General features: G+C 67.5%; 57 protein-coding genes (2 of these 57 cut by a window edge). 33 read left to right on the top strand and 24 right to left on the bottom strand.

Features of this window, described 5'->3' with window-relative positions:
* The 4 genes in view from topA to proC are tightly spaced (at most 32 nt apart) and all read left to right on the top strand, a layout consistent with a single transcriptional unit that may run on beyond the window.
* Positions 1–1,898: the 3' portion of a type I DNA topoisomerase gene (gene topA / locus ABD088_RS04140; protein WP_343900262.1), read on the top strand. 844 nt of this gene lie to the left of the window's left edge; only the last 1,898 of its 2,742 coding nucleotides appear in the window; its start codon lies off the left edge, out of view; the stop codon is at positions 1,896–1,898.
* Positions 1,899–1,914: 16 nt separating this feature from the next.
* Complete coding sequence (locus ABD088_RS04135) at positions 1,915–2,931, top strand: Ppx/GppA family phosphatase (RefSeq protein ID WP_343900261.1); 1,017 nt, start codon at positions 1,915–1,917, stop codon at positions 2,929–2,931.
* Between the two features lie 17 nt (positions 2,932–2,948).
* Positions 2,949–3,776 (top strand): sugar phosphate isomerase/epimerase family protein, encoded by an 828-nt coding sequence (locus ABD088_RS04130; protein ID WP_343900260.1) that lies wholly within the window; start codon positions 2,949–2,951, stop codon positions 3,774–3,776.
* Between the two features lie 32 nt (positions 3,777–3,808).
* A complete protein-coding gene (gene proC / locus ABD088_RS04125) occupies positions 3,809–4,678 on the top strand; it encodes a pyrroline-5-carboxylate reductase (protein WP_343900259.1) in 870 nt (289 codons plus the stop codon).
* A gap of 39 nt (positions 4,679–4,717) precedes the next feature.
* On the opposite strand, the gene ABD088_RS04120 is transcribed toward proC, so the two are convergent.
* Together ABD088_RS04120 and ABD088_RS04115 are read right to left on the bottom strand one after the other, a co-directional pair.
* Positions 4,718–5,389: a potassium channel family protein gene (locus ABD088_RS04120; RefSeq protein WP_343900257.1), complete on the bottom strand. Its 672-nt coding sequence runs from the start codon at positions 5,387–5,389 to the stop codon at positions 4,718–4,720.
* On the bottom strand, positions 5,382–6,776 hold the full coding sequence (locus ABD088_RS04115; RefSeq protein ID WP_343900387.1) for a TrkH family potassium uptake protein: 1,395 nt from the start codon (positions 6,774–6,776) through the stop codon (positions 5,382–5,384). The genes ABD088_RS04120 and ABD088_RS04115 overlap by 8 nt, the downstream gene beginning before the upstream one ends.
* Positions 6,777–6,951: 175 nt before the next feature.
* Here ABD088_RS04115 and ABD088_RS04110 point away from each other — a divergent pair, with 175 nt between their 5' ends.
* The 7 genes from ABD088_RS04110 to ABD088_RS04080 all read left to right on the top strand — a co-directional run bounded on the left by ABD088_RS04110 (position 6,952) and on the right by ABD088_RS04080 (position 12,905).
* On the top strand, positions 6,952–8,148 hold the full coding sequence (locus tag ABD088_RS04110; RefSeq protein WP_343900386.1) for an acetoin utilization protein AcuC: 1,197 nt from the start codon (positions 6,952–6,954) through the stop codon (positions 8,146–8,148).
* Positions 8,149–8,203: 55 nt separating this feature from the next.
* On the top strand, positions 8,204–8,815 hold the full coding sequence (locus ABD088_RS04105) for an ArsR/SmtB family transcription factor (protein ID WP_343900255.1): 612 nt from the start codon (positions 8,204–8,206) through the stop codon (positions 8,813–8,815).
* A 155-nt stretch (positions 8,816–8,970) separates the two neighbouring features.
* A complete protein-coding gene (gene gdhA / locus ABD088_RS04100; RefSeq protein ID WP_343900253.1) occupies positions 8,971–10,311 on the top strand; it encodes an NADP-specific glutamate dehydrogenase in 1,341 nt (446 codons plus the stop codon).
* Between the two features lie 85 nt (positions 10,312–10,396).
* Positions 10,397–10,945, top strand: coding sequence for a flavin reductase family protein (locus ABD088_RS04095; RefSeq protein WP_343900252.1), 549 nt, complete (start codon positions 10,397–10,399; stop codon positions 10,943–10,945).
* A 300-nt stretch (positions 10,946–11,245) separates the two neighbouring features.
* A complete protein-coding gene (locus tag ABD088_RS04090) occupies positions 11,246–12,331 on the top strand; it encodes a 3-deoxy-7-phosphoheptulonate synthase (protein ID WP_343900250.1) in 1,086 nt (361 codons plus the stop codon).
* Between the two features lie 135 nt (positions 12,332–12,466).
* Positions 12,467–12,679 (top strand): helix-turn-helix domain-containing protein, encoded by a 213-nt coding sequence (locus ABD088_RS04085; protein ID WP_343900248.1) that lies wholly within the window; start codon positions 12,467–12,469, stop codon positions 12,677–12,679.
* 127 nt (positions 12,680–12,806) lie between these two features.
* Positions 12,807–12,905 (top strand): 30S ribosomal protein bS22, encoded by a 99-nt coding sequence (locus ABD088_RS04080; RefSeq protein ID WP_003792170.1) that lies wholly within the window; start codon positions 12,807–12,809, stop codon positions 12,903–12,905.
* A gap of 112 nt (positions 12,906–13,017) precedes the next feature.
* Here the strand turns inward: ABD088_RS04080 and ABD088_RS04075 are convergent, their stop codons facing one another.
* Positions 13,018–13,836, bottom strand: coding sequence for an HAD family hydrolase (locus tag ABD088_RS04075; RefSeq protein ID WP_343900247.1), 819 nt, complete (start codon positions 13,834–13,836; stop codon positions 13,018–13,020).
* Between the two features lie 172 nt (positions 13,837–14,008).
* On the opposite strand from ABD088_RS04075, the gene ABD088_RS04070 reads away from it, so the two are divergent.
* Entirely contained in the window at positions 14,009–14,263 is a 255-nt protein-coding gene (locus ABD088_RS04070) for a glutaredoxin family protein (protein ID WP_343900245.1), read from the top strand.
* Positions 14,260–14,910: a redox-sensing transcriptional repressor Rex gene (locus ABD088_RS04065; protein WP_343900244.1), complete on the top strand. Its 651-nt coding sequence runs from the start codon at positions 14,260–14,262 to the stop codon at positions 14,908–14,910. The genes ABD088_RS04070 and ABD088_RS04065 overlap by 4 nt, the downstream gene beginning before the upstream one ends.
* 24 nt (positions 14,911–14,934) lie before the next feature.
* On the opposite strand, the gene ABD088_RS04060 is transcribed toward ABD088_RS04065, so the two are convergent.
* Positions 14,935–15,729, bottom strand: a complete 795-nt coding sequence (locus ABD088_RS04060; protein ID WP_343900243.1) for a hypothetical protein — start codon at positions 15,727–15,729, stop codon at positions 14,935–14,937.
* 172 nt (positions 15,730–15,901) lie between these two features.
* On the opposite strand from ABD088_RS04060, the gene ABD088_RS04055 reads away from it, so the two are divergent.
* The 5 genes from ABD088_RS04055 to ccsB are packed head-to-tail and all read left to right on the top strand — an operon-like array spanning position 15,902 to position 20,714.
* Positions 15,902–16,564: a histidine phosphatase family protein gene (locus tag ABD088_RS04055; protein ID WP_343900241.1), complete on the top strand. Its 663-nt coding sequence runs from the start codon at positions 15,902–15,904 to the stop codon at positions 16,562–16,564.
* 4 nt (positions 16,565–16,568) lie between these two features.
* Positions 16,569–17,192, top strand: a complete 624-nt coding sequence (locus tag ABD088_RS04050) for a TlpA family protein disulfide reductase (RefSeq protein ID WP_343900240.1) — start codon at positions 16,569–16,571, stop codon at positions 17,190–17,192.
* Positions 17,189–17,983 (top strand): cytochrome c biogenesis CcdA family protein, encoded by a 795-nt coding sequence (locus ABD088_RS04045; protein ID WP_343900238.1) that lies wholly within the window; start codon positions 17,189–17,191, stop codon positions 17,981–17,983. Before ABD088_RS04050 ends, ABD088_RS04045 begins: the two co-directional genes overlap by 4 nt.
* Positions 17,983–19,656 (top strand): cytochrome c biogenesis protein ResB, encoded by a 1,674-nt coding sequence (gene resB / locus ABD088_RS04040; protein WP_343900236.1) that lies wholly within the window; start codon positions 17,983–17,985, stop codon positions 19,654–19,656. Before ABD088_RS04045 ends, resB begins: the two co-directional genes overlap by 1 nt.
* Positions 19,657–19,673: 17 nt before the next feature.
* Positions 19,674–20,714, top strand: coding sequence for a c-type cytochrome biogenesis protein CcsB (ccsB, locus tag ABD088_RS04035; protein ID WP_343900235.1), 1,041 nt, complete (start codon positions 19,674–19,676; stop codon positions 20,712–20,714).
* A gap of 97 nt (positions 20,715–20,811) precedes the next feature.
* Here ccsB and ABD088_RS04030 read toward each other — a convergent pair whose 3' ends face one another.
* The gene (locus ABD088_RS04030) at positions 20,812–21,645 is read right to left on the bottom strand and encodes a hypothetical protein (RefSeq protein WP_343900234.1); all 834 of its coding nucleotides are present in this window, start codon (positions 21,643–21,645) and stop codon (positions 20,812–20,814) included.
* Between the two features lie 49 nt (positions 21,646–21,694).
* Between ABD088_RS04030 and ABD088_RS04025 the strand changes: the two genes are divergently transcribed.
* Genes ABD088_RS04025 through ABD088_RS04015 form a run of 3 tightly spaced genes read left to right on the top strand, consistent with a single transcriptional unit; the run spans position 21,695 to position 23,127 of the window.
* Positions 21,695–22,381 (top strand): VC0807 family protein, encoded by a 687-nt coding sequence (locus tag ABD088_RS04025; RefSeq protein WP_343900232.1) that lies wholly within the window; start codon positions 21,695–21,697, stop codon positions 22,379–22,381.
* Complete coding sequence (locus ABD088_RS04020) at positions 22,378–22,860, top strand: hypothetical protein (protein ID WP_343900231.1); 483 nt, start codon at positions 22,378–22,380, stop codon at positions 22,858–22,860. The genes ABD088_RS04025 and ABD088_RS04020 overlap by 4 nt, the downstream gene beginning before the upstream one ends.
* Before the next feature lie 33 nt (positions 22,861–22,893).
* Entirely contained in the window at positions 22,894–23,127 is a 234-nt protein-coding gene (locus ABD088_RS04015) for a hypothetical protein (protein WP_343900229.1), read from the top strand.
* Positions 23,128–23,141: 14 nt separating this feature from the next.
* Here ABD088_RS04015 and ABD088_RS04010 read toward each other — a convergent pair whose 3' ends face one another.
* Positions 23,142–23,567: a PLD nuclease N-terminal domain-containing protein gene (locus ABD088_RS04010; RefSeq protein ID WP_343900228.1), complete on the bottom strand. Its 426-nt coding sequence runs from the start codon at positions 23,565–23,567 to the stop codon at positions 23,142–23,144.
* Between the two features lie 54 nt (positions 23,568–23,621).
* Here ABD088_RS04010 and ABD088_RS04005 point away from each other — a divergent pair, with 54 nt between their 5' ends.
* Complete coding sequence (locus ABD088_RS04005; protein ID WP_343900227.1) at positions 23,622–23,891, top strand: DUF4229 domain-containing protein; 270 nt, start codon at positions 23,622–23,624, stop codon at positions 23,889–23,891.
* Positions 23,892–23,903: 12 nt separating this feature from the next.
* Here the strand turns inward: ABD088_RS04005 and ABD088_RS04000 are convergent, their stop codons facing one another.
* Genes ABD088_RS04000 through ABD088_RS03990 form a run of 3 tightly spaced genes read right to left on the bottom strand, consistent with a single transcriptional unit; the run spans position 23,904 to position 26,924 of the window.
* Entirely contained in the window at positions 23,904–24,800 is an 897-nt protein-coding gene (locus ABD088_RS04000) for a 1,4-dihydroxy-2-naphthoate polyprenyltransferase (RefSeq protein ID WP_343900226.1), read from the bottom strand.
* A 43-nt stretch (positions 24,801–24,843) separates the two neighbouring features.
* Positions 24,844–25,962: an AMP-binding protein gene (locus ABD088_RS03995; RefSeq protein ID WP_343900225.1), complete on the bottom strand. Its 1,119-nt coding sequence runs from the start codon at positions 25,960–25,962 to the stop codon at positions 24,844–24,846.
* 8 nt (positions 25,963–25,970) lie between these two features.
* Positions 25,971–26,924, bottom strand: coding sequence for a 1,4-dihydroxy-2-naphthoyl-CoA synthase (locus ABD088_RS03990; protein ID WP_372710296.1), 954 nt, complete (start codon positions 26,922–26,924; stop codon positions 25,971–25,973).
* Between the two features lie 170 nt (positions 26,925–27,094).
* Between ABD088_RS03990 and ABD088_RS03985 the strand changes: the two genes are divergently transcribed.
* On the top strand, positions 27,095–28,531 hold the full coding sequence (locus ABD088_RS03985) for an amino acid permease (RefSeq protein WP_343900223.1): 1,437 nt from the start codon (positions 27,095–27,097) through the stop codon (positions 28,529–28,531).
* On the opposite strand, the gene ABD088_RS03980 is transcribed toward ABD088_RS03985, so the two are convergent.
* Positions 28,522–29,031 carry a PaaI family thioesterase gene (locus tag ABD088_RS03980; protein WP_343900222.1) on the bottom strand — a complete coding sequence of 170 codons (510 nt, stop codon included), beginning with the start codon at positions 29,029–29,031 and terminating at the stop codon, positions 28,522–28,524. The two genes, ABD088_RS03985 and ABD088_RS03980, sit on opposite strands and share 10 nt — an antisense overlap.
* Before the next feature lie 31 nt (positions 29,032–29,062).
* Between ABD088_RS03980 and ABD088_RS03975 the strand changes: the two genes are divergently transcribed.
* Complete coding sequence (locus ABD088_RS03975; RefSeq protein ID WP_343900221.1) at positions 29,063–29,596, top strand: SRPBCC family protein; 534 nt, start codon at positions 29,063–29,065, stop codon at positions 29,594–29,596.
* 92 nt (positions 29,597–29,688) lie between these two features.
* On the opposite strand, the gene ABD088_RS03970 is transcribed toward ABD088_RS03975, so the two are convergent.
* Entirely contained in the window at positions 29,689–31,116 is a 1,428-nt protein-coding gene (locus ABD088_RS03970) for an MFS transporter (protein WP_372710298.1), read from the bottom strand.
* 299 nt (positions 31,117–31,415) lie between these two features.
* On the opposite strand from ABD088_RS03970, the gene ABD088_RS03965 reads away from it, so the two are divergent.
* The 6 genes from ABD088_RS03965 to ABD088_RS03940 all read left to right on the top strand — a co-directional run bounded on the left by ABD088_RS03965 (position 31,416) and on the right by ABD088_RS03940 (position 36,776).
* The gene (locus ABD088_RS03965; RefSeq protein WP_343900220.1) at positions 31,416–32,639 is read left to right on the top strand and encodes an acetyl-CoA C-acyltransferase; all 1,224 of its coding nucleotides are present in this window, start codon (positions 31,416–31,418) and stop codon (positions 32,637–32,639) included.
* Between the two features lie 2 nt (positions 32,640–32,641).
* Positions 32,642–33,469 (top strand): enoyl-CoA hydratase/isomerase family protein, encoded by an 828-nt coding sequence (locus ABD088_RS03960; protein ID WP_343900219.1) that lies wholly within the window; start codon positions 32,642–32,644, stop codon positions 33,467–33,469.
* Between the two features lie 5 nt (positions 33,470–33,474).
* Complete coding sequence (locus ABD088_RS03955) at positions 33,475–34,341, top strand: 3-hydroxyacyl-CoA dehydrogenase family protein (RefSeq protein WP_343900218.1); 867 nt, start codon at positions 33,475–33,477, stop codon at positions 34,339–34,341.
* A 34-nt stretch (positions 34,342–34,375) separates the two neighbouring features.
* A complete protein-coding gene (locus ABD088_RS03950) occupies positions 34,376–35,077 on the top strand; it encodes a tyrosine-protein phosphatase (protein ID WP_343900217.1) in 702 nt (233 codons plus the stop codon).
* Between the two features lie 10 nt (positions 35,078–35,087).
* Positions 35,088–35,693, top strand: coding sequence for a GNAT family N-acetyltransferase (locus ABD088_RS03945; protein ID WP_343900216.1), 606 nt, complete (start codon positions 35,088–35,090; stop codon positions 35,691–35,693).
* An 81-nt stretch (positions 35,694–35,774) separates the two neighbouring features.
* The gene (locus ABD088_RS03940) at positions 35,775–36,776 is read left to right on the top strand and encodes an NAD-dependent epimerase/dehydratase family protein (protein WP_343900214.1); all 1,002 of its coding nucleotides are present in this window, start codon (positions 35,775–35,777) and stop codon (positions 36,774–36,776) included.
* 7 nt (positions 36,777–36,783) lie between these two features.
* Here ABD088_RS03940 and ABD088_RS03935 read toward each other — a convergent pair whose 3' ends face one another.
* The 3 genes from ABD088_RS03935 to ABD088_RS03925 are packed head-to-tail and all read right to left on the bottom strand — an operon-like array spanning position 36,784 to position 42,118.
* Positions 36,784–39,192, bottom strand: a complete 2,409-nt coding sequence (locus ABD088_RS03935; RefSeq protein ID WP_343900213.1) for a GNAT family N-acetyltransferase — start codon at positions 39,190–39,192, stop codon at positions 36,784–36,786.
* Positions 39,189–40,559 (bottom strand): lysine N(6)-hydroxylase/L-ornithine N(5)-oxygenase family protein, encoded by a 1,371-nt coding sequence (locus tag ABD088_RS03930; RefSeq protein ID WP_343900211.1) that lies wholly within the window; start codon positions 40,557–40,559, stop codon positions 39,189–39,191. Before ABD088_RS03930 ends, ABD088_RS03935 begins: the two co-directional genes overlap by 4 nt.
* The gene (locus tag ABD088_RS03925; RefSeq protein ID WP_343900210.1) at positions 40,559–42,118 is read right to left on the bottom strand and encodes a pyridoxal phosphate-dependent decarboxylase family protein; all 1,560 of its coding nucleotides are present in this window, start codon (positions 42,116–42,118) and stop codon (positions 40,559–40,561) included. The genes ABD088_RS03930 and ABD088_RS03925 overlap by 1 nt, the downstream gene beginning before the upstream one ends.
* Before the next feature lie 312 nt (positions 42,119–42,430).
* Between ABD088_RS03925 and ABD088_RS03920 the strand changes: the two genes are divergently transcribed.
* The gene (locus ABD088_RS03920; protein ID WP_343900209.1) at positions 42,431–44,122 is read left to right on the top strand and encodes an ATP-binding cassette domain-containing protein; all 1,692 of its coding nucleotides are present in this window, start codon (positions 42,431–42,433) and stop codon (positions 44,120–44,122) included.
* 151 nt (positions 44,123–44,273) lie between these two features.
* Here the strand turns inward: ABD088_RS03920 and ABD088_RS03915 are convergent, their stop codons facing one another.
* Positions 44,274–45,167, bottom strand: coding sequence for a serine protein kinase RIO (locus tag ABD088_RS03915; protein ID WP_343900207.1), 894 nt, complete (start codon positions 45,165–45,167; stop codon positions 44,274–44,276).
* Positions 45,168–45,386: 219 nt separating this feature from the next.
* Between ABD088_RS03915 and paaZ the strand changes: the two genes are divergently transcribed.
* Positions 45,387–47,513, top strand: coding sequence for a phenylacetic acid degradation bifunctional protein PaaZ (gene paaZ, locus ABD088_RS03910; protein ID WP_343900206.1), 2,127 nt, complete (start codon positions 45,387–45,389; stop codon positions 47,511–47,513).
* A 93-nt stretch (positions 47,514–47,606) separates the two neighbouring features.
* On the opposite strand, the gene ABD088_RS03905 is transcribed toward paaZ, so the two are convergent.
* Complete coding sequence (locus ABD088_RS03905) at positions 47,607–49,304, bottom strand: thiamine pyrophosphate-dependent enzyme (RefSeq protein WP_343900205.1); 1,698 nt, start codon at positions 49,302–49,304, stop codon at positions 47,607–47,609.
* A gap of 209 nt (positions 49,305–49,513) precedes the next feature.
* On the opposite strand from ABD088_RS03905, the gene ABD088_RS03900 reads away from it, so the two are divergent.
* Positions 49,514–50,152 carry a GNAT family N-acetyltransferase gene (locus ABD088_RS03900; RefSeq protein WP_343900204.1) on the top strand — a complete coding sequence of 213 codons (639 nt, stop codon included), beginning with the start codon at positions 49,514–49,516 and terminating at the stop codon, positions 50,150–50,152.
* Here ABD088_RS03900 and ABD088_RS03895 read toward each other — a convergent pair.
* The 8 genes from ABD088_RS03895 to ABD088_RS03860 all read right to left on the bottom strand — a co-directional run.
* Complete coding sequence (locus tag ABD088_RS03895; protein WP_343900203.1) at positions 50,107–50,715, bottom strand: GrpB family protein; 609 nt, start codon at positions 50,713–50,715, stop codon at positions 50,107–50,109. The two genes, ABD088_RS03900 and ABD088_RS03895, sit on opposite strands and share 46 nt — an antisense overlap.
* Positions 50,716–50,764: 49 nt before the next feature.
* Positions 50,765–51,457: a nicotinamide mononucleotide transporter gene (locus tag ABD088_RS03890; RefSeq protein WP_343900201.1), complete on the bottom strand. Its 693-nt coding sequence runs from the start codon at positions 51,455–51,457 to the stop codon at positions 50,765–50,767.
* A 117-nt stretch (positions 51,458–51,574) separates the two neighbouring features.
* The gene (locus tag ABD088_RS03885) at positions 51,575–52,183 is read right to left on the bottom strand and encodes a TetR/AcrR family transcriptional regulator (protein WP_343900200.1); all 609 of its coding nucleotides are present in this window, start codon (positions 52,181–52,183) and stop codon (positions 51,575–51,577) included.
* 9 nt (positions 52,184–52,192) lie between these two features.
* Positions 52,193–53,512, bottom strand: coding sequence for an AMP-binding protein (locus ABD088_RS03880; RefSeq protein WP_343900198.1), 1,320 nt, complete (start codon positions 53,510–53,512; stop codon positions 52,193–52,195).
* A gap of 74 nt (positions 53,513–53,586) precedes the next feature.
* Positions 53,587–54,039 carry a hydroxyphenylacetyl-CoA thioesterase PaaI gene (paaI, locus tag ABD088_RS03875; protein ID WP_343900197.1) on the bottom strand — a complete coding sequence of 151 codons (453 nt, stop codon included), beginning with the start codon at positions 54,037–54,039 and terminating at the stop codon, positions 53,587–53,589.
* A gap of 131 nt (positions 54,040–54,170) precedes the next feature.
* Positions 54,171–54,551: a hypothetical protein gene (locus ABD088_RS03870; protein ID WP_343900195.1), complete on the bottom strand. Its 381-nt coding sequence runs from the start codon at positions 54,549–54,551 to the stop codon at positions 54,171–54,173.
* Entirely contained in the window at positions 54,548–55,168 is a 621-nt protein-coding gene (locus tag ABD088_RS03865; RefSeq protein ID WP_343900194.1) for a nucleotidyltransferase domain-containing protein, read from the bottom strand. Before ABD088_RS03865 ends, ABD088_RS03870 begins: the two co-directional genes overlap by 4 nt.
* Positions 55,169–55,268: 100 nt before the next feature.
* Positions 55,269–55,272: the end of an adenosine deaminase gene (locus ABD088_RS03860; protein WP_343900193.1), read on the bottom strand. 1,037 nt of this gene lie beyond the right edge of the window; 4 of the gene's 1,041 nt are visible here — the last part of the coding sequence; its start codon lies off the right edge, out of view; it ends in the stop codon at positions 55,269–55,271.

Raw genomic sequence — 55,272 nt, 5'->3', positions numbered from 1 at the left:
GCGTCGACACCAAGCCCTACACCCGCCGTCCGGCCGCGCCGTTCACGACCTCGACGCTGCAGCAGGAGGCCTCCCGCAAGCTGCGCTGGTCTTCGAAATCGACCATGCAGGTGGCGCAGCGGCTGTATGAAAACGGCTATATCACCTATATGCGTACCGACTCGGTCTTCCTCTCCAACGAGGCGGTGAACGCTGCCCGCAAGCAGGCGGCGGAGCTGTACGGCCAGGATTCGGTTCCCGCGAAGCCGCGCGTCTACAAGTCGAAGTCGGACAGCGCGCAGGAGGCCCACGAGGCCATCCGCCCCGCGGGCGATGCCTTCCGGCGCCCCCGCGACGTGAAGTCCCAGCTCGGCGGCGACGAGTTCCGCCTCTACGAGCTGATCTGGAAGCGCACCGTCGCCTCGCAGATGGCCGATGCCAAGGGCTCGACCGCCTCCGTCCGGCTGGCCGGCGAGGCCACCGACGGACGGCGCGCCGAATTCTCGGCCTCCGGCACCGTCATCACCTTCCGGGGATTCCTGGCCGCCTACGAGGAAGGCAAGGACATTTCCGCGCAGGAGGAAGCGGAGAACGACGCCGAACGCCGGCTCCCGCAGCTGGCCTCCGGTGATGCGCTGAACGGCACCGAGATCACCGCCAGCGGCCACGAGACCTCCCCGCCGCCGCGCTACACGGAAGCCTCGATCGTCGCCGAGCTGGAGGAACGCGAAATCGGGCGTCCCTCGACCTTCGCTCCGACGATCTCCACCATCATGGACCGCGGTTATGTCACCAAGCGGGGCGGGGCCCTGGTCCCGAGCTGGATCGCCTTCTCGGTGATCCGCCTGCTCGAGGAGCACTTCGCGAAGTACGTGGACTACGGGTTCACCGCACGGCTGGAAGACGATCTGGACGAGATCGCCAAGGGCCACAAGGGTCGCTCCGCCTGGCTGAAGGACTTCTACTTCGGTGCCACCGAGGGAACCGGCCTGCAGGGCATCGTGGAGAACCTGGGCGACATCGACGCCCGGGCCATCAACTCGATCGACATCGCCCCCGGGATCGTGCTGCGCGTGGGCAAGTTCGGCCCCTACCTGGAGCGGCCGCTGCCGGCCGATGCCCCCGAGGGCACCGAACCCGAGCGTGCCAACGTCCCCGAGGACCTGGCCCCCGACGAGCTCACCGTGGAAAAGGCCATCGAGCTGATGGAGAACTCCGGTCCCTCCGAGAAGGCCCTGGGGACCGACCCGGAAACCGGGCGGGAAATCGTCGCCAAGGACGGCCGCTACGGACCGTACGTGACCGAGGTCATCGTCGAGCCCACCGAAGAGGAGCTCGCCGCCCAGCCGGTCGAGTACTACAAGAACGGCAAGCCCAAGCCGCCGAAGAAGCCCGCCAAGGTCAAGCCGCGGACCGGTTCGCTGTTCAAGTCGATGTCCCTGGAAACCGTCACCCTCGAGGACGCGCTGAAGCTCATCTCGCTGCCGCGGGTCCTCGGTGCCGATGCCGAGGGCGTGGAGATCACCGTGCAGAACGGCCGCTTCGGACCGTATCTGAAGAAGGGCACCGACTCGCGCTCGATCGGCAGCGAGGAGGAGATCTTCACCATCACGCTGGAGCAGGCACTGGAGATCTACTCGCAGCCCAAGCAGCGCGGTGGGCGTGCCGCGACGCCTCCGCTGGCGGAATTCGGTCCGGACCCGGTCTCCGAGAAGCCGATCGTGGTCAAGGAGGGGCGCTTCGGTGAATACATCACCGACGGCATCACCAACATCACGGTCCCCCGGGGCACCAGCATCGAGGACCTGACGCGTGAGTACGCCGTTGAACTGCTCGCCGAGAAGCGCGCCAAGGGACCGGTGAAACGCGGCGCCGGCAAGGCCCCGGCCAAGCGGCCCGCCGCCAAGAAGAAGAAGTAGCGCGGACGGGGCCACGATGCGACTGGGCGTCCTCGATATCGGTTCGAACACGGTGCATCTGCTGCTCATCGATGCCTACCCGGGGGCCCGGCCCACGGCCTTCGCCTCGCATAAGCGCCCGCTCTCCCTCGTCGCGTTCCTGGACGAGGAAGGGGCGATCACCGAGCAGGGGCAGCGCGAGTTGCTGGACTTCGTCCACGAGGCCTCGCAGTTCGCGACCCGGCACCGGGCCGAGGACCTGCTGGCCTTCTGCACGTCGGCGATCCGCAACGCCAGCAACGGCCCCGAGGTCATCGAGCGGGTGGTGCAGGAAACCGGGATCCGGCTGACCGAGCTTTCGGGTGAGCAGGAAGCGGGGATGACGTACTACGCGGTCCGCCGCTGGTTCGGCTGGAGTTCGGAGCGCATCCTGGATCTGGACATCGGTGGCGGTTCCTTCGAGATGGCCTACGGCACCGATGAATTCCCGGAGCTGGCGCTCTCCGTGCCGTTGGGGGCCGGCCGGTTGACCCGGGACTGGCTGCCCGGGGACCCGCCCCGCACCGCGGATGTGAAGGCGCTCAAGGCCTACGTCAAGGAGACCCTGGCCGAGCCGGCGGCGTTGCTCGCCGAACGGCCGCGTCCCACCCTGGTCACCGCCACCTCCAAGACCTTCAGGTCGCTGGCCCGGATCACGGGATCGGCCCCCAGTGCCGACGGGATCCACGTCAAGCGCGTGCTGCGGCTGGAGGACCTGAAACTCTGGGGCCGCCGGCTGGAGGCCATGACCGCCCAGGAACGCAGCGAACTGCCGGGGGTCTCGGAGATCCGTGCCCCGCAGATGCTGGCCGGTGCCATCGTTGCCGCGGCGGCGATGAACGTGCTGGGCATCAAATCCGTGCGCATTTGCCCGTGGGCCCTGCGTGAGGGGCTGATCCTGCGCCGGTTTGATCACCTGATCTTTGACGGCCCGTTACCTCTGGGGAGTAGCGTGGGAGTGGGCCAGGTCGAACTGGGACAGCTGCCGGGTTTGCCCGCCGGTGCCGCCGAATGAGAAGAGGGAGCCAGGTCATGTCGAAGGATTCGGTCCAGGTCGGATTGTCCAGTGCATCGGTGTTCCCCCTGAACGTCCACGATGCCTTTGCCGTCTCGCGGGACCTCGGGTACGACGGCGTCGAGGTCCTGGTGACCGGAAACCACCTCTCGCAAGACCCCCGCAAGCTCAATGAACTCAGTTCCCGCTACGACCAGCCGATCCTGGCGATCCATGCCCCGACCCTGTTGCTGACCCAGCAGGTGTGGGGAGGAGCCTGGTCGAAGATCGAAAAGTCCGCGGCCATGGCCCGGCAAGTGGGGTGCGACGTCGTCGTGGTCCACCCGCCGTTCCGGTGGCAGGGAAGCTACGCCACCGGCTTTGCCGACGGCGTCAAGCGCATCATGGACGAACACGGTGTGCGCATCGCCGTCGAGAACATGTACCCCTGGAGGGCCCGCGGCCGGGAGACGAAGATGTACCTGCCGCACTGGAACCCCGTACCCCAGCCCTACGACTTCGTGACCTGGGACTTCTCCCACGCGGCCATCGCCAACGTGGACTCGTTCCAGGCCATGCGGGAACTCGGCGACCGGCTCAGCCACGTGCACCTCTGCGACGGCCTGGACAACGGCAAGGACGAGCACCTGGTCCCCGGCCGTGGCACCCAGCCGGTCATCGCCGCCATGCAGCACCTGCGCGACAGCGGGTGGGATGGCCATGTCGTCGTCGAGGTCTCCACGCGGAAGGCCAAGGGCGCCGGGGAGCGCGAGGAGTGGCTGGCCGAAACGCTGCGTTTCGCCCGCGAGCACCTGGCCCCCGCGTCGGCCAACGCCCCGGCTGACTCGAGCACGCACGCCTCCTGAAGTCGGGTCGCCCGGCATGCAAAAATAGGGCCATGTCTACTTCGAACACGTCCGCGAACAGCACCCGCACCGTCCAGCGCTTGGCCTTCATCGGCACCGGCAACATGAACGGGGCGATCCTGCGGGGCATCCTGGCCAGCGGGTTCGACGCCTCCAACATCACCGCCACCGTCCGCGGGACCGACAAGGCCGCCCGGCTGGCCGACGACACCGGCGTGCTGGCACTGGCCACCCACGACAACGCCGACGCGAACCGCAGGGCCGTCACGGACGCCGACGTCGTCTTCCTGGGCGTCAAGCCGGTCGGCATCCAGGATGCCTGCCGGGACATCGCCGGCTCCCTCGCCCCCGACACCGTCGTCGTCAGCGTGGCAGCCGCCGTGACCACCGCCATGATCGAGGCGGCGCTTCCCGCCGGGCAGCCGGTGGTGCGGTCGATGCCCAATACCCCCCTGACGGTCGGCCAGGGGGTGGTCGCCCTCGCCGGCGGAACCTCGGCCTCCGAGGCAGACGTCGCCGCAGTGGTCACGCTCTTTTCCGGGGCGGGTCTGGTGCGGGTTGTGGCCGAGGACCAGCTGGATGCCGTCTCGGCCGTCAGCGGTTCGGGGCCGGCCTACGTGTTCTACCTGGCCGAGGCGATGGCCCAGGCGGGGGAGCGGCTCGGGCTCGATGCCGGGCTCTCCCGCGACCTGGCGCGGGCCACGGTCGCCGGTGCCGGTGCCATGCTCGATGATCCGCACGCCGACCCCTCGGCCCTGCGCACGGCTGTCACCAGCCCGAACGGGACCACCCAGGCGGCGCTCGAGGGCTTCGACGCGGCCGGCATCCCGGAGGGCATTGCCTCCGGGGCCCGGGCGGCGGCCGACCGGGCGGCACAGATCACGCAGGAACTGGGCGGCTGAGCCGGGGCTGCACCCCGCACCCAGGCGCCGCCGGTCCGGTCAGGGGCGGGCGGCGAACCGTTCGAGCAGGTCCACGTGCCCGGAAACGATCAGCACGTCGCGCCGGGTGACCTTGGTGTCGGGCTGTGCGTAGGTGAAGTCCTCGCCGGGTGATTTCACGCCCACGATCGTCACGCCGTACTTGGACCTGACCTGCGATTCGCCCAGGGTGAACCCCTGGGTCTCCTTCGGCGGGTACATCTTCACGATGGCGAACCCGTCGTCGAATTCGATGAAGTCCAGCATGCGGCCACCGACCAGGTGGGCGGCGCGGACGCCGGCGTCCGCCTCGGGGTAGACCACGTGGTTGGCGCCAATCCGGGAAAGGATCTTGCCGTGCGAGGGGGTGATCGCCTTGACCCAGAGGTGCTCCACCCCGAGGTCGACCAGGTTGACGGTGATCAGCACGGAGGACTCGATCGAGGTGCCCACGCCGACGACCGCCGAGGTGAAGTCCTGCGCGCCGAGCTGGCGCAGCGCATCGACGTTGGTGGCATCGGCCTCCACCACATGGGTCAGCGTCCCCGCCCATTTCTGCACGAGCTCCTGGTTGCGTTCGATCGCCAGGACCTCGCGGCCCTGGCGGACCAGCTGCTCTGCCACGGCGGCGCCGAAACGTCCGAGCCCGATGACCAGGACGGGGGCGTTGTGGTCAGATTTGTTGTCAGCCAATGATCGGCCTCTCTTCGGGGTAGTGGTAGAGCTGGTTGCGCTGGCGCAGGCTCAACGCCGTCGCCAGTGTAATCGTGCCCACGCGGCCGGCGAACATGAGCGCGGAGAGCACGTACTTGCCCTCCGGGGGAAGTTCGGCGGCCAGGCCGGTGCTCAGGCCTACGGTGGCGAAGGCCGAGATCGAATCGAAGAGCACGCGGTCCAGCGGCTGGCCGCTGATGCCCAACAGCATGCCGGTGGCGACGCTGACCAGGGTGGCACCGAGGACGACGACGGAGATCGCCACCCGCATGGTGCTCTCCGGGATGCGCCGGCCGAAGGCACGGATGTCCGAATCGCCGCGGGCCTCGGCGACGATCGCCAGGAACATCACGGCAATCGTGGTGACCTTGATGCCACCGGCGGTCGAGGCCGAACCGCCACCGGCGAACATGAGCGCATCGGTCAGCAGCATGGTCGACGGCTCGAGCTGGTTCTGGTCGACGAGGTTGAACCCCGTCGAACGCGTCATCACCGAGGCGAAGAACGAGTGGATGAGCTTGTCCCACAGGCCCATGCCTCCGATGGTCTCGCGGTTGTTCCACTCCATGGCCCCCCAACCGACGGTGCCCAGGAAGAGCAGGATGCCGGAGACGACGATGGTCAGCTTCGTGTGCAGGTTCCATTTGCGGTAGCTGCCCCGGTAGACGATGAGCACCATCAGGACCGGGAAGCCCAGGGAGCCGATGATGGCGCCGATCATCAACGGGATCAGCACCCACAGGTCGGTCTCGTAGGGGACCAGTCCGTCGGAATGTGGGGTGAAACCGGCGCTGTTGAAGGCCGATACGGCGTAGAAGATGCCGTGCCAGATGGCCCGGCCGAGGGGTTCGCCCAGGACGATGAATCGGGGGGCCAGCGCCAGGGCCAGCAGGGCCTCGATCGTCACCGAGGTGGTGATGACGATGCGCAGCAGCGTGCCGACTTCGCCGAGTCGCCCCACATTCTGGATGTTCATCGCCTCCTGGGCGCGGAGCTTACCGCGCACACCCAACCGCTTGCTGACGGCCAGGGAGAGCACGGAGGCCAGCGTCAGGATGCCCAAACCGCCCATGAAGATGCCCAGGATGATGATGACCTGGCCAAAGAGCGACCAGTGCGTCGCCGTGGAAACCACGGTCAGGCCCGTGACGCAGACGGCCGATGTGGCGGTGAACAAGGCGTCGTGCAAGGGGGTGAATTCACCGCTGGAGGAAGCTGCCGGCAGCGACAGGATCGTCGTGAACAGGGCAATGACCAGCGCGAAGACGACGATGGCCAAACGCGCCGGTGAGGTCGCGGCGAGGGCATCCACGAAGTCGCGGGACCCCTGGAGGAACCGCGGCACGGCGTTCGCCCACGTCAGCATCGTGGGTTGCGGTGGGGACGACATGGTCTGCGGCGGCTCCGGGAACTGTGGATTCCGGGCGTTTCCCGGCACTGTCCACAGTAAAGCACCCGACGTCGTCTGGGCCGTGGGCAAACGCCGAAGCGACGCCGATCACAGCTCCGGCGGCCGGATCGCGTAGCCTGAGCCGGTGAGCATGAGTACACCGCCGTCACCACCCACCGAGGTCCTCTGGAGCGAGGACCTGATGTCGTACCGCTTTAGCGACAGCCACCCGATGCACCCCTCGCGTCTGGACCTGACCATGCGGATGATCGAGGGGCTGGGGATCCTCGAACGCCGGAACATCTCACTGCTCCCGCCCCGGGTCGCCACCGACGACGAATTGGCCGCCGTCCACGACCGGGACTACATTGCGGCAGTGCGCCACGCGGGTGAGCACCCGGGCGAGGTCAATGAGCAGCGGGGCCTGGGAACGGAAGACGATCCGGCGTTTGCCGACATCCACATCGCCAGCGCCCGGCTGGCCGGGGGATCGATCCAGGGGGCCGAATCGATCCTGGCCGAACGCTCACTGCACGTGGTCAACTTCGCCGGAGGCATGCACCATGCTGCCCGGGGCAGGGCCAGCGGATTCTGCATCTACAACGACGCGGCCCTGGCGATCCAGCGGTTGCTCGATGGTGGCACCCAGCGGGTGGTCTACATCGACGTGGACGCCCACCATGGCGACGGCACCCAGTCGATCTTCTGGGACGATCCGCGGGTGCTGACCATCTCCCTGCACGAATCCGGCATGTCGTTGTTCCCGGGAACCGGTTTCGCCAACGAGGCCGGGGGCCCCGAGGCCCTGGGCGGCGCGGTCAATGTCGCCTTGCCCGCGGGAACCGGTGATGCCGGTTGGCTGCGGGCCTTCCATGCCGTCGTCCCCCAACTGGTGGCGGCATTTGGCCCCGAGGTCATCGTCAGCCAACACGGTTGCGACGGGCATCGCGGCGATGACCTGAGCAACCTGCGACTGAGCGTCGACGGGCAACGCCAAAACGCCCTGGACATCTCCGACCTGGCCCAGAAGCATTGCCAGGGCCGCTGGATAGCCACCGGCGGTGGCGGGTACAACCTCATCGACGTGGTCCCGCGCGCCTGGAGCCACCTCGTGGCCATCGCCGGCGGGCAGCCGGTCCCGTTGCGCACCGAAGTCCCCACCCCCTGGCTGGAATATGTGCTGGAACGCTACGGGGCGCAGGGGCCACGGCTGATGAACGACGGCGTGGATCTGTGGTGGCGCTCGTGGGAAGTCGGATATGACCCCGCCGACGCCGTGGACCGCACGATCATGGCCACCCGCAAGGAGATCTTCCCGTTCTACGGGCTGGACCCCTGGTTCGACTGAGCAGGTCACCGCGTGGGGCGATGCCCCGGACGATATATGCAGATAGGGTGATGAAATGACTTCCGACGATGTCTTTTCCGTCCTGGCAGATCCCACCCGGCGCCGCATCCTCGACGCGCTGCGGGAGGGCGAGAACTCGGTGGGCGACCTGGTCCAGGCCCTCGAGGTATCCCAGCCGACCGTCTCCAAGCACCTGAAGGTCCTGCGCGAGGCAGGCGTCTTGCGGATGCGGGCCGATGGGCAACGGAGGATCTACGCCGTGGAGCCCGGGGCCCTGCACCCCGCGGCGACCTGGCTCTCGGGATTCCCCCGGCATGACGCCCAGGACCACACCCCGACGGAGTCCGGCCGCGCAGGGTACAAGACGGCACCGCCGATCGGCAACACCCTGGTTCCGGCCGCGTCTGCCCCGGAGACCTCGGCGGACGCGACGGCACGTGCCTTGGAGGCAGCGGCGTCGTACCGCGCAGCCCAGCAGGCGCAACAGGAGCCGGCGGCCACCGTCAGAGCCGGGGCGGATGGCCGGGAATCGCCCGGGATTCCGGGGGCCGGGAACGCCCCGCAGCAGCTCGGCCGGACGGTCGGGCGCACCGTGGAACAGGTGACCGGACGCGCGCAGGACCTGCTGGAAAGGCTCCAGAAGCCCAAGTTCGGGCGCCGCCGCTAGGGCTGCGGGTGACCGGGGCCACGTTACGGACGGCCCCGGGGATCTTTACGACCGGTTGGGTCCAGCGGGCGGCGGCGTGCAATCGTACTTACCGGAGCGCCGACGCTCACCCGATGGGTGCCGTCGCGCCCACCTCAAGTTCAAAGGAGTACCGCTTGGATCAGCATCTGCTCGATATCCGCGAGGACGTTTTCCACCGCAACCAGGGGGAATCCGAATTCCACCAGGCCGTGACCGAGGTCTTCGAGAGCCTCGACGTCGTCATTGGCAAGCACCCCGAATACGCCGACGCGGCCATCCTGCAGCGCATGTGCGAACCGGAACGCCAGATCATCTTCCGTGTCCCGTGGGTCGATGACGCCGGCAAGACCCAGATCAACCGCGGTTTCCGCGTGGAGTTCAACTCCGCGCTCGGCCCGTACAAGGGCGGGCTGCGTTTCCACCCGTCGGTGTACCTGGGCATCGTGAAGTTCCTGGGCTTCGAACAGGTCTTCAAGAACGCGTTGACCGGCATGCCGATCGGCGGCGGCAAGGGCGGGTCCGACTTCGATCCGCGCGGCAAGTCCGACGCCGAGGTCATGCGCTTCTGCCAGTCGTTCATGACCGAGCTGTACCGCCACATCGGCGAATACACCGACGTTCCGGCCGGTGACATCGGCGTCGGCGGCCGCGAGATCGGCTACCTCTTTGGCCAGTACAAGCGCATCACCAACCGCTACGAATCCGGTGTGCTGACCGGCAAGGGCATGGGCTGGGGCGGATCGCTGCTGCGCCCGGAGGCCACCGGCTATGGCGCGGTGCTCTTCGCCCAGGAAATGCTCAAGACCCGGGGGGCCAGCTTCGACGGCCAGCGGGTGGTCGTCTCCGGTTCGGGCAACGTGGCCATCAACGCGATCGCCAAGGCCCAGACGCTCGGCGCGAAGGTCGTTGCGGCGTCGGACTCCGGCGGATACATCGTCGACGAGGCGGGGATCGACGTGGACCTGCTGCGCGAGATCAAGGAGGTCGAACGAGGCCGCATCAGCGACTACGTCGACCGCCGCGGCAGCAAGGTCGACTATGTCGAGTCCGGCAGCGTCTGGGACGTCGACGCCACCGTCGCCCTGCCCAGCGCCACGCAGAACGAGCTCGACGCCAAAGCCGCCAAGCGGTTGGTGGAGTACGGCATCGTGGCCGTCGCCGAAGGCGCGAACATGCCGTGCACCGCCGATGCCAGCCAGATCTTCCAGGACGCCGGCGTGCTGTTCGGCCCGGGCAAGGCAGCCAACGCCGGCGGCGTGGCCACCTCCGCCCTGGAGATGCAGCAGAACGCCAGCCGCGACTCGTGGAGCTTCGGACACACCGAACGCCGCCTCGAGGAGATCATGGTCGGCATCCACACCACCTGTGCGACCACCGCCGACGCCTACGGCAAGCCCGGAAACTACGTGGCCGGCGCCAACATCGCCGCGTTCACCAAGGTCGCCGACGCGATGCTCGCCCTGGGCGTCATCTAGGCATCACCGCCACAGACGGCACCACGATCGAGGGCCACTCCGCCGACGCTGCGGGGTGGCCCTCGATGTCTGCCAGAGTAGGGACATGGAGAATCCAGAACCACTATCGGGCCACCGGATCGATCCCGCAGCGGTGGACCAGGACGACATCGACGCCTACCGCACGCTGGCCGGGGACATCGCCTCGGGCACCGCAGTGGTCGCCACCCGCCATCACGGCCGGGACATCGCGGCGACGGTGACCGGATTCCTCGACGTCTCCTACGACCCGCCGACCATGCTCGTGAGCCTGTATGCCGACGGGCGCATCGCCGAGGCGGTCGAGGCAGCCGGCACCTGGACCCTGTCGCTGCTCTCCGGAGAACACGAGGGCACGGCCAACTGGCTCGCCAGCCCCGGGAACCCCGTCTACGGGCTGCTCCAGCAGATTCCGTTCAGCCGATCCCCGGCCTCCGGCGCTGCCGTCATCGACGGGGCCATCGCCTGGTTCGACCTGGGGACGACGGCGGTGCACCGGGTGGCTACGCATCTGGTCGTGGCCGGCGAGGTCCTGGCGATGGGCAGCGGTGACGACGCCCGGGCCGCCAATGACCCCCTGGTGCACTTCTCCCGGGAATACCGCCACCTGCGGTAGCCGCAGACTGCCCCGCCGCCGTCGTGCCGCGTCATATTCGCCACCGGGCGTGCGGCCGCGTCCGGGGCAGCGTTAGGGTGGGGGCATGACAACCCGTTGGTATGCGTATTTTGTGTCGGCTCTGGAGGAGCCTGCGACACGCTGATTGCGCATACCCACCTCCAGAGTCGACAGGGCCGGAACTCCAGTTCCCGGCCCTTTGCCATTGAAACGGCGGCCCTGGACGGTGTGGTCACACCCCGGTAGACCACTCGGGGCCGCAGTGGAAGGGCACGACGCCACCACCGAAAGGCCCCCCAGATGACCACCACCGGCCACGAAACCTCCATCGCCCCGAACACCGACGAACGCATTGTCGGGTACTCGCCGCTGCCCACGCCCGCCGAGCTGGGCGCCGACCTTCCCGCGGGCCCGCAGGCCCAATACACCGTGGCCCGGGCGCGGGAGGAAATCCGCGCCGTCCTGGACGGGCTGGATGAACGCCTGCTGGTCATCGTCGGCCCCTGTTCCATCCACGATCCGGTGACCGGATTGGAATACGCCCGCTCCCTGGCGCGCGTCGCCGCCCGCCATCGCGGCGAGCTGCTGGTGGTGATGCGCACCTACTTCGAGAAGCCGCGGACCACGCTGGGCTGGAAGGGCCTGGTCAACGACCCGGGCCTGGACGGCAGCCACGACATGGACACCGGCCTGCGCACCGCCCGTCGCTTCCTGCTCGACGTCACCGCCCTGGGATTGCCCACGGCCACCGAATTCCTCGAACCGGTCACCCCGCAGTACCTGGGCGACCTGGTGTCCTGGGGAGCCATCGGCGCCCGGACCGCCGAAAGCCAGATCCACCGCCAGTTGGTCTCGGGGTTGTCGATGCCCGTCGGGTTCAAGAACGGGACCGATGGTGGCCTGCAGGTTGCCCTCGACGCCTGCGCCGCGGCGGCCTCCGGGCAGGCGTTCCTGGGCATGGATCCCGAAGGGCGGGCCAGCATGGTGCGGACCGACGGCAATCCGGACGTGCACCTGGTGCTGCGGGGCGGGGCCACCGGGCCGAACTACTCCGACGCGGATATCGCCGCTTCCGCCGATGCTGCAGCTGCTTCCGGCGTGAACCCGCACCTCGTCGTGGACGCGAGCCATGCCAATTCCGGCAAGTCGCACGAGCGCCAGGCAGTGGTCCTCGACGAGCTGGCCGCCAGCATTGCCGCGGGGCAGGACCGGCTGGTCGGGGTCATGGCCGAGAGCTTCCTGGTACCCGGCGCCCAGAAGATCGTGCCGGGGGCCGCGCTGGTGCCCGGGCAGTCGGTGACCGACGCGTGCATGGGGTGGGAAGCAACGGAGACGGCACTGGACCACCTGGCCGAAGCGGTCCGGACCCGCATGGAGTCACGATGACGGGTGATTGACGGCAAGAGTTTCACAATCGTCCCACCAGCCACTAGGGTGGGTGCTAGACGGTATTGCGCGCGATTCGATCCGCGTGGTACCTCGCTGGGGTATTCCTTTCAGCCAGTTCAGGAGAAATTGTCGATGGCCGACGCTAAGAACTTTTCGAACTCGCGCTTCATGACGGTGGCCGAGGTCGCCGATATGATGCGTGTCTCGAAAATGACCGTGTACCGTTTGGTGCACGCCGGCGATCTTCCGGCAGTGCGTTTCGGCCGCTCCTACCGGGTGCCGGAAACGGCAGTCGAGGACTACCTGAAAACCGCCCGCGTGGACGGGGCATCGGAGACCGCGTGAGAACGTGGTCTGCGCCGGCCCCTCGGGCAAGGTAACCTGTTAAGGAACATTTAACGTCCGCGATGGTTGCTGCCTGCTCCCCGCGTGGCCGTCAGCAGTAATCAATCACCAGTCTGTGAGGAACCAAATGGGCTCAGTTATCAAGAAGCGCCGCAAGCGGATGGCCAAGAAGAAGCACCGCAAACTGCTTCGCAAGACGCGTCACCAGCGTCGTAACAAGAAGTAGCCACGCTGCGGGACAAGCTCCCGCGTGATGGCGAACAACGGCGGGATCACCTTCGGGTGGTCCCGCCGTCGTCATGCCCGGATGGGGAGTGGCCGCGATGGGGCGGGAGGCTTCAGCCGTGGAAGCGCCGTTTCATCATTTTCAGGCCCCGCCACAGCCCGTACACCGCACCCGAGTAGGTGGCCGTCCGCAGCCCGATGGTCGCGGCCCGGCGTCCGCGCCGGAAATCGTAGACCGGCCAATGGTGGTCCAACGCATGGCGGCGCAGCTTGGCGTCCGGATTGATCGCCACGGGATGCCCGACGGCCGTCAACAAGGGGACGTCGTTGTAGGAATCGCTATAGGCCCAGCTGGCGGACAGGTCCAGACCCTCCCGCAGGGCCAGGTCCCTCACCGCAGCTGCCTTGGCCGGACCATGCAGGATCTCGCCCACGAGGCGGCCGGTGTAGACGCCTTCCTGCTGGTCAACGACCGTCCCCAGCGCCCCCGTCAGGCCGAGTTTTGCGGCAATCACGTCGGCGACCTCCAAGGGGGTCGCGGTGACCAGCCAGACGGGTCGGCCGGCATCAAGATGTGCCTGGGCCAGGGCCCGCGTCCCGGGCCAAATGCGACTGGCGATGAACTCGTCATAGATCTCATCGCCCAATGCCGACATGTCATCGACGAGGATGCCCGCGGCCAGCGCCAATGCCTGGTCCCTGACGCGGTGGACCGAAGCGAGGTTTTCCCCGCGCCACAGGAAGCTGGCCTGCTGGGCGCCGATCCACAGCGCATGGCGCATGCTGAAGGCGCCCCGGCTATACATCTTGCGGGCGACGGCAAACAGGCTGGCGCCACGCATCATCGTGTTGTCCACGTCGAAGAATGCCCCGGCCTGGCCCGTCGGACGCTGCGTGTCCAGCGTGACGGTTGCTCGCGGCTGCTCTGGCATCCGTCCAGTCTATCCATAAGCAGTGAGGCCACCGGGGAGATGGTGCACCCGACCGTTCCGGGGCCAGCAGGGCTTCGGGCCGCTGGCTGGAGACGCTCGCGCCGGGAAGGGCCAACGGCCCACAGGGGGTCATGAACGGGGAGGAACCCTGGCCGGGCGGTAGGTTTGATGCATGGAATCCTCGGAACGTGAACCACGGGTGCGGCTGTTGACCAAGTCCGGCTGCCACCTCTGTGCCGCGGCCCGCGAAACCGTCGAATCCGTCACCCGGAAGCATGGGGTGGAGTGGGACGAGGTCCTCATCGACCAGGACCCGGAACTCCTCCGGCAATTCGGCGAGGAGGTCCCCGTGCTCCTGGTTGATGGACTGCAACGGGACTTCTGGGTTATCGATCCGCTGCGGCTCGAGAAACTGATCGGCGCATGAAACCTGAAGGGAAGCTGCTCCCCGAAGCGACGCTGGGCCGCATGACGCTGTACCTCCGCGCGCTGGAAGCCCTGCGCGCAGCGGGACGGGCGACGGTCTCCTCGGAGGTCCTGTCCTCGGCAGCTGGCGTCAACCCTGCGATCCTGCGCAAGGATTTGTCGCTGTTGGGCACGTTCGGCACCCGCGGGGTGGGCTATCGGGTGGACGTGCTCGCCGGGCGCATCTCCACGACGCTGGGCCTCGAGCGGGAGTGGCGCGTGGCCATCCTCGGCGCCGGCAACCTGGGGCGCGCCCTGGCCGGGTACTCCGGTTTCCAGGACGGGGGTTTCAGCGTGGGGGCCATATTCGACGTTGCGGATGCGGCAGTCGGACGACGGCTCGGGGGGCTCACGGTCCGCCACGTGGATGAACTTGCCGACGCCGTCGGTGGGCTGGGGATCAACATGGCAGTCCTCGCCGTCCCGGGGCCCGCAGCCCAGGAACTCTGCACCCGAGTGGTTTCCGCCGGGATCACGAACATCCTCAGTTTCGCCCCGGTGGTATTGCAGGTTCCCGACGGTGTCCGCGTTCGGAAGGTCGACATGGCCCGTGAACTGCAGATCCTTGCCTACCATGCAGCCTTCGGCGCCGACCGGGACGACGACTGAGACGACCCGGCCGGACGCCCCGTGCTACTGGCGGAAACCGCCATGCTTGTGCAGGGCCACCGCACCGATGTACTCCGACGACGGCCGAAGCCAAGCGCAGACGATACCGGCAATCCCCAGCGCGATGGCAAGGAAGGCCAACAGGTCGAACTGGGACAGGAGCCCCGCGAGGGAGATGACCGCCAGGATCGTCCCGGTAATGCGTGCCCCGTTGCTGCCCTTGCGGATGAAGGTGGCGATCAAGGCGTAGATGCCGGCGCCGATCAGCATGATGAACAGGACAGCGATCTTCATCGGGCCGATGATCGAGGCCATATCGAGCCCGGCGTCCTTGAGATCCTGGTTCATGGAGGGATCCTGGGTGGCCATGGCCTGGTTGACGGCATCCATGATGACGGCGTCCGGCACGAAGACCAGGATCAGACCTTGGACGAGCGTCATGAACCCGGCTGCCATGATCAGCCAGAACGCAGCATTGATCTGCGCGGGCCGCGCAGGTTTTCCGCCGGGGGCGCTGCCGTAGCCTGGCTGTCCGCCAGCAGCCTGTTGGGGGTAGCCGTAGTGCTGCTGGTTCGGGTAGGACTGCCCCAGTGGGGGAAGGTTTGCCTGACCCGGCTGTCCATACCCCGGAGCGTTCCCCTGGTTCGGCTGGCCATACTGGCCGTATGCGGGTTGCCCGGGGGAGCCCTGGCCGGAAGCTGCCGCGTCGTCAGGGGGGATCCGCTGGCCGAACTTCGGAGGTTCCGGTACTGCCGGGGTTCCCTCGCCCGGTTGCTGACCGGGGTCGTGGGCGGGGTCCCGCGGATTGGTGTTGTTCATGATCTGTCCTCCGATGGTCTGACGGCTGTTCTGCTTGCCTCCCACAGTAATGCGCCACCCCCGGGCCGGCGCATCATCAAGAAGGCTGAATTCGCGTCGTCCGTGCGGCGCCGGTGAGCGGTATCACCGACGGGTTTTAGGCGTGGAAGCAAAGGTTTGAGAGACTGGATGCATGCCTGTTGCCACCGTCCACCTACTCCGCCATGGAGAGGTCTACAACCCGGACCGGGTGCTCTATGGCAGACTTCCAGGATTCCATTTATCGGAACTGGGTCATGCCATGGCCGATCGTGCCGCCGGGTACTTCGCCGACCAGCGCAAAGCCGGTGCCAAGATCGTCCATCTGGCGGCGTCGCCGCTGGTCCGTGCCCAGGAAACCGCCCGTCCAACCTCCGAGGCCCTGGGCCTGGAGATCGGGACCGATGATCGGATCATGGAGGCAGAAAACCACTTCGAGGGGCTATCCGGCGTCAAGGGCCATCTGGCCCAGCCGCGCCATTGGCCATACCTCATCAATCCAATGCGTCCGTCCTGGGGGGAGCCCTACCAGGCCCAGGTCGAGCGCATGATGGCCGCGGTGAAGGATCACCGCGACCGGGCCGTTGCACTCGGCGGCCCCGGAGCCCAAGCCGTGCTGGTGAGTCACCAGTTGCCCATTTGGGTCACGCGCCTGGCCGCCGAAAACAAGCACCTATGGCATGATCCCCGACGGCGGCAATGCACGCTTGCGTCGATCACCAGCCTGGATTTTGAGGGGGAGCGGCTCGTCGCCGTTCGTTACACCGAACCCTGCGCTGACCTTTTGGCCAACGCGGCAAACATCCCCGGAGCCTAGCAACATGCCGTCCCACCCCGTTTCACCCCTGCCCGAACGCCGTCAGGTGTTGCGTGCTGCCGCCCTGTTCGCCGCGGTCATCCCGTTGGCGGCGTGCTCGAAAGCCGACGACCCGTTGGCAGAGCAGGCCAGGGCAGGTAATGGAAAGAACTACATTGCCGGCGACGGATCGGTCCAGGAATATGCTGCCGATTCCCGCGGCAAATCCCTCGAGCTGAGCGGCACCACCTACGAGGGCAAGCAAATCGGCAGCGGGCAGCTCCAGGGCCAGGTGACCGTGTTGAACTTCTGGTACGCCGCGTGCGCCCCCTGCCGTCTGGAAGCCCCGCATCTGGCGAAGCTGAGCAAGGGCTTCGCCAAGAAGGGCGTGCAGTTCTACGGGGTGAACGTGCGCGACGGGAAGGCGACCGCCACGGCGTTCGAGCGCACCTTCAAGATCCCCTACCCCTCGATGCCGGACGCCGATGGTTCCATCCTGCTCTCCATGACGGAGTACGTGCCACCGCAGGCGGTGCCGACCACCCTGGTGTTGGACCGGCAGGGCCGGGTTGCGGCCCGACTTCTCGGCGAGGCCGATGAATCAACGTTGAAGGCCTTGATTTCCGACCTGGTCGCAGAGCCAGCATGATCGCCGGGCTTGCCGCTGGCTTGCCGGCCCTGAGCGCCCAGGTCAATCCGTTCGCCGAAGCCGTCCAGGACGGGTCGCTGCTGCTGTCGATTCCGGTGGCCGTCCTCGCCGGCCTGGTTTCCTTCCTGTCGCCCTGCGTGCTGCCCCTGGTTCCGGGATTCCTCGGGTATGTGACGGGCCTGACCGGTGCTGACCTGGCCGAGCAGAAGCGCGGACGCATGGTCGCCGGCATCGGGCTCTTTGTCCTGGGGTTCAGTGTGGTCTTCATGCTGGTGGGCGTCGTCTTCACCAAGATCTCGGTCTGGCTGATCCACGGGGGCGATTGGGTCACCCAGGCGCTGGGCCTGGTGGTCATCGTCATGGGCATCGTGTTCATGGGTGGCTTCTCGTGGTTCCAACGCGACCGCAAGATCCACAGCCGCCCACCGGCCGGGTTGTGGGGGGCTCCGGTGCTGGGCATGACCTTCGGACTGGGGTGGGCGCCCTGCATCGGGCCGACCCTCTCCGCCGTCCTGGCCATGAGCACCGGCCCCGAGGCCAACGTCACCCGCGGCGCGCTCCTGACCTTCGCCTACTGCCTGGGCTTGGGCGTTCCCTTCCTGCTCATCGCCTTGGGCTTCCGCCGTGCAGCCGGCGCGTTGGCCTTCTTCAAGCGCCACCAGCGCGCAGTCATGCGGGCCGGTGGCCTGCTGCTCATCATCCTGGGTGTCCTGATGGCCACCGGGCTGTGGGGCGACTGGGTGCTCCAATTGCAATCGTGGTTCAAAAACGACGTAAGGATGCCGATCTGATGGCATTGACCAGGAATACCGATCACCCCCCCCACCCCGAAAAGGGCAAGGGCAAGAAGCCCCGGAACGGTGATGTCGCGGTCCCGGCGCTCGGCCCGTGGGGCATGATCCGGTGGGCATGGACCCAACTGACCAGCATGCGCACGGCATTGTTCCTGCTCCTGCTGTTGGCCGTGGCAACGGTGCCGGGATCGCTCTTCCCGCAGCGGCCGGTGAATCCCACCGAAGTCACCGCCTACATCGACAACAAACCCGTGCTGGGGCACTGGCTGGACACCTTCCAGTTGTTCGACGTCTTCTCGTCGGTGTGGTTCTCGGCCATCTACCTGCTGCTGTTCATCTCGCTGATCGGTTGCGTTTTTCCGCGGGCCAAAAAGCACTACCAGGCCATGCGGACCGCACCGCCGCGTACACCGGCCCGGCTCTCACGCCTGCCGGAGAACGGGACGCTGGAAGTTTCCGGGCTTGCCGCGGATCTTCCCGACAGCCAGATCCTGGCGCGCTCGGCGGCCCTGCTGAAGAAGCGTGGTTACCGCGTCGAACAGCGACCCGACGGCCAGGTCCCTTCAGTCGGCGCCGAACGCGGCTACATCCGCGAGGTCGGCAACCTGATCTTCCATTTCTCCCTCATCGGAGTGCTGGCCGCGGTCGCCATCGGCGGGGTCTTCGGATACACCGGCCAGCGCATCGTGGTGGAGGGGGAGTCCTTCGTCAACACGCTGGTGTCCTACGACTCCTTCAACCCCGGGACCGGGTTCAAGGAAGGGTCGCTCAGTCCGTTCTCGGTGAAGCTCGACGACTTCAACGTGACCTATGACCGTGAGTCCACGACGCATTACGGCCAGCCCATCGACTTCCATGCCAAGGTGACGACTTCCGAACCCGGTAGCGATCCCCAACAGCAGGACCTGCGGGTCAACCACCCACTGCGCATTGGCGGCACTGCCGTCTACCTGGTCGGCAACGGCTATGCCCCCGAGATCACCGTCCGGGACGGAAAGGGCAACGTGTCCTACTCCGGACCGGTGGTCGCCGTCCCGCAAGACGACGTCTTCACCTCCCTGCTGGTGCTCAAGGTGCCCGATGCCCGACCGGACCAGCTCGGATTCGTCGGCCTCTTCCTGCCCACCGCCGGCGTCAACTCGTCCGGCGTCGGCATTTCCCTGGACCCCAGCCCGGTGTTGCCGCAGCTGCAGCTGAACTCCTATTACGGAGACCTCGGCCTCGACGCGGGGGACCCGCAGAACGTGTTCGTGCTGGACACCGACAAGCTCACCGAGCTCAACAGCCGCAATCTCGACGCGGGCGGGCTGGTGGTCAACGCCGGCCAGACCGTGAAACTGCCCCAGGACAAGGGCTCCATCACCTTCGATGGCATCAAGCGCTATGCTGCCCTGGACATCCACCACGACCCGGGCAAGCTGCCCGTGGCGATCTTCGCGGCCTTGGCCCTGATGGGCTTGGCAGTCTCCCTGTTCACGCCCCGCCGTCGTGCGTGGATCAAGGTCCACCCGGCAGGGGAGGGGCCCCGCGAGGGGGATGACCATGGCGGGCGTATCATCGAATACGGGGTGCTGGCCCGTGGGGAGGATCCCCGGGTGCGGCAGGAAGCCCGGGAGCTTCGCACACTTCTTGAGCGCGAATTCACCGGCGTCCGCCGGACCGAAGTTTAGGAGAAAAAGGAACACGCATGCCAACCATCAATGAACAGCTCGGCGCATACAGCGACCTTTTCATGCTGCTGGCGGCCATGGCCTACGCCATCGCCTTCATCTCCTTTGCCTGGGATCTGGCCAAGTCCAACCAGACCATCCGGGAGCTCGAGTCGGGCCTGCTGGCCGAGGAAGCCAAGCAGCTGGCCACCGTGGGCGCCGCGACCGCAACGGTCCACCAGGACCGGGGCCCGCACGCCCCGGCAGCCGATGACGGGCTGCTCGTCAACGAATCGATGAACTACGTCCGCCAGGCGGGCAAGCGCACCGCGGCCCGGGTGGGTGTTTCGGTGGCGTGGATCGCCGCGGCCATCCACGTGTCCGCCGTGGTCTCGCGGGCCATCGCCGCCGGCCGTGTCCCCTGGGGCAACATGTACGAGTTCCTGACCACCGGTGCCATGGTGGTCGCACTGGTCTTCCTCGTGGTGCTGCTCAAGAAGGACCTGCGGTTCATGGGGACCTTCGTCATCGGGTTGGTCACGCTCATGCTGTGCGCCGCGACCATGGGCTTCCCCACGCCCGTGGCGCACCTGGTTCCCGCACTGCAGAGCCCGTGGCTGATCATCCACGTGTCCATCGCCGTGTTGGCTTCCTCGCTGTTCACGATCACCTTTGCGCTCAGCGTCCTGCAGCTCTTCCAGGCCGACCGGCAGGCCAAGCTTGCCGCCGGCAAGCCCGACAAGCTGGCGTTCCTGCGCATGGTCCCCAGCGCTGCTGCGCTGGAGAACTTCGCCTACCGGATCAACGCCGTCGCCTTCGTGATGTGGACCTTCACGCTCATGGCCGGCGCCGTGTGGGCCGAAGCCGCCTGGGGCCGCTACTGGGGCTGGGACACCAAGGAGGTCTGGACCTTCGTCATCTGGGTGGTCTTCGCCGGTTACCTCCACGCCCGCGCAACGCGTGGCTGGACGGGGACCCGTTCGGCGTGGCTGAGCATCATCGGCTACCTGTGCATCGTCTTCAACTTCACCGTGGTGAACCTGTACTTCAACGGCCTGCACTCGTACGCGGGCGTCTAGCAGGCAGGAGCGGCCTCGGGCCCGGTACGGAGCGTCAACGCCCCGTGCCGGGCCCGAGCTGTCTCCGGGGCACCCGCGGTTCCCCTCCCGGCGCGGCCTACCGCTCGCGCCGGTGCACCAGCCAGGCGTGGGGGCTGCGCAGCAAGAGTGTTTCGACGTGGGCTGTGACGGCGTCGTTCCACGCGGTCATCATGCGGCGGAGGGCCTGATCGAGCTCCCCGGCTGGCCAGTCGGCTGGCAGGAGCTCGGGAGGCAGCCCGGGATCGGTCAGCCGCAGGCCGATGGAGTGCAGGTAGTTGTCGTGGAAGGACCTGAAGGCGATTGCCGGTTCTGCCGGGATCCGGCCCGGGCGCGCCCAGGCGCTGACCCTGTGTGCCGCAGCGCGCAGGGACTCCACGCGCTGGGGGAGGTCCCAGGCCAGTGCCGCCACCTCGCGGGAGGTCGCCGCGTCGAACTCCAGGGTCCCGCGCACCAACAACCCGCGCGTGTGCACGCCCTCCAGGCCCTCGTCCACCCGGGCAGGGTCGGTGGAGATCAGCACGCCGGGCCTGATGGTCCCCAGCCCCAGGTTTTGCGCGAGGTAGCGTAAGTGGTCCTTCACCGGGCGTTCCGATTCCGGGATGTCGAAGACCACTGTGTGGAAGCGCCCGTCCCAGTTACCCGGCTGCGGGCCGTGGTCGACCCCGTTGAACCCGGTCAGCATGGCCCCGGAAAGCCGGTAGGCGGCCACGCGGCCGTGGCGCTGGGCCTCGAGCGAGCCGGCCGCGCGGAGGCGGGCCAGCAAGGCGCGGGCCGAGGGGAGGCTGTGGCCGGCGTCGGTGAGCAGCTCGACCAGGATCGGTCCGGGAATGGTCTCGGCATCCAGGGTCCCGAAGATGAACGGCACGCTGGATGCCAGGTTGAACCCCCGGGGTCCATGCAAGGCGCTCATCAGCTAATTTTCCTTCCCGAAACGGGATCGATTATGTCACACTTGGGCCATGGCGACCACGGAGACCAGCCCAGCAGCACGGCACATGAATGGCAAGGCGATGCTTGGCAGCTTCGCCATGACTGCGGTCTTCGACGTCGGCGTGACCATCGTGGTGTACCAGTGGGCCAAGAGTGCCGGACTGAGCACGCAGTGGGCGTACGTCCTCTCAGGTGTGGGACCGCTGCTCATGATGGGCATCACCTGGGTGCGGGCCCGCCGGCTGAGCGGTGCATCCCTGATCATCCTGGTGTGGGTCTTGCTTTCCGCCGCGGCCGCCTTCATCGGGGGCGGGGATGAGCGGCTCCTCCTGGTCAAGGATTCGGCCATCACCGGCGGATTTGGTCTGGCCTGCCTGGTGTCGCTGCTCCTGCCCAAGCCCATGATGTTCTTTTTCGGGGCCAAATTCGCCACCGACGGAACCCGGGCCGGACTCGACTACTGGTACGGGCTGTGGCAGTACCCGCAGTTCAGGGCCACCCAGTACCGGATCAACAACGTCTGGGGAGTGGCGTTCATCCTCGAGGCCGTGGTGCGCATCGTCCTGGCCTACACCATCGACTTCGACACGGCCTTCACCGTTGCCAGCATCATGCCCTTCGTGGTCCTCGCCGGCCTGATCACCTACACGATCACGCTCGGGAAGAAGGCCCAACGGGCCGGGGACGCCCGCCGGGCGGCACTCGAGCAAGCATGAGGGACGGTGACCCGGGGCTCCAGGAACAGATCGAGGCAATGGCCGCGCTGAAACCGCTGGTGGGAACATGGCGGGGGAGCGGGTGGACGATGACCGCCCGCGGCCGCACCGAGTTCGACCAGCTCGAACGCGTCGAACTGCGTCTGGATGGGGAACTGTTGACCGTGGAGGGCCGGGGGACGGCTCCCGGGGACGTCGCGGATGTCAGGTTCAGGGCCTTCGCCGTGGCCAGCTACGACGTGGCGCTCGGCGGCTACCGTTGGCGCAGCACCTCGGGTGGAAACACCCTTGAGGTCGGGCTCGACGTCACGGGGCCCGGTTGCTACAGCTGGGGATTCGAGGTGGCGGCAGCTGTGCGCATGCGCTTTGACATCCGCATCGTCGGTGCCACGTGGCAGGAGGACGGATACCTCTCAACGGACGACGGCGGGAGCTGGGTGCCGTCGATGTCGATGGAGTTGGCCCGCAGGCCCGAATGAGCTGCGGCAGGCGCCGTGGCCTACGCTGGATCCATGACTTCCACGCCAGGATCCGACCGGCCGCTTCCGTATCGGCGCACCGCAGTGCTGCCGCTGACGTTGGCCGGCCTGGCCATCGTCGCAGCGCTGATCTCGACCTTCCTGGCGGCGATCGTGGCGAAACTGGTGCTGTTGGGCCTGGCTCTGGTCCTGCTCTTGGCCTGCGGCGTCAGCCTGGGTGTGCTCGTCTACCGCATCCGGAAAACGACGTCGACGCCCCCGCGCTGACGCGGCGGCGCGAACTAGGCAGTGGGGGGATTGGTATCCCGGTCCGAAGGAAGCCCATCACTGTCATTGGGCGGTTGCTGGTCCTTCTGGGCCTTCGCTTCCCTGGCTTTCAGCTCGGCTTCGCGACGGCGCAACTCTTCGTCCTTGGCGCGCTGCCGGCGTTGCGTCTCGAGGCTGCGCAGGAATTCGGGGTTGTCATCGGGGGCCGAGGGGCCGCGGGTCGGGGCCTGACGGGTGGTGGGGCCGGGGATCGCATCGTTGGGCCGGCCCAACCAGAACCACAGGCACGCGCCGACGAGCGGCAGCAGGATGATGGCTAGAATCCAGCCCGGCTTGGGAATGCTCCGGACCCGGTGCGCCGGTGTCTGCACACATTGGATCAACGCGTAGATGGTGACGGCGAGGGCCACCAAAGCGCCGAGCATCAAATTCCTGACCATGCTTCCAGTGTAGTGAAGATTCCAGCTCCCCGGTGCAGCCGGTAGAATCGAAGTGTGCAGGTTCTCAAGTACACCATTATCCGGTTGGTCCTCTTCTTCGCCGTCTTCGCGGGGTTGTATTGGGGCCTGCGTTTTTCGTTGTGGCTGGCGGCGCTCGTCGCCGCCATTGTGGCGTTCTGCGTCGCCTACTTGTTCCTGGACCGGATGCGGTCCGCCAGTGTCCAGCAGGTCCAGTCCAAGGTGGCGGACCTGCGCAACCACCCCGGATCCCACAAGGGTGCGCTCGAGCGCGAGGACGAGGAAGCCGAAGACCGCTTCCAGTAGCCGGTCCCCGGATCAGCCCTGGTGGCGGAGCACCACGGTGATGACCATGCCGAGGGCAAACAGGATGCTGTAGCCCAGGTTGATGAACCCCGTGTGTTTGAGCACCGGGATCAGGGCCTTGCGGTCACGGCTCCTGAGCATGACCCAGGCGGGCATCAGGCACATCGGCGCCACCAGCACCACGAGCATCAGCCACGGGAACTCCTGCACCAGCAGCAAGGGCAGCAGGATCGGCAGGGCCAGCATCAGGACATACGCCACGCGCGCCCAGTCATCACCGAGGCGCACGGCGAGGGTCCGTTTGCCCACCTCGCGGTCCGTGGGGATGTCACGGACGTTGTTGGCCATCAGCAGCGCAGTGGCAATCAACCCCGTCGCGCAAGCGCCGACCCAGGCCGTGGCAGGAAGCTGCAGGACCTGTGTGAAGGTGGTCCCCAGCGTCGCCACCAGGCCGAAGAAGAGGAAGACGAAGATGTCCCCCAGCCCCTGGTAGCCATAGGGACGTTCACCGCCGGTGTATCCCCAGGCAGCGAAGATCGCGGCGACGCCAACCAGCAGCAGCGGCCACGCCTGGGAGAGCAGCACCAGGACCAGGCCCGCCACCGCGGCGGCGCCAAAGCAGGCGAAGGCGGCGGCCTTGACCTGGCCGGGCTTCGCGGCCCCCGAGCCCGTCAAACGCAACGGTCCGACCCGGACGTCATCGGTCCCGCGGATGCCATCGGAATAGTCGTTGGCGTAGTTCACGCCCACCTGCAACAGCAGCGAGACCAACGCCGCCAGAACGGCACGGAACCACCAGACGTTCCCGTCCACCCCATAAGCGGCAGCCGTGCCGATGATGACGGGGGCGACAGCCATCGGGAGGGTGCGCAGCCGGGCGCCTTCGATCCATTGGGCGGTCGTGGCCACGGTGGGGTCCTCTCGGTCGGATGCTGTCGGTTTCGCCAGCGTCCTATTCTCTCTCCGCGTTCCCCAACAGGGAAATTGCCCGTTGACGGTCGGGTTTGCCGCCCGGCAGGGTCGGCAGTTCGGAGACCATCAGCAGCCGGTGGGGCACCGCTGCCCGGCCCAGCTCCGAACGCACGGCGTCACGGAGGGAATCCGGGGTGGCTTGCCCGGTGACGAGCGCGCCGACGGATGCCCCCCATTCGGGGTCGGGGACCCCCACGACCAGCGCCGAACGCACCCCCGGCACCGCCTCGAGGGCGGTCGCGACGGCGCCCGCGGAGACCTTGACGCCGCCGGTGTTGATGACATCGTCGATACGTCCCTCGACCCGCAGCGTCCCGTCCCGGTAGGAGCCCAGGTCATCGGTGGTGAACCACCGGGTTCCGTCGGAGTCCAGCGTGAAGTGGGCATCGGTGAGTTCCGGATTCCCCAGGTAGCCTCCGGCGACGACATCGCCGCCCAGCCGGATCCTGCCGCCGGTGCTGGAGATCTGCACCCCGGGGAGGGGCTCGCCGTCGTACACGCAGCCGCCGCAGGTTTCGCTCATCCCGTAGGTGCGGATGACCCGCAGCCCGTGGCTGCGTGCCGCGGCGCGCAACGGTTCGGAGGTGGAGCCGCCACCGAGCAGGATGGCGTTGAACCGGCGCAAGGCGGCGACGGTCTCCGGTTCCGGGTCATCAAGTAGGCGGGCCAGCTGCGTGGGCACCAGCGAGGTGATCCGCACGCGATCGGTCAGCTCGGCTGCAGCTGCGGTGAACGCCTCGGGGGTGAAGCGTGCCTCCAGGTCCATCGCCCACGGGCGGGTCCCGGCGTAGAGGCTGCGGGTGAGCACTGCCAGTCCCGCCACGTAGTGCACGGGCAAGGCAAGCAGCCACTGGCCCTCGGCGCCCAGATATTCCGCGGTGGCCATGGAGGAGGCGGCAAGCGAGTCGATCGGCAGCACGGTGCGCTTGGGGGTCCCCGTGGAACCCGAAGTGCGCACGACGGCGGCACTTCCCCCGGGGGCGTCCCCCGCCTGTTCGAGGCGGTGGCTGCCGGGGGAATCGCCCGGCAGGATCTCGACGGCGGGCCCGTCCTCGTTCAGCGCGGCCGCCAGGGCCGAGAGCAGTGGCTCGATGTCCATGTGGCCCCCTAGAAGTAGTAGGGGTGCGAGGACCAGTCGGGGTCGCGTTTGCCCAGGAACGCGTCCCGGCCCTCCACCGCCTCGTCGGTCATGTAGGCCAAACGGGTGGCTTCACCGGCGAAGACCTGCTGCCCGGCCAGCCCGTCGTCGGCCAGGTTGAAGGCGAACTTGAGCATGCGGATCGCCTGCGGGGACTGCCGGGCGATGTCGGCGGCGTATTCCAGCGCGACCTCCTCGAGACGCTCATGGTCCACCGCCTCGTTGACCGCCCCCATGGCCACCATGTCATCGGCCGAATACTCGCGGGCCAGGAAGAAGATCTCCCGGGCGTTCTTCTGGCCGATCTGCCGCGCCAGCAGGGCCGAACCGTAGCCGGCATCGAAGGAACCGACCGTCGCATCGGTCTGCTTGAACTTGCCGTGTTGGCGCGAGGCGATCGTCAGGTCGGAGACCACGTGCAGCGAGTGTCCGCCGCCGGCCGCCCAGCCGTTGACGACGGCGATCACCACCTTGGGCATGGTGCGCATCAGCCGCTGCACCTCCAGGATGTGCAGTCGTCCCGCACGGGCCGGGTCGATCGACTCGGCGGTGTCACCCTCGGCATAGCGGTAGCCATCGCGGCCGCGGATGCGCTGGTCGCCGCCGGAGCAGAAGGAATGTCCGCCATCCTTGGGGGAGGGGCCGTTTCCGGTCAGCAGCACCGCTGCGACGTCGGAGGTCATGCGGGCGTGGTCCAGGGCGCGGAAGAGCTCGTCGACGGTGCCCGGGCGGAAGGCGTTGCGCACTTCGGGCCGGTCAAAGGCAATGCGGACGGCGGGCAGGTCACGCAGGATCGTGCCGTCACCGTCGCGTTCCACCTGCCGGTGGTAGGTGATGTCCTCGAAGTCGAAGCCCTCCACGAGCCGCCAACGGGTCGGGTCGAAGAGATCGGATACCTGGTGGGGAAGAGATGCTGTGCTCACCCGCACCAGTCTAGACGCGGGGCCACCCCGCGGCTGCCGTCCTCGGCTGCCCCGAGGTGGACGCAAGGAGCCGGCGATTAACGGTGGCGAGGGTGATCCGGACTACACTATCGTGTCCCCTCGATCCACCCCGGCCACACCGCAGTGCCCGGAACCCGGAAGGAATCGGTGTGTCCCACCCCGACCACAACAGCACGGCCACGGCGGACGTCACCGCCGAGGGCTACAAGAAGACCCTGACCCGCCGGCACGTCCAGATGATCGCGATGGGTGGGGCCATCGGCGTCGGCCTCTTCATGGGCGCGGGCGGCCGGTTGGCCTCGACCGGACCGTCGCTGATCTTCTCCTACGCCATCGCCGGGCTCATCGCCTACTTCCTGATGCGCGCCCTCGGCGAGCTGATTATGTACCGCCAGTCCTCCGGTTCCTTCGTCAGCTATGCCGGCGAGCTGTTCGGGGCCAAGGGCGCATTCCTCGCCGGGTGGATGTACGTCCTGAACTGGATCATGACCGGCATCGCCGAGCTGATTGCCATCGGGCTGTACTTCCAGTTCTTCTTCCCCGGCGTCCCGATCGAGGTCTCGGCCATCTGTGCGCTGGTCCTGCTGGTGGCGGTCAACCTCTTCAGCGCCAAGGCGTTCGGCGAGTTCGAGTTCTGGGCCTCGGCGCTGAAGGTCACCGCCATCGTCCTGTTCCTCATCGTCGGCGTCGTCATGGTCGCGATGAACACCCAGATCGGCGACGGCCACGCCGCCGTCTCCAACCTCTGGGCCAGCGAGGGCGGGATGTTCCCGCGCGGCTTCTTCATCTGCATCCTGGTGCTGAACTCCGTCGTCTTCGCCTACAACGCCATCGAACTGGTCGGCATCACCGCCGGTGAGATGGAGGACCCGGCGCGCGAGGTCCCGCGGGCCATCCGCGCCGTCGTGCTGCGCATCGTGGTCTTCTACGTCGGCTCGGTGACCCTGCTGGCCATGCTGATGCCGTGGGACCACTACAAGGCCGGCGAAAGCCCGTTCGTCACGGTGTTCGACCAGCTGGGCGCCGCCTGGATCGGCGACGTCATGAACTTCGTGGTCATCACCGCGGCACTGAGCTCGTGCAATTCGGGGCTGTATTCCATCGGCCGCGTCTTCCGCGCCATGGCCAACAACGGCCACGCGCCGAAGGTGTTGGCACGGATGAACAGCCGCTACGTCCCCTGGGCCGGCATCGTCACCGTCGGCGCCGTGTACCTGGTCGGCATCCTGGCCAACATCTGGCTGGGCGGTTCCCATGCCTTCGACCTCGCGCTGAACACCGCATCGATCGGCGTCATATTCACCTGGGGGACGATCTTCGCCTGCCAGCTGATGCTGCGCCACCGCAAGGGCAAGGTCTCCAGCCTGCCGATGCCCGGGGCCCCCTGGACCAGCTGGGCCGGGATCATCTCCCTGCTGGTCATCACGGTGCTCATCTCGTTCGACAGCATGTCCGATCCGGCCACCGGCGAGGTCTACCACCTGGGCCTCTACACCATCGCCTGCATCCCGGTCATCGCCCTGGCGCTGTGGATCGGCTGGCTACGGGTCCGCAAGAACGCGCCGGCCAACGAGTTCTATTCCTGATCCCGCAAGGCAAAGAACGACGCCGTCGCGCTGGCGAGGATGCGCCCCTCGCCGTCGCGGACCTCGCCCGAGGCGATGGCGGTGGAGCGCCCGTAATGTTCCACGTGGCCGACGGCCGAGACCACTCCTGAATCGACGGTCATCGGGCGGCGGAACCTCACGTGCAGGTCGGTCGTCGTCCAGGTCGTCCCGGCAGGGGAGAGGGACTCCACGCTGAACCCCAGCGCCGTGTCCAGCAACGTGGACAGGAAGCCGCCGTGGCCGGTGCCGATGGTGTTGAACTGCTGGGACTGGGGCACCGTCTCCAGGCGCACGGTTCCCGCATCGGCATGGACCGTGTGCACGCCCAGCGCCGTGAGCAGCGGTGATTCCGGCAGCTCGCCGGAGATGATGGCGCGCAGGAAATCCAGTCCCTGGCGTGCTCCGGTTTCGCGGCGCAACTGCTCGGAAACTGCGTTGACCTCGGTGTGCTGGGGCTGGCTTTCGTGCAGTGTCGGCATGTCCACAGCGTAGGCGCGGTAGGCTCCGGCCATGGAATCGTTGCGTACCCAACAGGATGTCGATGCGACCGGTGATGTGGTCTGGAGCGTGCTCCAGGACGGGGCCCAATACTGCACGTGGGTTCCCGGCGTGGAAGATGTCGAGGGCGACGTCGAGGACGGCCACTCCATCACGCTGGTCTCCGACGGCGGCCACGAGCGCACCACCGTGAAGATCGCTGCCACCACCAACCGCGGCCTGATGACCTGGCACACCGGAGCCGGTCTCGGGCTGGACAGCACCGAGATCACCTTCGACGTTGCCGATACCGGGTTCGGCTGCACCGTGGTGCTGACCCGCACCGACGGGGGCCTGCTCCACGGCATGTTCGGCAACGACGACGGGGACCCGAAGGAGCGCCTGGACGCCCTGGCCGCGGCACTCGCTGCAGCCGGAGAGGCGCGGGCCAGCCGGCGGGAAACCCGACGTACCGTGGAGGACGAGCCCGGCGGCACCGGCCCGGCAGATGCACCTGGTTCGGCCTTGAACCCCGGCGCTGCCGCCGTGGAACCCGAAGCGGGCTGAGTACTACCGGGGACAACGTCCCCACCAACCAAGCGGGCCCGGAGCCATCGAGACGATGGTTCCGGGCCCGCTTGGTTGCGGTGTGTGGGCCGTTAGCTGGCCTCGTCCGCCAGGATCCCGGTGTCGTGGGAATCCGGGACGTCAGTTCCGCGCAGCGAGGCGCCGGCGGTTTCGGTCATGAACTTCACGGCGATGACGCCGAAGACCGCGGCAATCATCATGTACACCGCGGGGAAGAGCACGAAGCCGGTGCCCTCGATGACCGCCTCGTTGACCATGGCAGCCGTGCCGCCGAGCAAGGCGGTCGCCACGTTGTAGGTGATGGCGAAACCGGCGAAGCGCACCTGCGAGGGGAACATGGCAGGGAACGTGGCGGTGATCGTCGCCAACTGCGGGATGTAGAGCAAGCCCAGCACCGCGAACCCGAGGATCGCCAGCCCAAAGCTCTTGCCCATGAGCCAGAACATCGGCAGCGCGAAGATGAACAAACCGATCACCGAGGTCAACCACATGGGCTTGCGGCCGACCTTGTCGGAGAGCCTGCCGGCAAACGGGATGACGGCCATCATGGCCACCTCGCCGACGATGATGACGATCAGTGACAGGTTCGAGTCCAGGCCGAGCTGGCTTTCCAGATACGTCGGCATGTAGCTCAGCAGCGTGTAGTTCACCATGTTCAGGCAGGCGACCAGCCCGAACATGATGAGCATCGGGCGCCAGTACTGGGTGACCAGCGCCTTCATGCTGTTGCTTTCCTCGACTTCGCCGCGCTCCTCGAGCTCCTGGAACACGGGGGTGTCCTCCAGCTTGGACCGCAGGTAGAGGCCGACCAGGCCCATCGGCAAGGCCAACATGAACGGGATGCGCCAGCCCCAGGCGTTCATGGCATCTTCGGGGAGCAGCAGCTGGAAGACCAGCATGACCGCGGCCCCGAGGGCGAAGCCGCCCAGCGTGCCGAATTCGAGGAAGGACCCGAAGAAGCCACGCTTCTTATCCGGGGCGTACTCGGCCATGAACGTGGCGGCACCGCCATACTCGCCACCGGTGGAGAACCCCTGCACCATGCGCAGCAGGATGAGCAGGATCGGCGCGAGCAGGCCCACCGACTGGAAAGTCGGCAGGACACCGATGAGGAAGGTGGCACCCGACATCATCAGGATGGTCATCGTCAGCACCGCCTTGCGCCCCAGCCGGTCACCCAGCGGGCCCCAGACCAGGCCGCCGAGCGGACGGACCACGAAGGACAGGGCCAGCGTGGCCAGCGTCAGGATGCGGCCGTATTCGCCCGGGAAGAAATGGAGGGTGATGTAGGTGACTGCTACCGAGTACACGCCGTAGTCGAACCACTCGGTCATGTTGCCCATGGCGGAGGCTGCGGTTGCCTTGCGGATCATGCTCCGGCCCTCGGGGGTCGAGGTGTCCGGACCGATGTCCTCGGTCAAGTCGATCGAATCGTTGGTTCCCGCGGGCGGGTTGCTGCCCGTGGGGGAATGGTGGTGCTTGCTGTCTTCCGGTGGCACTGATGCCTCCCAAGTGTTCTCAGCTTGCGTCGACCGGACACCTTTCCGCGCCCTGCAGGTGTTCGGAACGGGGCCGGTCCACGATCCGGCAAAAGCACCGGAGTCGGTCAAAACACATCATATTACCGGCGGGTGTATATATGGGCCAATTCCGTCATTTCCTGGGTGCGGAGTTGACCGTGCGCTGCCCGGGTGGGAATCTACTTAGTGAACGATTGGTCGGTAATTGTGTCGCCGGACGCATGATCGACTGCCGGCGACGAAGCCTGGACGTCGGGCCAACCGAAGAGGAGTTTTGCATGTCAGAAGCATTCCTGGTGGGCGGAGCCCGCACCCCGGTCGGCCGGTATGGGGGGGCGTTGTCTTCCGTGCGTCCCGATGACCTGGCGGCACTGACCGTGCAGGCCGCCGTCGAACGCGCCGGCATCGACCCGTCCCTGGTCGACGAGGTCATCTTCGGCAATGCCAACGGTGCCGGGGAGGAGAACCGCAACGTCGCCCGCATGGCCTGGCTGCTCGCCGGCTTCCCCGACACGGTCCCGGGCATCACGGTGAACCGGCTGTGCGCCTCGGGCATGTCGGCGATCACCATGGCATCGCACATGGTCAAGGCAGGAGCCGCCGACATCGTGGTCGCCGGCGGCGTCGAATCGATGTCACGTGCCCCCTGGGTGATGGAGAAGCCGGACAAGGCCTTCGCCAAGCCAGGAGCCAGCTACGACACCTCGATCGGGTGGCGTTTCCCCAACCCCGCCTTCCTCTCCGGGGAACTCTCCCGCGACGGCAAGGCCACGTTCTCCATGCCCGAGACGGCCGAGGAGGTCGCCCGGGTCTTCGGCACCTCCCGCGAGGACTGCGATGCCTTCGCCGTCCGCTCCCACGAACGTGCCCTGGCCGCCATCGCCGCAGGACGCTTCGCCGACGAGATCGTCCCCGTCACGGTCAAGGGCCGCAAGGGGGCCGAGACGATCGTGGACACCGACGAGGGCCCCCGCCCCGGGACCACCCTGGAGGTCCTGTCCGGCCTGCGGCCCGTGGTCAAGGGCGGCAGCGTGGTCACCGCCGGAAACGCCTCGACCCTCAACGATGGCGCCTCGGCGATCATCGTCGCCTCCGAGGCGGCCATCGAGAAGTACGGTCTGAAACCCCGCGCCCGCATCCTCGACGGCGCCTCCGCCGGAGTGGCCCAGGAGATCATGGGCATCGGCCCGGTTCCGGCGACCCGCAAGATCCTCGAGCGCACCGGACGCACCGTGGAGGAACTCGCCGCCGTGGAACTCAACGAGGCCTTCTCCTCGCAGTCACTGGCCTCCATGCGCGAACTGGGGCTGGACCCCGGCATCGTGAACAACGACGGCGGCGCCATCGCCCTGGGCCACCCGCTGGGATCCTCCGGTTCCCGGATCGTGATCACGCTGCTCGGCCGCCTGGAACGCGAGGCCACATCCGGGTCCAAGCTCGGGTTGGCGACCATGTGCGTCGGCGTCGGCCAGGGCGCGGCGCTGCTCGTCGAGGGCGTCTAGCCGTGGGCGGGGAAGCACCCGGGCACGACGGCGGCCCCCGGCTCGATGCCGCAGCCTTCACCACGCTGCTGGTCACCGAGGCCGAGGACCGCCTGTGGGTGCGCTTGCACCGCCCGGAGGTCCGCAACGCCATCGACCAGACCATGGTCGATGAACTCCACGTCATCTGCACCTACCTGGAGACGGCCCCCAGGATCCTCATCCTCTCCGGAACGCCCGGTGACCCGGAAACGGGGGCCAAGGGGATCTTTGCCTCCGGCGCCGACATCGGCCAGCTGCGCGCGCGCCGCCGCGAGGACGCGCTGGCCGGGATCAACTCGACACTGTTCGACCGCATCGCGAAACTGCCGATGCCGGTGATCGCCGCCCTCGACGGGTATGCCCTCGGCGGCGGAGCCGAGCTGGCCTACGCCGCCGACTTCCGCATCGGCACCGAGGCCCTGCGGATGGGCAACCCGGAGACCAACCTGGGCATCATGGCGGCCGCCGGGGCGACTTGGCGGCTGAAGGAACTCATCGGGGAACCGATGGCCAAGCACCTGCTGCTCGCAGGGAAGGTCGTCCGTGGGGAGGAATGCCTGCGGATCGGCCTGATCACCGAACTCGTCGAACCCGCCGATCTGGACGCCGCGGCGAACATCCTGGCGGACTCGATCGCCGCCCAGGACCCGTTGGCCGTGCGTGTTTCCAAGGCAGTGTTCCACGCCCCGCGGGAGGCACATCCCGTGATCGATACCCTGGCCCAGTCGATGCTCTTCGAATCAGAGGCCAAGTTCGAGCGCATGCAGGCGTTCCTGGACCGCAAGAACACCGACAGGAAGAAGAAATGACCCCCATGAGCTCCACGAACACCACCGCCGCCCTGCCTTCACGTGTGGGGGTCCTGGGTGGCGGACGCATGGGCGCCGGCATCGCCCACGCCTTCCTGATCCAGGGCGTCGAGGTCCTGGTGGTAGAACGCGACGAACCCAGTGCCGAAGCGGCGCGCGAACGCGTTGCCACAGCAGTGGGCAAGTCGATCGACCGGGGGCTGGCAGGCACCGCCGCGGACCACCTGGCGCGGCTGGGAGTGTCCACCACCTACGCCGACTTCGGTGACCGGGAGCTCGTGGTGGAGGCCGTCCCGGAGATCTGGGACCTGAAGGTCTCCTCCCTGCAGGCCGTCGAGGCCGAACTGGCCGAGGACGCCGTGTTGGCCTCGAACACCTCCTCCTTGTCGATGAGCGGGCTGGCCGGGCACCTGCAACGTCCCGGATCCTTCCTGGGCCTGCACTTCTTCAACCCGGTTCCCGCCTCGACGCTGATCGAGGTCGTCATGGCCGAGCAGACACGTCCTGGGCTGGTGGATACCGCCCGCGGTTGGGTCGCGGGGCTGGGCAAGACCGCAGTGGTGGTCAACGACGCCCCCGGCTTCGCGTCCTCGCGCCTGGGCGTGGCGATCGCCCTGGAGGCGATGCGCATGCTCGAGGAGGGCGTTGCCAGCGCCGAGGACATCGACAACGCCATGGTGCTGGGCTACAAGCACCCCACGGGTCCGCTGAAGACCACCGACATCGTCGGGCTCGACGTGCGCCTGGGGATCGCCGAGTACCTGCACGAACAGCTCGGCGAACGCTTCGCCCCGCCGGCGATCCTGCGCCGCAAGGTCGAAGCCGGGGAACTGGGCCGCAAGAGCGGGAAGGGTTTCTACGACTGGAGCTGAGGGCACTCACCGGACCCCATGGCAGGATGGGCGCATGAACGAGGTGCACTGGGAAGGCGCAGTCAACGCCCGGCACGTGGCCGGCCGGCTGTATCGGATGGGCCGCAGCGAATGGCTGACCGAACGCGGCTGGCGGCAGGCCCATGCCGACGGGATCCGCACCGTGGTGGACCTGCGCAATGCCGATGAGCGCCGCCGTCGTCCCACCGACCCCGAGGTGGGCCCCGGGGCGCTGGCGGGGATCACGGTGCTGCATTGCCCCACCGAGGACCAGTCCCACGCCGGGTTCATGGCGGCGGCTGCTTCCGCCGATACCCCGTACCTGAGCGACCCGCGCTACTACTCGGCGAATCTCGAGCATTTTCCCGAGCTCATTGCCGGGGTCTTCCGGGCCCTCGCGCAGGCCCGGGGTTCCGTCGTCGTGCATTGCTCCGCCGGGCGGGACCGCACCGGGATGATCATCTCGCTGGCGCTCTGCCTGGCCGGGCTCCGCGATGCGGTCGCGACGCAGTACGACGCCGGGGCGCGCGGCATCAACGAGTGGCACCGGGTCAGCCCGGTGAAGCACCCCTATGAACGCCATCTGGCACCCGCCGAGCTGGAGGCGGCGCTCACCGGACGGCAGGCGGCCCTGGCCGAGTTCGTCGACGGCATCGAGGTGGAGGCGTTCCTGCTGGACCAGGGGCTGGAACCGGCCGAGATCGACGCGGTACGCCGGCTGCTGCTCGGATCGTAGGCTGGGAACCATGAACCAGCTCGAACCGGTCACCCTGCGCGGGGGACTCGTCACCCTCGAACCCCTGTCACCCGAACACCACGACGGGCTGGTGGAAGCGGCCAGCGACGGAGAACTGTGGAACCTCTGGTACACCGCTGTCCCGCGCCCCGAGGGGATGGCCGCGGAGATCGAGCGGCGGCTGGACCTGCAGGAGGCCGGCAGCATGCTGCCCTTCGCCACCCGGCGGGCCGCGGACGGGGTGCTGCTGGGCATGACCACCTACATGAACATCGATGCTTCGCTGCCGCGGGTGGAGATCGGCTCCACCTGGAACCGTGCCTCGGCGCAGGGCACCGGGACGAACCCCGATGCCAAATTGCTGCTGCTCGGCCACGCGTTCGAGACCCTGGACTGCCCCGCCGTCGAATTCAGGACGCATTGGATGAACCAGCAGTCCCGGGCGGCCATCGAACGGCTCGGCGCCAAACTCGACGGCGTCCTGCGCTCCCACACCCGCATGGCCGACGGGTCACTGCGCGACACCTGCGTGTATTCGATCACTGCCGCAGAATGGCCACAGGTCCGTTCCGGCCTGCGGTTCCGCCTCTCACGTCGACCGTCACCGACGAGCTGAGCCGCACCCCACCGGAAGTCGGTGCAGAACTTTGCCCATTCGACTTGCCAGAACCCAGCCCGGGGGAGTTGGCTGGTGGGCATGGCAAAAATCCTCATCCTCGGTGGAACCCAGTGGCTTGGTCGGACCATCGCGCAGCAGGCCCTGGGAGAGGGGCATGAGGTCACCTGCCTGGCACGCGGAACCACCGGAGGATTCCCGGACGGTGCCACCGCCATCATTGCCGACCGGGACACCGACGGCGCCTACGATGCAGCCACCGGGGCGTGGGACCTGGTCGTCGAACTGACCCGGAAGCCGGCCCACGCGAAGGCCGCCGTCGAAGCGCTCTCACCGCACGCCGAGCACTGGGTCTACGTCTCCTCCTGCTCGGCCTACGCGCTGCATTCGAAACCCGGGGCCGCTGAAGCCGCCCAGCTGCTGGCCGCCCTGGACTCCACCGCCGAGTACACCGACGACCAGTACGGGGCAGCGAAGGCCGGTTGCGAATGGCTCACCGTCGCCTCACGCGGCAACGCCGTCCTGCTTGTACGACCTGGCCTGATTGGCGGCCCCGGGGACCCCTCCGGACGGACGACCTACTGGCCGCTGCGCTTTGCTGCTGGACGTGAACCGGTGCTGGTCCCGCAGGACGAGGACGATGCCCGTTACGTCCAGATCGTTGATGTCCGCGATCTGGCGGCCTTCATCCTGCGCGCCGGCCTGGACGGACGCCACGGCCCCGTCAACGCGGTCGGCGCTGAAATGCCGTTGGGCGATGTCATCGCCAGCGCCCAAAGCGCCGCCGCATACACCGGGGAGGTGGCCGCCTATCCTCTGCACCGCATGGAGGACGACACGGTGGAACCCTGGGCGGGGCCGCGCTCGCTGCCGCTGGTGTTGCCGGCGGGCAGCGACTTCGCGGGGTTCGCCCGCCGTTCCGATCGCAAGGCACTGCGGTGGGGGCTGGTCCGCCGGCCGCTGGCCGAGACCTTTGCCGACATCATCGCCGCCGACGGCGGACTCCAGGGGGCAGACGGCGAAGGTCCGCGCTCGGGATTGAGCGCGGACCACGAGGCCGCATTGATCGGCCAGCTCGCCTGAGCAGCAGCTATCTGCCGGCCCACGGGTTGGCCAGGGACCCCGCGTAGAGCAGGCCCTCGGACTGGTTGCCGATGTCGAGCATCTGCTGGTTGTTGCGCAACTGCAGGCGGTTCAGGCAGGACAACTCGAACTCATCCCCGAAGAGCTCCAGCGCGTCGAAGGCCTGCGCCGTTTCGGGGTTCCGGGCGCGGTAGGCCCGCAGGCGGTCGGCCGCCACATCCCAGAAACCCGCCTCGGAGATCAACGCCTCGCGCTCCAGCAGCGGGGCCAGGAACCGCAGGAAGCAGTCCACGATGTCGGTGAAGACCACCAGCCGGCGTTCGGCGTCGGGAACCTGCGCACGGATCCGCTCGACCGCTGCGGGCAGCGGGGTACGGTCTCCCAGCACGGCGACCTCCTCGGCAAGGTCCTTGAGCAGTACCCGCTGCGGAACGCCGTCATGCAGGACCAGGATGACGTTCTCCCCGTGGGGCATGAACACCAGATCGTGGGCGACCAGGCAATGCACCAGCGGTACCAGATAGGCGTCGAAGTAGCGGCCGAGCCACTGCCCGGCACCCAGACCCGACCGGCGGATCATCGCCGCGGCGACGGACCTCCCGTCGGCATCCACATGCAGCAGCGACGCCATCGTGGCCAGCGACTCCCCGTCCTGCAGCCGGTCCACAGGTGACTCGCGCCAGAGCGCGGCCAGCATCTTGCGGTAGGGCGAATGCTGGTCGGTGGCCGAGTGGAACAGGGGATTGGCGTAGCCGACGGCCGCCACCTCGCGAAGGAGTTCCGCGCGGCTGCGTCCCACCTCGGGGTCGGCGTCGAAGAGCCCCTGCAGCCAGTCGTTGATGGCCGGCGTCGCCTTCATGTATTCGGCCGAGAGCCCGCGCATGAAGCCCATGTTGACCACCGACAGCGCCGTTTTCACGTAGTGCCGCCGGGGCGCGCTGCGGTTGAAGAACGTGCGGATCGACTGCTGGGGCTGGTAGAGGTCACCGGAGGACCCCAGATGCACCAGGTGCCCGGTGGCGATGTCCCCGGCGAAGGTGACCGAGAGCTTCTTCTCCCACTGCCACGGATGGACCGGCAGGTAGAGGAAGTCCTCCGGATCCAGTCCGGTGGACAGGCAGGCCTCGTCGAGGCGTTCGGCGAAGGCGGCACGCTGGCCGGGATCCAACTCATCGTCCAGCAGGGCCTCGACGTCCAACCCGCTGACCGCCGAGAAATGCGCGCGGCTGGTGTGGGCGGCAACCCACTCGAGTTCGATCACCGCGCCGGTTTCCGGGGCGTAATCGAGGTAGTCGGCAGTGCCCAGGCCGGCGCGTCCGTTGTTGGCGACGAAGCAGGGGTGTCCCTCGGTCATGGACGCCTCGATGCGTTGGAAGTCGGCCACGGGATCACCGGTGCCCACTGCCAGTTCGTCGGCGGTGGCGCCCGAGTGCAGCTGCTTGAAGCAATGCCCGGCCAGCGTGCTGCCCAGCTCCTCCAGGTAGAGGGGCAGCTGGGCATCGGCCAGTCCGAGCTCGTCGCGGAAGCGCACCACGAACTCCTGGACGTCGGGAACGTCTGCACCGGAGCGGGCGCCGTCAGCTGCCATGGTCCGGACCTCGATGGATGCCGGGTCCACCATCCAATGTTCCAGGGCATGCACGGTGGCGGAGAACGCATACTCATAGCCGTGGCCGTGCAACACCCAACCGCCGGGTGCCGGCTCGGGGTGGAGCAGCCGTTCATGGGTGAATTCGGCGATCGCCTTGGCCAGGACGTGACGCTGCGCGGCGGCCCAGCGTCCGGGGGAGAGGTGGACGACCGAAGACGACGGCAACCCGGTGGCCGCCGCGAAGGCAGCACGCGTGCACCAGGACAGCAGCGCCGTCTTGGCCGGGGCGCCCGGGAGTTCGGGCAGTTCGACGCGTTGCCAGGGAACGAATCCGAGCCGGGAGTTCAGCGAATGGACCGCGGAGTTGCGGGCATCGGGCTCGACGACGACGCGCAACACGGCAGGATCGGCGAAGAGGTGTGCCAGGCCGGCCCGCAGGGCGTCTTCGCTGAAGCCGCTGCGGGCGACGGTGTCGTTATGGGCCGGCTCGGGCAGCAGCAGATGCAGGCCGGCATCGCCCGGGCGCCGGGGATACGCGTTGGCCAGCTGCGAGTGTTCCGGGGCGTAGGTCTCCAGCAGGAAGGAGGGCTTCCCCTCGTGCTCGGCGATCAGCGCCTGGTGGTGGGGGTTCGCGCTGATGGCGCGGTGCTCGTCGCGGACCTCGTCGAGGGTGGCATCGGGCATGCCCCAGAAGCGTGCGTGCTCGGTGGCGATCCAGCGATGCAGCAACTGCGCATCCGTGCTGGGATCGACGGGACGGAAGGTGAACCGGGCCGGTGGGGTGTCGTGGGTACCGGTGTGGGTGCTCAGGGTCTGGGCGGTCATGCGGTGGCCTCCTGCAGGGGCGTGGCGGATGGGGTGGGCGAGGGGTTTCCGGGGGTTCCCGGGGTGCCGAATTCCTGGAAGGCGATGCGTCGTTCGACGGCGTAGTGCTCGACGCCGGTGATCCGGTTGATGATCACCGCATTGCGGTAGGCGCCCATCCCCAGATCGGGGGCGGTGAATCCGTGGGTGTGCAGTTCGGCATTCTGGACCAGGATGTCCCCGGCGACGCCGACCGAGTAGTGGCGGTCGACGTCCAGTCGGCCGTCGGGCAGCCGCTCCAACCGGTCCGCTATTCCCGCCAGGAAGGACGGCTCACGGTAGGAGTACCCGGTGGCCAGGACCGCGGCGTCGACACCGATCACCTGGGTGCCGCCGTCGTCCTGGTTGCGCAGCCCCAACTGCCAGCGCCCGCCGTCCTGCTCCAGGGACTCCAGCGAGGTCGCGGCCAACAACCGCACCGGGGGCGCCCCCTCGACGCTGCGGCGATAGAGCATCTCGTGGATCTCATTGATCAGATCGGCGTTGATGCCCTTGAACAGCGACTTCTGGGTGGCGTTGAGCAGGTCGCGGCGTTCTTGCGGCATGGAGTGGAAATGATCGATGTACTCCGGCGAGGTCATTTCCAGGGTGAGCTTGGTGTACTCCAGCGGGAAGAAGCGCGGCGAGCGGGTGATCCACAGCAACTCCTGGTCATCGCCCAACCCGCCGAGCAGGTCGGCGAACACCTCTGCCGCACTTTGGCCGCTGCCGACGACGGCGAGGCGGCGGCGCGAACGCAGCCGGTCGCGGTCCGTCCGGTAGGTGGAGCTGTGCACGAGCGGGGCGGTGTCGCCGGTCCGCGCGGCGGACAGGGCGTCGCGGGCTGCCGGGGGGACCTCGGGGGTGGTCCCGGTGCCCAGGACCAGCCGCCGCGTGCGCACCTGGGAGGTGCCGCCGTCGTGCTCCACTTCCAGGGTGTAGACGCCTGCCTCGAAGGAGGCGCTGACCACGCGCTGGCCGAAACGGACCGATGCGAGCCGTTCGGCGGCCCAACGCAGGTAGTTGTTGTATTCGGCGCGTAGCGCGTAGAAGTCCTCGCGGATGTAGAACGGGTAGATCCGCCCGGATTCCTTGAGGTAGTTCAGGAACGAATGCCGGTTGGTCGGGTCCGCGAGGGTGACCAGGTCGGCCATGAAAGGGACCTGCAGGTGGGTGCCCTCGAGCATCATGCCGGGGTGCCAGGCGAGCTCGGGGGCGGCCTCCAGGACGAGGATGTCCAACCCGGGGACGTTTTCCGCCAAGGCGGCGAAACCGAGGTTGAAGGGCCCGGCGCCGATGCCGACGGCATCCAGGATCCGGTCGTTGGCGGTGGTGTTTGCGGTGTGCATCAGTGCTGGCCTCCCACGGTGGCCGGGGTGGAAGCGGCGGCCAGATGGTCGCCATGATCGCGGGCGGCGGTGATGATCGAGGCGATCTGGGCCGCGGTGGTGCGGGGATTGAGCAATGTCAGCTTCAGGTGGCGCCGCCCGTCGAGGGTGGTGGCGGCGACCATGGCCTCGCCCGAGGCGTAGAAGCGGGCGCGGATGGCGTCATTGAGCCGATCGGCGTCCTCCTCCGTGTGGCTGGTGCCCGGCACCGGGACGTAGCGGAACACCACGGTGCTCAACTGCGGTTCGGCGGCCAGCAGCAACCGGGGCGTTGACCGCACGGTATCGGCGGCCGACTGGGCCCGGTCGAGGACCTCGTCGAACATGGCGCCCAGCGGGCGGGCGCCGATGGAACGCAAGGTGATCCAAAGCTTGAGCGCATCGAAGCGGCGTGTGGTCTGCATCGACTTCTCCACCTGGTTGGGGGCCTGGCCGGCCTCGCGGGCGGGATTGAGGTATTCGGCGTAGTGCGTGATGTGCCCGAAGGCGTCCCCCTCCCGCAGGAGCAAGGCGCTGGACCCGATGGGCTGGAAGAAGGACTTGTGGAAGTCGACGGTCACCGAATCGGCTGATTCGATGCCCGACAGGCGCTCGCGGTGCTGCAACGACACCAGCAGCCCGCACCCGTAGGCGGCGTCCACATGGAACCATGCCCCGTAGGAACTCGCCAGCCCGGCGACATCGCGCAAGGGATCGATCGCGCCGAAGTCGGTGGTGCCGGCGGTGGCGACGATGGCCATGGCCTGCTCGCCCGCTGCCGCGCCCTGGGCCAGCAGGCGGGCCAGTTCGCCGGTGTCCATGCGGTGGTCTGCATCGACCGGAACCGACACCACTGCCTCGTCGCCGAGGCCGAGTGTGGCGGCCGAACGGGAGACGCTGAAGTGGCTCTCGGCGGACGCGTAGATCCGCAGTCCCTCGAGCCGTTGGGGCAGGCTGCCGGAGCGCCCCGCAGTGGCCCGGTTGCGGGCGATCAGCAGGGCCTGGAGATTGGACTGGGTTCCTCCGGAGGTGAAGATGCCGTCCGCCGAGCCGCCCAGACCCGCCAGTTTGCTGGTCCAGTCGATGAGGCGGCGCTCGATCAGGGTGGCTCCTGCGCTCTGGTCCCACGTATCCATCGAGGTGTTCAGGCTGGTCACCAACGACTCGGCGGCAACGGCCGGGATGGTCACGGGGCAGTTCAAATGGGCGGCGTAGCCGGGGTGGTGGAAGTAGACGGCATCCCGGGTATACAGCTCGGCTGCTTCGGCCAGGGCGGCTTCGGTGTTGCCCAGGGGGGTCTCCAGGTCCACCGCGTCGATGGAAACCTCCAGCTGGTGGGGTGACGGGCCGGTGCTGGGGCCGGCCGCGGTGGCGATGGCCTCGGCGGCCGCCAACGTGGCAGCGTTGGACTCTCCCACGTAGCGATGGGCGGTGTCGCCACACAACAGGGACTCGAGGCCGGTGGCCAAGTCGGCCGACGAGGTGCCTGCCGGCTGCTGAAGCGTGGCAGTGGAAGCCGCGCGCTGGGTCGAAGAGTTCATGGGGTTCCTTCGAAGTCGAGGATCATGCAGGGTAGCCTTACCTAAGGCGCTGCTATTAAAGACATACAACCTCTTCTCAATACAATTTATGTAACGTTCTTCACGAAATATCGGATGGATCGGGGGTGTCGCGAGAAGTCATGCAGACTCCCATTGACATCTCCCAATGAGTGGTGCGATGCTGGCATGGTCCCCTCCCCGACGTAAGGAATCCCGGTGAACATCTCGGCCGCCTTCGCCTAGCCCTGCGCCGAGATCCACCGCGACACCCCGCGGGTCCTCCTGGCGCATTCGCCACCCCAGGAGACCTCCATGCAGAACCACCACCCCATCCTTCTCGACCACCTGGCCTTTGCCTGGCCCGACGGACGACTGGTCTTTGATGACCTCAGCGCGACATTTGGCAACGGCACGACGGGTCTTGTCGGCCCGAACGGGGCTGGCAAGTCAGCGCTGTTGCGGCTGATCTCCGGTGAACTGATGCCGGACGCCGGCACGCTGCACGTATCCTCGCCTCCGGCCTTCCTGGAACAAAAACCCATCAGGGATCCCCGGCCAACTGTCGCTTCCCTGCTCGGTGTTTCCGGACGGCTCGCGGCGCTGCGTCGGATTCTGGACGGGCAAACAGGTCAGTTGGAAGAGGACCTGGCCAGCGTCGGTGACGATTGGGACCTCGAGGAGCGGGCCATCGCCCTGTTGGCAGGACATGGGCTGGAGGATGCGGGCCCCGGCTTCCTCGACCGGACCGCGGCGACGCTGTCCGGAGGAGAGGCCATGGTCGTCGCCCTGGCCGGCCTCGAATTCCTGGGCAGACCCATCACGCTCCTCGATGAACCGACCAACAACCTGGACCGCGAGGCCCGGGGCCGGCTGTACTCGGCAGTGGAGCGATGGCGTGGCACGTTGCTGGTTGCCACGCACGACACGACACTGCTGGGACTCGTGGACACCATTGCCGAACTGCGCCCGGTGGGCGTCCGTGCCGGGCTTCCCGGATCCGTGGAGCTGCATCTACATGGAGGCGACTGGGCGCACTACCAGGGCGTCAAGGCCGCGGAGCTCGAAAGCGCCGAACGCAGGGTGCGCGACGCCAGCGCCAAGAGCGCTGTGGAGCGTCGGCAGCAGGTCGAAGCCGAGACGAAACTGGCCCGACGGGCCAAACAAGGGCGGAAAGCGGCCGATAGCCTCCCGAAGATCCTGGCCAATGAATTGCGCAAGCGCGCCCAGGAGACGGCCGGGCGGACACGTCAATCCATGGCGGCCAGCAGTGATGCGGCACGGGCCGAACTCGATGCCGCCAAAGATGACCTGCCACCGGATCTGTCCATCACCATCGACCTGCCCGGCACCCGGGTCCCTGCTGGACGCGAGCTGATGCGCCACGTCGCACCTGCGGACGTACCGTACGGCGTCACCGAAGAGGGGATGGAGCAGGTGCCGGGGCCGGGGCTGGTCATCCGGGGGCCCGAATGGATCGTCCTGGCCGGTCGGAACGGGGCGGGAAAAACGTCCCTGCTTCGCGAGCTGGAAAGGTCCGCTGCCGTGCCGGTCGGCGTGCTGCGGCAGGATCTCTCCGCGGACGATGGAGGCTGGGAAGGGGTGGATGCCTCGGCGTCGGTCCTGGAGAATGTGAGGGCGGCGGCTCCGCAGACACCCGTGGAGGACATCAGGGCCAGGCTGGCCCACTTTCATTTCCGCGGCTCACGCGTGGGGCAGCCCGTATCCCAGTTGTCCGGCGGGGAAATCTTCCGAGTCGCACTGGCGCGGATTCTTCTGTCTGACCCAGCCCCGCAGCTGCTGCTCCTGGACGAGCCGACGAACAACCTTGATCACGAGACCATCGTCCAGCTGCTGGGGGCATTGCGCGCGTATGCGGGCGGTCTCGTGGTCGTCAGCCACGACGAGGAATTCCTGGATCGGTTGGGGAAGGTGGGTGGCCGTGACCGGCGCCAATGGGAACTGAAGCGTGTGGCTCCAGCCCCACTGTCGACGCCGATGATGTGACGATCCTGCCTGGTATCTGAGCGGACCCGGGCAGCGCGCCCACCTCCGCCAGAGCGAAGATCCCGAACGCGACCAGCCAGTGCGGGATCCCGAGTGCGGGAGTCGAGAACGCTGCCCGTGCCGTCTCGTGCATCCGTGATGCAGCCGGACATCACGACCACGCTACCGCCAACAGTTCACCCAGAAGCTCGTCCGGATCCTGGAGGACGCCCCGGCCGGCGAACCAGGCGCAGGCGTTGCGGCAATCACGCGCCAGCAAATCGGCGCCCAAGGGGTTCGCCGCCAAGTCGACCAGCTGGGGCAGGTCGATCACGACCAGTCGGGGACCGGCCGCCAGGAGGTTGTATGCCGACAGATCGCCATGTGCGAAGCCCAGTCGTGCAAACCCCCGCATCGCTTCGACGAGCTGGCTGAAGTACGACTGCAGCAGAGCCGGGCCCGGGTGGGCTTGATGAAGCCGCGGCGCTGCCGCGCCGGGTTGCCCGGGGTCCTCGATGAATTCCATCAGGATCTCCGTCCCATCGATCTGCACGGGGTACGGGACGGGTATTCCTGCCTCGTAGGCGCGGACCAGGTAGTCCCATTCGGCGTTGGCCCACTGGGCGGCCTCGACCTGGCGCCCGTAGGTGCTTCCGTTCTTCATGGCGCGTGCGTCGCGTGTCCGACGCACCGTGCGTCCTTCGGTGTAGATCGTGGAACGGTGGAAGGACCGCTGGTCGGGAGTGCGGTAGCGTTTGGCCGCCAGGATGGAGTGGCGCTCCGAGGTGGCCCGCTCGACCAGGAAGACGTCGGCTTCCTTGCCGGTCTTCAGGACACCGAGCTCGGTGTCGATCGCAGCGGCATCCTCGATGACGAATTCAGGGTAGGGCTGCGGCCCGCGCATCAATTTCTCGATGCCGGGCCAGGTGGACCAGCGCTGGTCCGTCGACAAGGCATCGTCGAGGACGTTCCAGTCGGCGGGCCGTTCGGCCGGATGGTGGGGAAGGTGGCGTCGGGTCAGGGGCTGGAAGGGTTCAGGTGCGTCGTGCTCGATGCGTGACGTCATGATGGGTGTGACTCCCGGTGTGAGGGGTGTGCATGATCGGGGCGTGCGGTGCGGTGCGGACCGTCATGGTGGCCTCCCGGGAGTCGGCGATGGTGTTAGGCCTGTTCATCACACTACAGTGATCGATATAAGTCAATCACTTGATCCGGAGAGCGTACGGGGCTTCATGTAAGCTGGATCCCAAATACTGACCGATCGTTCAGGAAGGACTTGTCGACGATGACAACGCAGACTGCCGAGCTCGTTCCCAGCTACATCCAGGACGCCTGGTGGAGGCCCGAGAGCAGCGATGGCGCCACCGTGGTGTTGGATGCAAACACCGGCGAGGAGCTAGCCCTGGTCAGTGCCGATGGCCTTGATCTGGCCGCCGCCGTCGAGCACGGTCGGTCTGTGGGACACCGCGAACTCGGCCGAATGACCTTGCACGAGCGGGCCTTGAAGCTCAAGGAGATGGCCCAGTACCTCAATGACCGCCGCGAGGAGCTCTACGAGATCTCGTACCGCACCGGCGCCACCAAGATCGACAACATGGTCGACATCGACGGTGGGATCGGCGTGCTGTTCACGTTCTCCTCCAAGGGCCGGCGCGAACTGCCGAACTCCAACGTCATCCAGGACGGGCCGGCCGAGCCGCTCTCACGTGATGGATCCTTCCTAGGTGGGCACATCTATACCCGCTTCCCGGGCGTCGCGGCCCAGATCAATGCCTTCAACTTCCCGGTGTGGGGGATGCTGGAGAAGTTCGCTCCGGCCTTCATCGCCGGGGTTCCCACCATTGCCAAGCCGGCTACCCCCACCGGGTACCTCTCCGCGGCCGTGGTGCGCATGCTCGCGGAATCGGGCCTGCTGCCGGACGGTTCGCTGCAGCTCGTCTCCGGCTCGGCACGCACCCTGCTGGATGCCCTGGACTACCGAGACATGGTCTCCTTCACGGGATCCGCTTCGACAGCGAACTCCCTGAAGTCACACCCGAATGTGATCTCCGGGGGCGTCCGCTTCACTGCCGAGACGGATTCGCTCAACGCGGCGATCCTCGGACCGGACGCCACCCCGGGAACACCGGAATTCGAGGCCTTCATCAAGTCGGTCGCCACCGAGATGACGGTCAAGGCCGGACAGAAGTGCACCGCCATCCGCCGGACGATCGTCCCCGCAGCCATCCGGGATGACGTGGTCGCGGCGGTAGGCGAGCGCCTGGCCCAACGCGTGGTCGTCGGCGATCCCCGCGCCGAAGGGGTGACCATGGGTGCACTCGCTTCACTGGAGCAGCTGCGCGACGTCCGCGGCGCCGTCGAGGCCATGTTGGCTGCCGGAGGGGAACTGGCCTACGGAACCCTGGATGCACCGGTGGTCCGCACCGCATCGGGTGAGGAACGTGAGGTAGCCGCGGGGGCGTTCATGTCGCCCGTCCTGCTGACCTGGGCGGACCCCGACGCTGAATCCGTCCATTCGCTCGAGGCCTTCGGGCCGGTGACCAGCGTGCTGGGCTACACCGACCTCGACGACGCGATCCGTCTCGCCGCGCGTGGGGCCGGCTCGCTGGTGGCCACCGTCTGCACGAACGACGGCGACACGGCACGCGAGCTGACCACGGGGATTGCCGGGCACCACGGGCGCGTGCACATCCTCAACCGGGAGACAGCGCGCACGTCCACGGGACACGGCTCACCGGTTCCCCACCTGGTCCATGGTGGCCCGGGCCGTGCCGGTGGAGGCGAGGAGCTCGGCGGCATCCGATCGGTCAAGCACCATATGCAGCGCACCGCCATCCAGGGCTCGCCCAACCTGCTGACAGCGGTCACCGGGGTCTGGCACACCGGAGCCGATCGGGTCATTGCCGGTGCCGCCGAATTCGGTGCGGTGGAAGGCGCCATCCACCCGTTCCGCAAGTCACTGGCCGAGTTGCGGATCGGCGATGCCTTTGCCTCTCCGCTGCGCGAAGTCACCCTGCAGGACATCACTGACTTCGCCCACACCACCGGCGACACGTTCTATGCCCACACCGATGCGGCAGCGGCGGAAGCCAACCCGTTCTTCCCCGGGATCGTTGCGCATGGCTACCTGCTGGTCTCCTGGGCTGCCGGGCTGTTCGTCGAGCCGGCGCCGGGACCGGTCCTGGCGAACTATGGGCTGGAGAGCCTGCGGTTCATCACCCCCGTTCCGGCAGGGGACAAGATCCGGGTCACCCTGACCGCCAAGAAGATCACCCCGCGCGTGACCGATGAGTACGGCGAAGTTGCCTGGGATGCGATCATCCACAACCAGGACGATGACATCGTCGCCACCTACGATGTCCTGACCCTGGTGGAAAAGGACAACGTCACCTACAAGAACTGGGCCTCGTAGCGGATCGACGCTGAGGGGACATGAAGGAGGACCTGCCCGGTGGGCAGGTCCTCCTTCATGTTGCCGCTCTCCCGAGGTCCCGGGCTGCGTCGGTCAGTAGGCCCGGACGCGCTGCTCGACGATCAGGTGGATCAGCGCGAAGCGTCCCTCGTCGTCGATGGCAGAGAGTGCCGCGTCCAGCGCAGCCGGCACATCGGCGTCGTTCTCCACCCGGACCCCGAAGCCGCCAAAGGCCTGGGCCATAATGGCGAAATCGGGGTTCTTCAGCTGCGTGCCGGAGATCCGCTGGGGGTAGTCGCGTTCCTGGTGGGTGCGGATGGTGCCGTACTCCTGGTTGTCCATCACGATGACCAGTGGGGTGGCCCCGTACTGGGCTGCCGTGGCCAGCTCCTGCCCGTTCATGAGGAACTCGCCGTCCCCGGCGATCGTCACCACGCGGCGACCCGGGGTGGCCAGTGATGCGGCGACAGCGGAGGGGATCGAGTAGCCCATGGAGCCGTTGCGGGCGCTGACCATGGAGGCGTAGCCGTTGGTCGGGAAGTAGCGGTGCGCCCAGTTGGTGTGCTCGCCGGCGCCAAAGGTGACCATGGCATCCTCGGGCAGCGACGCAACCAGGTTGGCCATCAGGGTGGCCATCTTCGCCTGGCCGTCACCGGGGGTGGCATCGGGCAGGGCAGCGAACTTCACCTGCTCCTCACGCATGCGGGTGGTCCATTCGCGCCAGGAGTCCTTGACCGGAAGGTCCATGCGGACCAGATCGCGGATGAAGACGTCGGGTTTGGCCACGATCTGGTGGGACACGGGGCCGGAACGACCGCGCAGCGAGGGGTCGATGGTGACCAGGAAGTTCTTCTTGTCCCAGTTCTGCCGGATGGCGAACCCATCGGTGATCACATCGCCGGGGACCGTGCCGACGAAGACCAGCAGGTCGGTTTCCTCCAACAGGTCATAGGTGGGCTTGGGGCGGCCGTAGCCGATGGGGCCGACATACGACGGCGAATTGAAGGGCACGGTGCCCTCGCAGCGCCACTCGGCCGCCGCCGGCAGATCGTGCTCCTCGAGCCAGGTGGTGAACGCCTGGGCCCCTTCGGAGCTCCAGTCGTTGCCGCCGAAGATGAACAACGGCTTGTCCGCTTCCCGCAGTGCGCCCTGCAGGGCCTTCCAATCCGTGACGGTCATGCCGCCGCTGGCGACGGGGATCCGCGGGTGGATCTGGTTGGGGACCTGGCGCTTGATGATGTCCTCGGGCAAACCGACCACGACCGGGCCCGGGCGTCCTGACATGGCGGCGAACATGGCCTCCGCCACCACCTCGGAGGCCCGTTCGGCGTGGTCCAGGATCATCACGCGCTTGGCATTGGTGCCGAACCAGGCCTTCGGGTCGAACTCCTGGAAGGCCTCTTTTTCACGGTGTTCGAAGGGGATCAAGCCCACGAACAGGACCATGGGGGTGGAGTCCTGCCAGGCGGTGTGGAGGCCGACGTGGGCATTGGCCGCGCCGGGGCCGCGGGTGACCATGGCGATGCCGGGCAGCTGGTTCATCTTGCCGTCGGCCTCGGCCATGTAGGCGGCGCCGCCTTCGTGGCGGCAGACCACGGTATCGATGGGGGAGTGGTGCAACCCGTCGAGGACATCGAGGTAGCTCTCGCCCGGGACGACATAGGTCCGCTTCACGCCATGGGCCACCAGCGTGTCCACGATCATGTGGCCGGCGGACTTGGTGGCCGGTGTGGCCGCGTCGCGGGCGGTGGATTGGTCCTGCCCTGCGGGCTCGGTCTGGGTGGTTGTCACGGGGTGACCTCTTTCGCCGTTGAAATGGGTGTCACGGAACGACGCAAGGCGCCCTGGAGGGGCCGCGGCGTCATTGCCTGCTGATGGCCAAATTACAGGACGGGCGGCGGCGACCCCAGTACGGGGGACACGTTGCCGTCATGTATGCGATGCGGGTCACTTTAGCTTGACCTGTCCGCGCGGATCCGCAGTCCCCTAGGCTGGAGCTCATGAGCGCACAGCAGCAGGACCGGGTGGGAGTGCCGTCCCGCGCGTGCCTGCGATCGTGGACCGCCGAGGAGGCCGATGTGCAGGCTGTGCTCTGCGCTTTCTCCGCGCCCGACATGACGGGCCAGGCCCGCGCGCCGATCGCCACGGCGGCGCAGGCGCGCCAGTGGATCGTCCCGCTGGTTCCCGATCCGCTGGAGCCGGAACCGCGAACCGTGGCCTTCGCCGTCGAGCTCGACGGGAGGGCGGTGGGGAACGTGATGGTTTCGGCCATCGATCGGCGTCATCTCACCGGATGGATGTCCTACTGGGTGGCCCCCCGAGCCCGCGGCCAGGGACTGGCAGGCGCAGCTACCGCGGCGCTGGCGGGGCACTGCTTCACCGTGGTGGGCCTGGAACGCGTGGAGCTGGGGCATCGGCTGAACAACCCGGCATCCGGGAGGGTCGCCGCGGCGGCAGGGTTCACGCGCGAAGGCATCGAGCGGCAGAAGCTGCGCTACCAGGACGACGACGGCACCTGGCAACGGTTCGACACGGCGCTTTGGGCGCGGCTGGCGACGGACCCCTTGCCTGACACGGTGGCGCTGGAGATCCTTCAGTCGGAGCCGGTCAGCCCCGCTGACGCGAACGCCCGTGCATAGATCCCGCGGATGACGTCTTCCTTGCGGGCGTTGTAGTCCATCACGGTTCCACCCGCGTCATTGGTCACCGCCGCGGCCGCTTCCTTCGCTTCCCGGTACAGCGCCCGGTCCTCCGGATGGATGCGGAGCCAGTCCCGGAACATCCGGTGCCTGATCGTCTCGGGGCAGCCGGGCCCAAAGACATGGAGATTGGCCGCGGGCGCATCGAGCCGGAAGCAGCGGTGCTCATGCCATCCGGGCTCCCGGACCACCAGGACGAACCCGGCGGCCTCCAAGGCGCCGCGGTAGGCGGATTCGTCGGCGGGATCCGCGACGGTCAGATCGATGTCGATCACCGGTTTGGCGGCCAAACCGGGAACCGAGGTGGAACCGACATGTTCCACGGTGAGGGCCAGTGGGCCCAGGGCGCTGCGGATCCGTTCCGCTAGGGTGGTGAAGTGCGTGTGCCAAGCGGGATCGTGCTCGACGATGACCACCGGTCCCGGCAGGGGCCCTCCGGCGAGCCAGATGGCGTCGTCGGGATCGCCGTCGTGGTGTTGGGTGATGTCGTCGTCGGTGGGCATGGAGACCATGTTATCCAGCTGGGGTTCCGGCCAGACCCGGTCGGGAGGGCTACGCCTCCTGGTAGGGGCTCGGCGGGTACTCCGCCGAGTCCTCCTGGGTGGCCTCGGTCGGGAGCTGGCGCCACGACCACCAGCCGAAGAGGGATGTGCCGAATTGCAGGACCAGCACCGCCAGCGTGGCGAACGCCGGCTGGTTGCCGAAGTAGACGATGACCTGGGCCACTGCCGAGGCGGCGATGACCAGCCAGGCCCAGCGCAGGCCGTTGGCCACGCCGACCAGGCCCGCCGGGACCAGTGCCGAGAAGCCGAGTGAGAGCCAGAAGCTGGCGGGGATGCTTCCCAGGTCCAACCCGCTGAAGATCGTCGGCAGGGCGGAGGCGAAGGCGATGAGCACGGTGATGACGAATCCCCACACCAGCGCGGACGAGGTGAAGGGCTTGACGTCCACTGCCCGGCCGAATTTGCCGCGCAGCCGGTATTTGCTGAAGCGCCACAGCCCGTAGATCGGGACCAGCAGGTAGGGAACCGCCTTGAACAGGCCGTCGAATCCGAACTGTAGGGCGATGATCAGCGGGCCGGCGAAGACGGCCAGGATCTGGATCCACCAGCCCAGGTCGTTGCGGCGGGCCAGCAGCAACAGGGCGATCCCGGTCAGGAGCACACCCAGGGAATCGAGCGCCACGATGGTTGCGGTGTCGGTGCCCAGGGGCTGGTTGAACAGGGACTGGAAGAGCTGGTCCACGAAAGGCTGCCTATCGGACGGATGGGTGCATGCGAGGGCCACGGGCCACACACGGGGAACTCATCGATGGTACCGCCGGGCCGTCGTCGTACCCGAATCCGCCCCGGGGCAGTGGGATCAGGCGCGCAGCCCGTCCAGCATCATGGCGATCGCGTTGTCCTCCACCTGCTGCGGGGTGGACGGGCCGTCCGGGCGGTACCACTCCACCAGCGAATTGATGGTGCCGAACATCAGGCGTGTGGTGGTCCGCGGGTCGATGTCGGCGCGCAGCGACCCCTCCTGCTGGGCGCCGACCACCAGGTCGGCCAGGCGCCGGTCCACCGCGCGACGGCGTTCCAGCGCGTGGCGTTCGATCTCCGTGTTCCCGCGCAGGCGCAGCAGCAGGGTCACGTACGGCTGGCGTTCGACCAGGACCCGGATCGTGGAGCGCAGCACGAATTCGAGCCGTTCGGCCGCCGTGCCGGTGCTGGCCCGGGGGTCATCGCCCAGGGCCTCCAGCGGGACCAGTGCCTCATCCAGTGCCTTGTCCAGCAGGTCGCCCTTGGAGGGGACGTGGTGGTAGATCGCGGATTTGCTGATGCCCAGGTTGTCGGCCAGCGTGCCCATGGACGTCGCGTCGTAACCGTGCTTGTTGAAGACCTGCACGGCAATGGAGAGGACGGAATCCTGGTCGTGGCCGGGGCGGCCGCGTTTGGCCCCGGAGGGCTTGCTGGCGATGGTGGGCATCCCCCGATCCTACTTGTCGCGCAGGTCGTAGATGCGCCGCAGCTTGCCGACCGAGCGGGGCAGCGACTCCGGGTCGACCACGTCGATCCGGCAGCTGGAGCCCACGTTGATCTTGATGGCCTTCTGCAACTCGGCGGCGGCGGCGATGGCGCGGTCCGAGGTGCAGTCGGCACGGCGCTCGATCTTCACCGCCAGCTCGTCCATGCGTCCCGGCCGGGTGATCTCCAGCTGGAAGTGCGGGGACAGCCCGGCCACCTTCAGCGCGAGCTCCTCGATCTGGCTGGGGAAGAGGTTCACGCCGCGCAGGATGATCATGTCGTCGCTGCGGCCGGTGATGCGGCCCATGCGGCGGTGCCCGGGGCGTGCGGTGCCCGGCAGCAGGCGGGTGAGGTCGTGGGTGCGGTAGCGGATGATCGGCAGCGCCTGCTTGGTCAGCGAAGTGAACACCAGTTCCCCGGGCTCCCCGTCGCCGAGGGCCTTCGAGGGGTCGAACGCGTCGATGATCTCCGGGCGGAAGTGGTCCTCCCAGATGTGGCTGCCGTCCTTGGTCTGGTTGGATTCCCCGGCAACTCCGGGGCCCATGACCTCGGAGAGTCCGTAGATATCGCACGCGTCGATGTCGAACATGACCTCGAGCTCGTGGCGCATCTCCTCGGTCCACGGTTCGGCGCCGAGCACTGCGACCTTCAACGAGGTCGAGCGCGGGTCGATGCCCTGGCGTTGCATGGCGTCGCCGATGGTCAACAGGTACGTCGGCGTGCACAGGATCGCGTCGGGGGCGAAGTCCTGGATCATGGTGATCTGCTTTTCGGTCTGCCCGCCGGACATCGGGATGACGGTGGTGCCCAGGCGTTCGGCGGCTGCATGCGCGCCGAGGCCGCCGGTGAACAGCCCGTAGCCGTAGGCGTTGTGGACCTTCCAGCCCGGCTTCACGCCGGACAGGCGCAGGCAGCGGGCGCCGAGCTTGGCCCAGTCGTCCAGATCGGACTGGGTGTAGCCCACCACCGTCGCGCGTCCCGTGGTCCCGGAGGAGGCGTGGATGCGGGCGACCTGCTGCTGCGGAACGGCGAACATGCCGAACGGGTAGGTCTTGCGCAGGTCCTCCTTCTCGGTGAACGGGAACTTCGCCAGATCGGCGAGTTCCTTCAGGTCACTCGGGTGCACGCCGGCGGCGTCGTACTTCTCCTTGTACAGCGGAACGCGGTCGTAGGCGTAGGCGACGGTCTCCTGCAGACGGGTGAGCTGCAGCGATTCGATCTGATCGCGGCTCATCGTCTCTTCGGGATCGAGCGGGTTGGGAAGTTCGGTTTCGGCGGCTGTCTGCGTCATTGCTGGCCCTTTGGTGATTGCAGGTGTGGGGTGGAACGGTACGACGCCGGTAGCTGGCTCCCGGCGTCCGGCGCCTAGCGCTGGGGGATGGTGCGCGAACGACCGCGGAACTCGGCGACGATCTCCTCGCCGCCCTCCGGGGTGGTCTGGCGGATCTGGATGTCGTAGATGCCGCTGCGGCCCGACTGCTGGCGGCGGGTGGCCTCCGCGGTGATGATCCGGCCCGGGATGCCCGGCCGGATGAAGTTGATGTCGACGCCGGAGGCGACGGTGATCGTCTCGTTGGATCCTTCGGGCGGATTGCACGCCATGGCGAACGCCGTATCCCCGAGGGCGAAGATCATGCCACCGTGCCCGATCCCGAAGCCGTTGAGCATCTCGGGACGCAGCGTCATGCTGATCGTGGCCTCGCCGTCGGCGACGTGGTGGACCCGGATGCCCAGCCATTCTGCAGTCTTGTCATGGGCCAGGACGGCGTGGCGCGGAGCAGCGCCCGCGTTGGCCGAGTCGAGGTCGGTTTCGGTCATGCTGGGACTCCATCCACGAATTACTGAACGTTCATTAGGTAATCCTGAAATGTGACTCAAGTCAAGCCGTGGCAGCTCCTGGGCGGCACTGTGACGTCAACGACGGAAGCCGTCGCGACGGGTCCGGTCGATCAGGTGCGAGCGGTGAGGACGAGGGAGTCCATGGCCCGGACGGCCCTTTTCAGCTGTTCCCGGGCGATCGGTGTGTAGCCGTAGCCGGCGCGGGTTTTGAGGCCAAGAAGGAGGTCAAGTTGCTGGGCTGCGTGCGTATCGACCTTCTTGAGGAGTTTGACTGCTTCGCCGTGGCCCTTGCCCTGGTGGAATTGTCCGAGGGCAGCGATGCAGAGGGCGTCGGACGCGGCGATTCCAGCGTGGACTGCCAGGGTGACGACAGCGTCGGCCACGTCCTGATGCTCATCGGCGAGGTCAAGAACAACATGGGCTGCCGACTGGAACTGAAGCGCCTTGTCCAGTCGCCCTTGTTTGATCTGGTCATTCGCTGCGGGATTCATTGGGGAACCGTGCGGATGTCGAGCCTGGCCTCGAGCCAGCGGCAGGCGGGAAGTACGGGGATGCCATCGGCGATGACGTTCAAGAAGAGCCGATCCGCCTCCACCTCCGATTCCCGATATACCAGCGGCCGTGTGTCGTTGCCGGTCCAGGAAGCGACTTTCAATGAGAGGTCGGAGAGGTGCGACGTCGCCAGATCCTCGTCGTAGCCGTCCGGGAAGATGAAGAGGAGGTCGACGTCGCTATCGTCGCGCATCTCATTCCGGGCGGCTGAGCCGAACAAGCGGACATCCAGCGGCTCCAGCGGCCAGGCGCGGATCTCGTCTCGTAGGTGTCCGAGAAGGAGGTCTTTGGCGTGCGCCATTTCCATGATGGCCGCAGCGAGGAGGTGCTGCCGATTGAGACGGTAGGAGCGCGTTTGACCGACGATCTCTTCCAGGGCAATTCCCTGTTTCACGAGCCGGGTCAAGGCATTGCGTACGCCGCTTTCCGAATTCTTGTCGGGGCTGAGCCGGTGGACGGCTGGCGCAGTGAAACCGGAGTCGGCGCGCGCCAGGACATGGAGTACCGCGGCGTCGACGGTGGGTGTCAACGCGGCGATCGGGTTCTGCAGTCTCATGAATCCTCCAGGTGCAGAATTCTGCATCTACATGCACTATTCTACAGGTGATGCTGGGAATCCACCAGGGGGCTGGTGGGACCCGGCGGAGGTCCATTGACTAT

The sequence above is a fragment of the Arthrobacter rhombi genome (assembly GCF_039526245.1).
GTDB classification, from domain to species: domain Bacteria; phylum Actinomycetota; class Actinomycetes; order Actinomycetales; family Micrococcaceae; genus Arthrobacter_H; species Arthrobacter_H rhombi.
Note: the sequence above shows the minus strand (reverse complement) of the source record. Positions and strands in the feature narration are given on the sequence as shown.

Bases quoted from the DNA above. Each gene is read 5' to 3' on its own strand.
- ABD088_RS04135 (WP_343900261.1), top strand. From the start codon at position 1,915: ATGCGACTGGGCGTCCTCGATATCGGTTCGAACACGGTGCATCTGCTG.
- ABD088_RS04130 (WP_343900260.1), top strand. From the start codon at position 2,949: ATGTCGAAGGATTCGGTCCAGGTCGGATTGTCCAGTGCATCGGTGTTC.
- proC (WP_343900259.1), top strand. From the start codon at position 3,809: ATGTCTACTTCGAACACGTCCGCGAACAGCACCCGCACCGTCCAGCGC.
- ABD088_RS04115 (WP_343900387.1), bottom strand. From the start codon at position 6,776: ATGCTGACGTGGGCGAACGCCGTGCCGCGGTTCCTCCAGGGGTCCCGC.
- ABD088_RS04110 (WP_343900386.1), top strand. From the start codon at position 6,952: ATGAGTACACCGCCGTCACCACCCACCGAGGTCCTCTGGAGCGAGGAC.
- ABD088_RS04105 (WP_343900255.1), top strand. From the start codon at position 8,204: ATGACTTCCGACGATGTCTTTTCCGTCCTGGCAGATCCCACCCGGCGC.
- ABD088_RS04095 (WP_343900252.1), top strand. From the start codon at position 10,397: ATGGAGAATCCAGAACCACTATCGGGCCACCGGATCGATCCCGCAGCG.
- ABD088_RS04090 (WP_343900250.1), top strand. From the start codon at position 11,246: ATGACCACCACCGGCCACGAAACCTCCATCGCCCCGAACACCGACGAA.
- ABD088_RS04085 (WP_343900248.1), top strand. From the start codon at position 12,467: ATGGCCGACGCTAAGAACTTTTCGAACTCGCGCTTCATGACGGTGGCC.
- ABD088_RS04080 (WP_003792170.1), top strand. From the start codon at position 12,807: ATGGGCTCAGTTATCAAGAAGCGCCGCAAGCGGATGGCCAAGAAGAAG.
- ABD088_RS04075 (WP_343900247.1), bottom strand. From the start codon at position 13,836: ATGCCAGAGCAGCCGCGAGCAACCGTCACGCTGGACACGCAGCGTCCG.
- ABD088_RS04070 (WP_343900245.1), top strand. From the start codon at position 14,009: ATGGAATCCTCGGAACGTGAACCACGGGTGCGGCTGTTGACCAAGTCC.
- ABD088_RS04065 (WP_343900244.1), top strand. From the start codon at position 14,260: ATGAAACCTGAAGGGAAGCTGCTCCCCGAAGCGACGCTGGGCCGCATG.
- ABD088_RS04060 (WP_343900243.1), bottom strand. From the start codon at position 15,729: ATGAACAACACCAATCCGCGGGACCCCGCCCACGACCCCGGTCAGCAA.
- ABD088_RS04055 (WP_343900241.1), top strand. From the start codon at position 15,902: ATGCCTGTTGCCACCGTCCACCTACTCCGCCATGGAGAGGTCTACAAC.
- ABD088_RS04050 (WP_343900240.1), top strand. From the start codon at position 16,569: ATGCCGTCCCACCCCGTTTCACCCCTGCCCGAACGCCGTCAGGTGTTG.
- ABD088_RS04045 (WP_343900238.1), top strand. From the start codon at position 17,189: ATGATCGCCGGGCTTGCCGCTGGCTTGCCGGCCCTGAGCGCCCAGGTC.
- resB (WP_343900236.1), top strand. From the start codon at position 17,983: ATGGCATTGACCAGGAATACCGATCACCCCCCCCACCCCGAAAAGGGC.
- ccsB (WP_343900235.1), top strand. From the start codon at position 19,674: ATGCCAACCATCAATGAACAGCTCGGCGCATACAGCGACCTTTTCATG.
- ABD088_RS04030 (WP_343900234.1), bottom strand. From the start codon at position 21,645: ATGAGCGCCTTGCATGGACCCCGGGGGTTCAACCTGGCATCCAGCGTG.
- ABD088_RS04025 (WP_343900232.1), top strand. From the start codon at position 21,695: ATGGCGACCACGGAGACCAGCCCAGCAGCACGGCACATGAATGGCAAG.
- ABD088_RS04020 (WP_343900231.1), top strand. From the start codon at position 22,378: ATGAGGGACGGTGACCCGGGGCTCCAGGAACAGATCGAGGCAATGGCC.
- ABD088_RS04015 (WP_343900229.1), top strand. From the start codon at position 22,894: ATGACTTCCACGCCAGGATCCGACCGGCCGCTTCCGTATCGGCGCACC.
- ABD088_RS04010 (WP_343900228.1), bottom strand. From the start codon at position 23,567: ATGGTCAGGAATTTGATGCTCGGCGCTTTGGTGGCCCTCGCCGTCACC.
- ABD088_RS03995 (WP_343900225.1), bottom strand. From the start codon at position 25,962: ATGGACATCGAGCCACTGCTCTCGGCCCTGGCGGCCGCGCTGAACGAG.
- ABD088_RS03980 (WP_343900222.1), bottom strand. From the start codon at position 29,031: ATGCCGACACTGCACGAAAGCCAGCCCCAGCACACCGAGGTCAACGCA.
- ABD088_RS03975 (WP_343900221.1), top strand. From the start codon at position 29,063: ATGGAATCGTTGCGTACCCAACAGGATGTCGATGCGACCGGTGATGTG.
- ABD088_RS03965 (WP_343900220.1), top strand. From the start codon at position 31,416: ATGTCAGAAGCATTCCTGGTGGGCGGAGCCCGCACCCCGGTCGGCCGG.
- ABD088_RS03955 (WP_343900218.1), top strand. From the start codon at position 33,475: ATGAGCTCCACGAACACCACCGCCGCCCTGCCTTCACGTGTGGGGGTC.
- ABD088_RS03950 (WP_343900217.1), top strand. From the start codon at position 34,376: ATGAACGAGGTGCACTGGGAAGGCGCAGTCAACGCCCGGCACGTGGCC.
- ABD088_RS03945 (WP_343900216.1), top strand. From the start codon at position 35,088: ATGAACCAGCTCGAACCGGTCACCCTGCGCGGGGGACTCGTCACCCTC.
- ABD088_RS03940 (WP_343900214.1), top strand. From the start codon at position 35,775: ATGGCAAAAATCCTCATCCTCGGTGGAACCCAGTGGCTTGGTCGGACC.
- ABD088_RS03935 (WP_343900213.1), bottom strand. From the start codon at position 39,192: ATGACCGCCCAGACCCTGAGCACCCACACCGGTACCCACGACACCCCA.
- ABD088_RS03930 (WP_343900211.1), bottom strand. From the start codon at position 40,559: ATGCACACCGCAAACACCACCGCCAACGACCGGATCCTGGATGCCGTC.
- ABD088_RS03925 (WP_343900210.1), bottom strand. From the start codon at position 42,118: ATGAACTCTTCGACCCAGCGCGCGGCTTCCACTGCCACGCTTCAGCAG.
- ABD088_RS03920 (WP_343900209.1), top strand. From the start codon at position 42,431: ATGCAGAACCACCACCCCATCCTTCTCGACCACCTGGCCTTTGCCTGG.
- ABD088_RS03915 (WP_343900207.1), bottom strand. From the start codon at position 45,167: ATGACGTCACGCATCGAGCACGACGCACCTGAACCCTTCCAGCCCCTG.
- paaZ (WP_343900206.1), top strand. From the start codon at position 45,387: ATGACAACGCAGACTGCCGAGCTCGTTCCCAGCTACATCCAGGACGCC.
- ABD088_RS03900 (WP_343900204.1), top strand. From the start codon at position 49,514: ATGAGCGCACAGCAGCAGGACCGGGTGGGAGTGCCGTCCCGCGCGTGC.
- ABD088_RS03895 (WP_343900203.1), bottom strand. From the start codon at position 50,715: ATGCCCACCGACGACGACATCACCCAACACCACGACGGCGATCCCGAC.
- ABD088_RS03885 (WP_343900200.1), bottom strand. From the start codon at position 52,183: ATGCCCACCATCGCCAGCAAGCCCTCCGGGGCCAAACGCGGCCGCCCC.
- ABD088_RS03880 (WP_343900198.1), bottom strand. From the start codon at position 53,512: ATGACGCAGACAGCCGCCGAAACCGAACTTCCCAACCCGCTCGATCCC.
- paaI (WP_343900197.1), bottom strand. From the start codon at position 54,039: ATGACCGAAACCGACCTCGACTCGGCCAACGCGGGCGCTGCTCCGCGC.
- ABD088_RS03870 (WP_343900195.1), bottom strand. From the start codon at position 54,551: ATGAATCCCGCAGCGAATGACCAGATCAAACAAGGGCGACTGGACAAG.
- ABD088_RS03865 (WP_343900194.1), bottom strand. From the start codon at position 55,168: ATGAGACTGCAGAACCCGATCGCCGCGTTGACACCCACCGTCGACGCC.